The sequence below is a fragment of the Sphingomonas sp. genome, assembly GCF_013812825.1.
GTDB lineage: Bacteria > Pseudomonadota > Alphaproteobacteria > Sphingomonadales > Sphingomonadaceae > Sphingomicrobium.
Genome location: NZ_JACCSU010000093.1, coordinates 1 through 48,061, shown reverse-complemented (window position 1 = coordinate 48,061; position 48,061 = coordinate 1). Strand labels below are relative to the sequence as shown.

The following is a 48,061-nucleotide window of genomic DNA, read 5'->3' as shown; positions in this document are numbered from 1 at the left end:
CTCTCATGCCGCGAAGCATCGACATTGAGGCGCTTTGCGCCGCCAAGGGCCTCCGGATCACCGAGCAGCGGCGGACCATCGCCCGCGTCCTCGGCGACAGCGAAGACCATCCCGACGTCGAGACGCTCCATGCACGCGCGTCGGCGATCGATTCCAACATTTCGATCGCGACCGTTTACCGTACTGTGCGCCTGTTCGAGGAAGCCGGCATTCTCGAACGGCATGAATTTGGCGACGGCCGCTCGCGCTACGAAGCCGCGTCGGACGCTCATCACGACCATCTGATCGATGTCGAGACCGGCAAGGTCATCGAGTTCGTCGACGAGGATCTCGAGGAGCTTCAGAAGCGGATCGCCGAGAAGCTCGGCTTCCGCCTGGTCGACCACCGCATGGAGCTGTACGGCGTCGCCCTCGACCGCGGTCGCTGAACCGCCCTCGTCCGCCTGGCGGGCAGGAATTCGGATCGCCGCGCTGGCCGGCTGGATCTTGCTGTGCGTCGTCCCGCACCTGGTGTCGCGAATGTTCGGCCAGTCGCGCTGGCCGCGGCGATTTCTTGCCGGCTCGGCGGCAATCTGCGGAGTCGATGTCCAGGTCGAGGGCAGGCTCGCCGACTCGCACTCGCTGCTGCTCGCTAATCACACCAGCTGGCTCGACGTCCCGGTGCTCGCATCGGCGACCGGCTGCGCGTTCGTCTCCAAGGCCGAGCTTGCCCGCAACCCGGTGATGAAGTGGCTCGCCGACCAGAATCGCACCCTCTACATCGAGCGCTCCGACAGGCGCGGGCTGCACGAGCAGACCGCGGCGGTCCGCAACGCCCTGAGGGGCGACCAGCCGCTGGCACTGTTTCCCGAAGGGACGGTATTGGGCGGCGGCCGGCTGCTGCCGTTTCGGCCGGCTCTGCTGACCGCGGTCGCGCCGCCTCCGCCGGGGTGCGCGATCCAGCCGGCGGCGATCGACTATGGAGCGGCGATGCGCTCGCTGGGCTGGGCGAAGGGCGAGCATGGGGTCGCCAACGCGATCCGAATCCTCGGTCGCAAGGGGCGGATGACCGCGACCGTTCGGCTTCTCGAGCCGCTCGATCCCTCGCTCGGCCGAAAGGCGATGGCGAAGGCCGCTCACGATGCGATCGCGGCTGCGCTTGCGCCTTCCGGTATCGCCGCGGCTGGCTTATAGGCGCGTCACACATGACTTCCGCCCCCAAGAGCTTCAGCATCAAGTCTTTCGGCTGCCAGATGAACGTCTACGACGGCGAGCGCATGGCCGAACTGCTGAGCGACACCGGCCTTGCGCCGGCCGCGCCCGGCGAGGACGCGGACCTGGTCGTCCTCAACACCTGTCACATCCGCGAGAAAGCGGCGGAAAAGGCCTATTCCGACATCGGCCGCTTGCGGCGGCCCGACGGCTCCCGCCCGCTGGTCGCGCTCGCCGGCTGCGTCGCCCAGGCCGAAGGCAGCGAAGCCCAGGCGCGCTCGAAGATGATCGACATCGTCGTCGGGCCGCAATCCTACCACCGACTGCCGGAGATGGTCGCCGACGCGGCGCGCGGCTCGCGGCCGATCGACACCGGCATGCCGGCGCTGTCCAAGTTCGACCGGCTGCCGCGGCGGCGGCGCGCGGCTCCGAGCGCCTTCCTCACCGTCCAGGAAGGCTGCGACAAATTCTGCACCTATTGCGTCGTGCCCTACACCCGCGGGGCCGAGATCTCGAGGCCGTGGAAGGACGTTATCGCCGAGGCCCACGCCCTGGTCGGGGCGGGAGCACGCGAAATCGTCTTGCTCGGCCAGAATGTGAACGCGTGGAGCGCCGATGACGAGACGGGGGGCGATCGCGGGCTCGATGCGCTGATCCGGGCGTTGTCGCGGATCGATGGCCTCGAGCGCATCCGCTACACCACCAGCCACCCGGCCGACATGAGCGACGGGCTGATCGCCGCGCACGGCGAGATCGACAAGCTGATGCCCTATCTGCACCTGCCGGTTCAGTCGGGCAGCGACCGGATCCTGAAAGCGATGAACCGCAGCCATTCGACCGACAGCTATCTGCGGACCATCGACAAAGTCCGCTCGGCGCGGCCCGACATCGCGTTCTCCGGCGACTTCATCGTCGGCTTCCCGGGTGAGAGCGACGCGGACTTCGAAGCGACTCTGAGGATCGTCGACGCGGTCGGCTACGCGGCGGCTTATTCGTTCAAATACAGCTCGCGCCCGGGAACTCCGGCCGCCGCGATGGAGGATCAGATTGCCCCCGAGATCATGGAAGAACGACTGCGGAGGCTGCACGAGCGCATCGCGGTCCATCAGCTTTCTTTCAATCAATCAAAGGTCGGTCTCGACACGCAAGTGCTGGTCGAGCGCAAGGGCCGCCACGACGGGCAGATGATCGGCCGCAGCCCATGGATGCAGTCGGTGCATTTCCAAAGCGCCGCTCCACCGGGCGAGATGGTCGACGTCACCTTGGTCGCCGCGGGTCCCAACAGCATGGCCGGCGAAGTGCGCTCCGAGCGAACTTCCAGGGCTGCCGCCTGATGGCCCGCCGGGACCTCGCCGCCGTGCCCTCCAACGAGCAGGGCCGCGCTCGCCTCGAGCTCGAGTTCGACCAGCCGTACCTGCTCGGGCCCCTGTTCGGCGACTATGACCGGCATTTGATCGCCATCGAGCAGCGGCTCGGGGTCCACATCGCCGCGCGCGGCAACCGGGTCCAGATCGAGGGCGAGGCCGATTCGGCGGCCAGGGCGCGCGACGTTCTGGTCGGTCTCTACAACCGCCTCGACCAGGGCCATGACATCGACGCGGCGGCGGTCGAATCGGTGATCGGGATGGCCGCCCAGCCGAGCCTCGACGGAATCATCGAAGACGACGTCACCTCGCCGCCCCGGGCGATGATCCGGACGCGCAAGAAGACCATCGTTCCGCGCTCGGTCGTCCAGACCGCCTACATGGAAGCGCTGGCCCGCGACGACATGATCTTCGCGCTTGGTCCGGCCGGCACCGGCAAGACCTATCTCGCGGTCGCCCAGGCGGTCTCGCAGCTGATCAGCGGCAGCGTCGACCGGCTGATCCTGTCGCGCCCCGCGGTCGAGGCCGGCGAGCGCCTCGGCTTCCTGCCGGGCGACATGAAGGACAAGGTCGACCCCTATTTGCGGCCGCTCTACGACGCGCTCTACGACATGCTCCCGACCGAGCAGGTCGAGCGGCGGATCGCGTCCGGCGAGATCGAGATCGCGCCGCTGGCGTTCATGCGCGGGCGCACGCTCAACGACGCCTTCATCATCCTCGACGAGGCGCAGAACACGACCCCGCTGCAGATGAAGATGTTCCTGACCCGCTTCGGGATGCGCAGCCGGATGGTGATCTGCGGCGACCCGACGCAGGTCGACCTGCCCGATCCGGGCAAGTCGGGGCTCGCCGACGCCGTGTCGCGCCTGTCGGGCATCAAGACCATCGCCGTGATCCGCTTCACCGCCGCCGACGTGGTGCGCCATCCGCTCGTCGGCCGCATCGTCGAGGCTTATGAGGGGCCGGGAGCTTGAGGCGCAGATGATGCTCGAGATCGCCATCGAGACCGACGCGGAGTGGGACAGTAGCACCGACTGGGCGGCTCTGGCGCGCAAGTCGGCGGAGTCGGCCATCGCCGAGAGCGCTTTCCCGCAGCTTGCGACCGGCTCGCGCCCGGTCGAGATCTCGGTCCGACTGACCAGCGACGAGGAAGTCCGGGCGCTCAACGAGCAATGGCGCGGCAACGACCGGCCGACCAACGTGCTGTCGTTTCCGATGGCGGAGACAACCGAGCTCGAATCCGACAGCGGTCCCGGGCTGCTGCTCGGCGACGTCGTGCTCGCGCGCGGAATCTGCGCCGCCGAGGCGGCAGCCAAGGCGATCCCGATCGAGGACCATGCGGCCCATCTGCTGGTTCACGGAACGCTGCACCTGCTCGGCGACGATCACGGCGACGACGAGTCGGCCGCGAACATGGAACAGCGCGAGGTTCGCGCGCTCGCCCGGCTCGGGATCGCCAATCCCTACGAGAGCGCCGGCTGATGGCGACCCAGCAGGACGAGGTCGGCTCGAGGCTGTGGCGCGGAATGCGCGCCTTGATCTTCGGCGATGACGGCGAAACCAGCCTTCGCGACCAGATCGAGGAAGCGATCGACGAAGCCGAGACGAACCACCCGGTGTCGGGCGACCTGTCGCCGCACGAGCGGCAGATGCTCCGCAATCTGCTGCAGATGGGCGACCGCACCGCGGGCGACATCTGCGTGCCCCGCGGCGAAATCATCTCGGTCCCCTCGACGATCAGCTTCGAGGACCTGATCCGGGCGTTTGCCGACGCCGGCCACAGCCGACTCCCCGTCTACGGCGACGGCCTCGATGAAGTCGTCGGCATGTACCATATCAAGGACGTCTTCATCGCCGACGTCGACGAGACCCGCGACCGGTCGCCCGCGGCCCTGATGCGAACCCCGTTGTTCGTCCCGGAATCGATGGGCGTCATCGACTTGCTGGCGCGGATGCGCGCCGACCATATCCACCTCGCGATCGTCGTCGACGAGTTCGGCGGCACTGAAGGGCTGGTGACCATCGAGGACGTGGTCGAGGAGATCGTCGGGGAGATCGAGGACGAGCACGACGAGGAAGCCGACCGCATGCTGATCATGCTCGAGGAAGGGCTGTGGGAGGCGGACTCGCGGCTCGAGCTCGAGGAGCTGACCGAGACGGTCGATGCTCGGCTGACCGCCGAAGAGGACGAAATCGACACGCTTGGAGGGCTGGTGTTCCTGATCGCCGGCCGGGTCCTGAAGCCGGGCGAATCGGTCGTCCATCCAACCGGCTGGCGGCTCGAGTGCATCGACTCCGACGGTCGCCGGGTCCGCCGGGTGCGCCTGCACGCGCCCGAAGTGCCGGGCGCCCCCTGACCGGCCCTCCAGCCGCTAGTGAGCGGCGAACAATTTGCCCGGATCGGCCATCGCCTTGAACTCGAGCGCGTTGCCGGCCGGATCGGCGAGGAACATCGTCGCCTGCTCGCCGGGCTCGCCGGCAAAGCGCACGGTCGGCGGGATGATGAACTCGACGCCCGAGGCCTCCAGCCGGCGCGCCAGCGCCCGCCAGTCGTCCATCGCCAGCACCAGCCCGAAATGTGGCACCGGCACGTCCTCGCCGTCGACCAAATTGCCGGCCTTGTTGCGCTCCGAGCCCGGGGCGAGGTGGGCGACGATCTGGTGGCCGTGAAAGTCGAAATCGACCCAATGCTCGGCGCTCCGCCCTTCCGGGCAGCCGAGCACCCGCCCGTAGAAGTCGCGCGCGGCGGCGAGGTCGTCGACCGGAAAGGCGAGGTGGAACGGCGGGCGGGTCACATCCGCGCTTTTTCACCGCCGCCCGTGGAAAGCAAGCACGCCAGCGGCCGAGCGGTTGTCGCAATTGTCCAATGCCCGCTTTGGGCCCAGCGCGGACACTTGGCTCCCCGCTGGATGGCCGCAAAGGCTGTCGCAGGAACGCGCTGAGCCAGCCCTGCGTTCAGCCTCAATTGCCAGGGAGTGCATCATGTGGCGTCGACGTTTCTCTGAAGGCCGGCGTGGCTACGGGCTAAGTTACGGAACGGCAGTCCTCCTGGTGTCGGGCGCCATCCTGCTTTTCCTCTATCTGACAGGCCGCCTGAACTTCTAAGAACTCGGAGCCTGTCCGCTTTCGACCCATTGCTGATTGCAGGCGATTAGGTCCGCTTTCGACCGAAGCGGACATTAAAGCGCGAGGATCGTCAGCCTAAATAATCGGCCGGGACTCACCAAAGAACGCTCGTCCGTCCTGAATTGTCGCCACAAGTCGGTCCCGCTGCCATACCTCGCACTTGACGGCGTCCCGAATAGCCCTCGCCGCGGCCACAGCCTTTTCGTCGCTATCGGCGGAGATCCAATCGTCGACCCATAGCTTGCCAGCGCCGTCGAAACAGAAGAGCTTGTAGTCGGCCATCAATGCGCCCCCGGGGAATAGAAACACCGACGTTTCGTCTTGTTCTACAGGGACTTGCGGCTTTCTCTGAGCTGAACGGAGGCCCGAGGATCACCCCGGCAAAATGTCTGTCGCGGAAGCGACCAGGACGGTAACTCCGCAGATGCAGTGGCGAAATAATTTGGGCTTCCCGCACTTCGCTGCGTTTTACCTGACCTATGTCAGTGGACTGGACCATTCGCGGCAAGCCGATCGTGGCCATTGGGCTTCTGACGGCAGACGATCTCCAAGCGCTCGGTGCATCATTCGACCGGGCTTGGCCGGTGGATGACACGCCATGCTTCGAGGGCTTACTGCAGGCGATCGATGAAGCGGATCGAGCAATATGGCGCCAGCGCGATCGGGACGAGACAAAAGGTTAAAGCGTTAGAGCCGCGGAACTCCATTCGGCTAATGTCCGCTTTCGAACCAAAGCAGACATTCAGCCCTGAGGCGTGAGGTCCATCGCCGGAACGATCCGGCTGTAGGGCAGCCCGGCTTCGTCGTTGAGCCGTCTGACGTCAGAATCTGATTCGGCTTCGAACAGGCACATGCAGCGCCCGTCCTCGGGGGCGAAGGTGGTGCGGATGTAGCGAATGTCCGATCCGCCCTGCCGCATTTCCCCGGCTTTGCCGATTGCCGCTTTCTGAGCGCCCGCCAGGTCTTCCATCGCGATCCCCTTCAGGTCCCGCTCGACCATGAACACTGACATTGGCTTTCTCCCTCCTGTGTAAGCGGAAAAGCCTAGGCCGGCGGGGGGTGCGCCGACAGAAGAAGTTCGGCATTGTTGCATAACCGCCGGTTATTGCTGTTCACTGCGCCGATTACGAGGAAGCGATGGAACTGTTTCAAATCCGCTATGTGCTCGCCGCCGCCGAAACCCTGAACTTCACCAGGGCCGCCGAGCGCTGCAACGTATCGCAGCCGGCGCTGACGAAAGCCGTCAAGAACCTTGAGCAGGAACTGGGTACGCCGATCTTCACCCGCGAAGGCAAGCGCGTCCGATTGAGCGATTTTGGACGCTCGATCCTTCCGACACTGCGTCAGATGCAGGATCAGGCGGAACGCGCCAAGGCAATCGCTCAGGAACACCGGTTGCTCGACAAGGTGCCGGTCCGTCTCGGCGTCCTCGGCACGATCGGCTCGGTGCGCATCGCGCGCTACCTCGCCACTTTCCAGTCCGCCTTCGAAGGCGTCGAGGTCGAGGTCATCGAATCACCGGTTCCGGAATTGCTCAACAGGCTCGACGAAGGCGCTCTGGACCTGGCGATCGTCAATCCGTGCGACGGCGTGCCGGAGAGCTTCCACGCACACCCGCTTTACACCGAGAAATATGTCGCTGTGCTTCCGCCGGGGCACCCGCTGGCGGAGCGCAACAGCGTTCGCCTCAAGGACCTTTCCGGCCAGCCCTACGTCGACCGTTTGTCGTGCGAGATGCGCGAGATGTTTACAGCCGTCTGCAGGGATCTTGATGTTCAGCTGTACGCGCGCTTCCGCTCCGAACGCGAAGACTGGGTCCAGGCGATGGTGCTGGCCAACATCGGAATTGCGGTGATGCCGGAATATTCCGTCACTGTCCCCGACCTGCTGCAGCGGCCCATTACCGATCCGGCGATCAGCCGAACAATCGCTCTGGTGACGGTGCCCGGGCGCCCGTTCGCCCAATCGACCGCGGCGTTCGTGAGAACCGCGAAGGCCTTCAGCTGGCCGGGATAGGACAATGTCCGCTTTCCACCCAAACCAGCATTAAAAATGCGCGGGAGCGCCCGAGTCACTCTCCTGCAAGCACGATGTTCCACCGAAACGTCTTCACGCCGTTGTCGATCCCCACAAGCTCGGCGGTTACCGCCCTTTGCAGCACCTCGTTCCTCAGCCCCGGGAAGAGGGTGTCACGCTCGTTCGGCTCACCGGGGAAGAACATTTGCGTGACCAGAAGCCGCTTCTCGCCTCGCACGTCGAAATGGATGTGGCGCTGGCGACGCTCGTAGGGCAACGGAACAACTGTCCGGATCCGGTAATCTCCGTCAACGTCCGCGCGAATCACTGCCGATCCTTGAAAGTTGGGATCAATGGGCTTTCCGACGGTATCGCTCGGATGATGATAGCGGCCGAGGCCGTTGGTTTGCCACACGTCAAGAATCGCTCCCGGGACAGGGCGGCCCTGCTCGGTCGTTACCTTCCCATGTAGATCCATAATGACGCCTTGCGCGACCCCGGGCCGGCCTGGCACCCGTGTCAGGTCCCAGTCCTGATCGAAAGGACGGTCCAGGGGATAAAAGGGACCGGTCGTAAGCTGCGGCGTGCCGCGCCGGGTGAGGGGCTCAACAGGGATTGCGATAGCTGCGCTCGCCCCAACAACGCTAGTGAAGCCCATCAGGAGATGGCGTCGGGTCAGCGTCAACTCGGCCCTCGACGTAAGTTCAGGCGTCGGACAGAACATGGCAGCCCCCTTCGGCACTTTACCCTACGCTCAGTTGATTGGGGTGTCACTGACTGGCTCAGCGGCGGTCGCTAGTGTCCGCTTTCCACCCAAAGCGGACACTGCGAACGCATCGGATGAGCCTGCGCGAAGACCGCCTGCGGCGAGCCATCTAAGGCTCGACGACCGCTCTTGAAGGGCTCAGGCGCGAGCTTGGCACTGGGGCCCCGCCGCTATTCTCTCGGTTTCAGTGCGGCGCTGCGGCTTGCGCGCAATCAGGCCCGCGAGCCCGAGCAGGCCGAGCAGGCGCCACGGGAAGCGGCCATCGTCCTGCCGCTGCTGGCGGTCTGTGTTGCCGCAACGCCCCGACGCGTGCGGCATGAGGGCACGACATCGCTGCCGAATGACGAAAAAGCTGTCCTCCAAAGGGTGATGCGCGGCATAGGGCGCGGCGATGATTGTCCCGACGCGGTCTCCCTCCGACCGACCTGAAGCTTCAATGCCCCGGGCCGGCGCCAGCGCCCGCTCATGCGGATGCGCGATGGAGTGCGACCTTTGAGACTTTTCGAGCTGGCCGAGCGGCACTCGCTGGTTACCGCGCTGGCGCTGGGCGTCCTGTCCGCGCTAGCCTTCGAGCCGGTCGGCTGGTGGCCGCTGATGCTGCTCGCCTTGGCAGTCCTGTGCGAGCTGCTGCTGCGCTCGAAAAGCCTTCGCCGCGCGCTTCTGCTCGGCTGGCTGTTCGGTCTCGGCCAGTTCGTCATCGGGCTCAACTGGATCGCGACCGCCTTCACCTACCAGGCGGCGATGCCGGCGTGGCTCGGCTGGATCGCGGTGGTGCTGCTGTCGCTCTACCTGGCCGTCTATCCGGCGCTGGCGGCGGGGCTCGGATGGCGGCTCGGCGGCGGCCGGCGGGGCCCGCTGCTGCTCGCCCTGGCCGGCGGGTGGGGAGTGACCGAGTGGCTGCGCGGCGGAATCTTCACCGGCTTTTCTTGGAACCCGGTCGGAGTCGTCCTCGCCGACACTTCCCTGCTCCAGTCGAGCGCACTGATCGGCACCTACGGATTGTCAATGCTGGTCGTGCTGATCGGCGGCGCGTTGTGGCTCGCCGTTCACCGCACAGCCTGGCCCGCGCTTGCAGTTGCGGCGGTGGTGGTCTTGCTCTGGGCGTTCCCGGCGTCGCGCGTGCCGACGTCGCAGACCGCCCTCAAGCCGGTGCGAATCGTTCAGCCGAACATCGGCCAGCAGGACAAATGGCGGCCGGGTTTCAGCGAAATCGCCGCGCGGCGGCTGGCGCGATTGTCGGCACCGCGCCACCCGGACGCCGGCCCACGGTTGTTGCTGTGGCCCGAGGCGGCGGTCACCGAGCCGCTCGAGGATGCGCGCACCAGCGAGCATCAGGCGTACGCCGAGTTCGAGCGCACCCGGGCGGCGTCGCTGCTGGCCCCCGGCGAGTATCTGCTGACGGGCGGAATCGCGCTGCACTCGTCCGATGGCCGCCGAGTCGACGGGGCGGCGAACAGCGTCTTCGTGATCGGCCCGGGCGGACAGGTCCTCGGCCGCTACGACAAGGCCCATCTCGTGCCGTACGGCGAATATCTGCCGATGCGGCCGCTGCTGTCGTCGATCGGCCTGTCGCGTCTCGCTCCGGGCGACGTCGATTTCGCGCCGGGACCGGGACCGCGCACTCTGAACCTGCCCGGCTGGGGCAAGGTCGGTTTCCAGCTGTGCTACGAGATCATCTTTCCCGGCCATGTCGTCGATCGGCGCAACCGGCCCGATTTCATCTTCAACCCCTCGAACGACGCCTGGTTCGGCCGCTGGGGCCCGCCGCAGCACCTTGCGCAGGCGCGGCTGCGCGCCGCCGAGGAAGGGATTCCGGTGCTGCGCTCGACGCCGACCGGGATCAGCGCGATCATCGATGCCCGCGGCGCCATCGTCGCGGCGCAGCCGTGGCGAACGGCCGGGGCGATCGACGGCGTTTTGCCGCCGCCGGCGCTTGGCCTGACGCCCTTCGCCCGGGCCGGGAACTGGATTGCGCTGCTGCTCGCATTGGGGCTGATCCTTGCCGCCATTGCCCTTCGAACAGGCGAGCGCTATCGGCGGACATAAGGATTTCCTTATATCGTTAAATCCGGCTTCGGCCGATCTCTCCAGGACCATTTCGCAACATGCGCAGCAATTACCTCTTCACGTCCGAATCCGTTTCCGAGGGCCATCCCGACAAGGTCGCCGACCAGATCAGCGACTCCATCGTCGATCTCTTCCTGTCCAAGGATCCCGAAGCACGCGTGGCCTGCGAGACCCTGGTCACGACGCAGCGCATCGTCATCGGCGGCGAGATCCGCTGCCGCCCGGTGTTCGACGAGGAGAAGTTCCAGGACACCCACGGCTGGGCGCCCGGGGCCCGCGACGAGATCGAGCAGGTGGTCCGCAACAAGGTGCGCGAGATCGGTTACGAGCAGGACGGCTTCCACTGGCAGACCGCCAGCTTCGAGAACCACCTCCATGGCCAATCGGCGCACATCGCGCAGGGAGTCGATGCGTCCGGCAACAAGGATGAGGGCGCCGGCGACCAGGGCATCATGTTCGGCTTCGCCGTCGACGAGACGCCCGAGCTGATGCCGGCGACGCTCTACTACAGCCACCAGATCCTGGAGCGCATGGCCGCCGACCGCCATTCGGGCGCCGCGCCGTTCCTCGAGCCCGATGCCAAGAGCCAGGTGACGCTGCGATACGAGAACGGCAAGCCGGTCGCGGCGACGGCGATCGTGGTCTCGACCCAGCACGGCAAAGGCTATGACGAAGGGGAGAAAGAGGCCGAGCTTCACGATTATGTGAAGCGGGTCGTCGCTCAGGTGATCCCGGCCGAGCTGCTGTCGAACGACACCGTCTACCATATCAACCCGACCGGCAGCTTCGAGATCGGCGGGCCCGACGGTGACGCGGGGCTGACCGGTCGCAAGATCATCGTCGACACCTACGGCGGCGCGGCACCGCACGGTGGCGGCGCCTTTTCGGGCAAGGACCCGACGAAGGTCGACCGTTCGGCCGCTTACGCGGCTCGCTATCTGGCCAAGAACATCGTCGCCGCCGGGCTTGCCCGCCGCTGCACGATTCAGCTCGCCTACGCGATCGGAGTCTCCGCGCCGCTGTCGCTCTATGTCGACACCCACGGTACCGGTACCGTCGGCGACGACGCGATCGAGGCCGCCATTGACCGCATCGACAAGCTCGGTGGCCTCACCCCGCGCGGTATCCGAACGCACCTCCAGCTCAACAAGCCGATCTACGGCAAGACGGCCGCCTACGGCCATTTCGGCCGCCAGCCCGAGGGCGATCTGTTCCCGTGGGAGAAGGTCGACCTGGTCGACGATCTGAAGGCGGCGCTGGCCTAGTCCCCGCGGCAGCGGATCCACTGCTGGCGCCCGTTTCGCCACGCCGATCCGTCGTAGAAGTGGCGATTGCCGCGGGCGCGAATGACGAGCTCCTCGCGCATCGCATTGGGACTGACGAGAACCAGCCGAAGCTCGGATTTGTCGAGCCACCACTGCGCGCTTTGAACCGGCACCTGGCGACCGTTGTCGGTCAGTCGGGTGAGGATCAGCGGCGAGCCGGGCACGTGACCGAAACCGAGCGACACCTCGATCGGCCGCGAACCGGCGGTGCGGCAGACGAAACCGCCGGTGGCATGCGCTGGAGCAGTCCCAAGCAAAAAGAGGGTAATGGCGAACAGCGGCTTGTTCATGCCTGTTGAGTGAACCAGGCTTGCTGAACGCGCGCTTGAGTGATTAGCCACCGCCGAATGACCGCTCACAAGGCCGGCGACCCGACCACCCTCAACCGGCTCTATGGCCGCTCGAGCGGCCACAAGCTGCGCCCCGCGCAGCAGGAGCTGATCGAGACGCTGCTGCCGGCGATCGCGGTCCCGGCGGAAGGCGAGATCAGTTCGCGGCGGCTGTTCGGCGACGACCGGCGGCTCCACCTCGAGATCGGCTTCGGCTCGGGCGAGCATCTGGCGCAGCGCGCCGATTTGCTTCCCGACCATGGCTTGATCGGCTGCGAGCCGTTCATCAACGGAGTCGCGGCGGCTCTCGCCCACATCCGCGACCGGGGCCTCGCCAACGTCCGCATCTGGCGCGGCGACGCGCTCGACGTGCTGCGCCGGCTGCCCGACGGCGCCTTGGACTTCGTCTATCTGCTCCACCCGGACCCGTGGCCCAAGGCTCGCCACTCGAAGCGGCGGATGATCAACGACGGGCCGCTCGACCTGATCGCGGCCAAGCTCAAGCCGGGCGGCGAGCTGCGGGTCGCGACCGATCACCCGATCTATCTCGAATGGACTTTGGTGGTGATGCAGCGCCACGCCAGCCGCTTCGAATGGCTGGCGCAACGGCCTTTGGACTTCCTCGAGTCGCCAGGCGGCTGGCTCGAAACCCGCTACGGCGCCAAGTCGCGGCGGGAAGGCCGGCGGCCCTATTATTTGCGCTACCGGCGCGTCTGACCCGCGGGCTCGAGCCGAAGCAGGCGCCCGCCGTCCTCGAGTAGATAGACTTCGCCGCGCGGGCCCTGGTCGACAGCGCGGATGCGCTCGCCCATCGGCCAGCGATCAGCCTTGCTCGCTCGGTCGCCTTCGATGTCGACGCGGATCAAAGACTCGCCGGACAGGGCGCCGATCAGCGCATCGCCCTTCCATTGCGGGAACAGGTTCCCCGTGTAGATCAGCAGGCTGCCGGGAGAGATCGACCGGCTCCACCACAGCTTGGGTTCCTCGAAGCCGCGGCTGCGATGCTGGTCGGGAATTCCGCCGCCGCCATAATGGCTGCCGTAGGACGCGCTCGGCCAGCCGTAATTCCGGCCCGGCAGGATCAAGTTGAACTCGTCGCCGCCCTGCGGGCCCATCTCGCTCGACCACAGCCGCCCGTCCGCAGCGAAGGCGATTCCGAGGGCGTTGCGATGGCCGTAGCTCCAGATCGCCGGGTCGCGGGTCGAGTCGGCGCGCGGGTCGTTGAACGGATTGCCGGGCGCGGGAGCGCCTTCGGCCGTCAGCCGCAAGATCTTGCCGAGGCTGCTGCGCAGGTCCTGCGCCGGCGCCATTTTCTCGCGCTCGCCGGACGAGACGAACATGGAGCCGTCGGGGGCGAAGGCGATCCGATGGCCGAAATGCCCGTTGCCGGTGACCTTCGGCGACTGCCGCCAGATGACTTTGAACCCTTCGATTCGCGGCTGGCCACCGCCGAGGATCAAGCGGCCGTAGCCGACCGCCGCGCCGCTGGTCCCGCTCGGGCCCGCCTCGGCGTAGCTCAGATAGACGCGCTGGTTGCCGGCAAAGTCCGGGTGAGCGACGACGTCGCCGAGCCCGCCCTGCCCCGCCACTTTCACTCGCGGGACGCCGCTGACCTGTTGGCGGGCGCCGGTGCTGGTGTTGATCAGCCACAGCCGGCCATCCTTTTCGGTGACCAGCGCCGCGGCCGTCAGCCGGACTCCGCTTCGCGGCAGGAAATCCATCGCCCAGGGGGTCGTGAAGCGGGCGACCTCGGTGACGGTGAAGGGACGCTGGTTGCTTGTCTGTTCATTGCGGGTCTGGGCGGCGGTCGACGAGGGCGCCGAACCGCACGCGGCGACCATCATCAGCGCTGCGGCTTGCATTAAGCGGAAGGTCATTGTGAGAGGTCCTTACTGATCCCGGCGTGTATAGGCGTTGAATGCATTCGAGCAGTTTACTCTCGCTGGCGACGGCGGTTCCGCGCAACCGAATCGCGCAGCCCGATGCGAAGGAGCTCGGCCGCCGCGCGTTTGGCGGCAAGGCACCGCTGTTCGAGCGGCTGTCGAGCGTGTTCGACAACGCCGGAATCGACAATCGGCACCTGGTGGCGTCGCCCGATTGGTACGAGCATGGGCATGGCTGGGCCGAGCGCAACTCCCTCTATCTGCAGGCTGCCGAGCAATTGTTCGAGGAAGCGGCGTCCGCGGCGATCGGCAAGGCCGGCCTTGTTCCAGCAGATATCGACGGAGTCGTCAGCGTCTCGACCACCGGCATTGCGACTCCAAGCCTCGAGGCCCGCGTTGGCCCTCGGCTGGGTCTTCGCCCCGACGTCCACCGGGTGCCGCTGTTCGGCCTCGGCTGCGCCGGAGGGGTCAGCGGCCTCGCCACCGCGGCTCGGCTGGCGGCCGGCAAGCCAAGCAGCCGCTGGCTGTTCGTGACCGTCGAGACCTGTTCGATCTCGATCCGCCTCGACAGCGACGATCCGGCCGCGGTGGTTGCCACGGCCTTGTTCGGCGACGGGGCGGCGGCCGCGGTCATCGGCAACGGCCAGCCGGGGCTCGCGAAGATCGGCGGTTCGGCCGAGAAATTGTGGCCCGATACCCAGCGAATCATGGGCTGGGACATCGAGGATCCTGGTCTCGCCGTCGTGTTCGACCGAGCGATCCCGCCGTTCATCGAGCGCGAGCTCGCACCCGCGGTCGCGGGGATGCTGCGCGAACTGAAGCTGGAGAGCGGCGACATCGCTCGCTTCTGCTGCCATCCCGGCGGCGTCAAAGTCATCGACGCGATCGAAACCGCGCTCGAGCTTCCGCAAGGCGAGCTCGACATCGAGCGCGACGTGCTTCGCGATTTCGGCAACATGAGCGCGCCGACGGTCCTGTTCGTGCTCGACCGCTTGCTCGAGCGCGGGATTCCGGAACGCGTACTGATGACCGCGTTCGGCCCCGGGTTCACCTGCGCCGGACTGATCCTGGAAGCGCCATGAACTGGCTCGCCGTCGCGATCCTGGGGTTCGTCACGCTCGAGCGCCTTCTCGAGCTGGTGATCGCCCGCACCAATACCGCCCGGCTGGTCGCGAAGGGCGCCCGCGAGCACGGCGCATCCCATTATCCGGCGATCGTCGCAGTTCACGCGGCTTGGCTGATCACCCTGTGGCTGCTGGCGACCGGGCGGCCGATCGATCCCTTCTGGCTGGCGATGTTCGCGATGCTTCTGATCGCCCGCTTCTGGGTGATCGCGACTCTCGGACCTCGCTGGACGACTCGAATCATCGTCCATCCCGATGCGCCGCTGGTCAGGAAAGGACCGTACCGGTTTCTCAACCATCCCAATTATTGGGTCGTCATCGGCGAGATTGCCGTCCTCCCTTTGGTGTTCGGCCTCATCTACGTCGCGCTGCTGTTCAGCCTGCTCAACGCCGCGGTGCTGTGGGTTCGCATCGGAGCGGAGAATGCGGCGCTCCGCCGATAAGCATTGCTTGCGCGAGCGGGCCCGTCGGCCTATATCGCGCCTCTCTCCTCGACATCGTTGCCGATGCTGAGGCTGGTCTCCCCGGAGGCCGGTCCGAGAGGTTTTTTGAGTTTTGAAGGGTCGAATGGCCGAAACCGCGCAACTGACGCAGCTGATCGAACCGGAGGTGGAAGCCCTCGGCTATCGGCTGGTGCGCGCCGCGATGATCGGCGGAACGTCGGACCCGACGCTGCAAGTGATGGCCGAAAGCCCCGAGACCCGGCAGCTCAAGCTCGAGGATTGCGAGCGGATTTCGCGCCGCCTGTCGGAAGTGCTGGATGCCTTGGAGAGCCAGGGGCACGACCCGATCGACGGCTCGTATCGGCTCGAGGTGAGCTCGCCCGGGATCGACAGGCCGCTAACGAGGCCCTCCGACTACGCCGATTGGGCGGGGCACGAGGCGCGCCTCAAGCTCGCAGAGGCCGTGGACGGCGCCAGGCAGCTTTCCGGGACCATCAAGGGTATCGACAAGGACATCGTCCTGCTGGCGACCCCCAAGGGCGACCGCGAAATCCCGTTTGAAGCCATCGCTTCGGCCAAGCTGCTGCTGACCGACGCGCTGATCAAAGCTACCGCCCCGCTCGAGGCCGAGGGGGCCGATCTCATCAAGATGGAAGGTTGAATCCAATGGCTACCGCCGCTCCCGCGACCGCTGGTCCCGCCGCCAACAAGGCCGAACTGCTCGCCATCGCCGACGCGGTCGCGCGCGAAAAACTGATCGACCGGGGCATCGTCATCGAGGCGATGGAGGACGCCATCCAGCGCGCCGCCCGCGCCCGCTACGGCGCCGAGAACGACATCCGCGCCAAGCTCGACCCGACGACCGGCGACCTTCGCCTGTGGCGCGTGGTCGAAGTCGTCGAGGAGGTCGATGACCATTTCAAGCAGGTCGATCTGAAGGGGGCGCAGAAGCTCAAGGCCGACGCTCAGATCGGCGACTTCATCGTCGACCCGCTGCCGCCGATCGAGTTCGGCCGGATCGCCGCGCAGGCCGCCAAGCAGGTCATTTTCCAGAAGGTCCGCGACGCCGAACGCGAGCGCCAGTACGAGGAGTTCAAGGACCGCGCCGGCGAAGTCATCACCGGGGTCGTCAAGCGGGTCGAGTTCGGCCACGTCGTCGTCGACCTCGGACGGGCCGAAGGAGTCATCCGCCGCGACCAGCAGATCCCACGCGAAATGGTCCGTGTCGGCGACCGCATCCGAAGCCTGATCCTGTCGGTCCGCCGCGAGGCGCGCGGCCCCCAGATCTTCCTGTCGCGCGCCCACCCGGACTTCATGAAGAAGCTGTTCGCCCAGGAAGTGCCGGAAATCTACGACGGAATCATCGAGATCAAGGCGGCCGCCCGCGACCCGGGAAGCCGCGCCAAGATCGGAGTCATCAGCCACGACAGCTCGATCGACCCGGTCGGTGCCTGCGTCGGGATGAAGGGCAGCCGGGTCCAGGCCGTGGTCCAGGAGCTGCAGGGCGAGAAGATCGACATCATCCCGTGGAGCGAGGATCTGGCGACCTTCGTCGTCAACGCGCTCCAGCCGGCGACGGTCAGCCGGGTCGTCATCGACGAGGAGGAAGCCCGCATCGAGGTGGTCGTCCCCGACGACCAGCTGAGCTTGGCGATCGGCCGGCGAGGCCAGAACGTCCGGCTGGCGAGCCAGCTGACCAATTCGCAGATCGACATCCTGACCGAGGCCGACGCGAGCGAGAAGCGCCAGCGCGAGTTCGTCGAGCGCTCGGAGATGTTCCAGAACGAGCTCGACGTCGACGAGACGCTCGCCCAGCTGCTGGTCGCCGAGGGCTTCACCACCCTGGAAGAGGTCGCCTACGTCAACGCCGAGGAGATCAGCGCGATCGACGGCTTCGACGAGGATCTTGCGGCCGAGCTGCAGAGCCGCGCCGGCGAGGCGCTGGAGCGGCGCGAGGCTGCGGCGCGCGAGGAACGCCGCAAGCTGGGAGTCGAGGACGCGCTCGCCGAGCTGCCGCATTTGTCCGAGGCGATGCTGGTGACCCTCGGCAAAGCGAACATCCGGACGCTCGACGACCTCGCCGACCTCGCGACCGACGAGCTGATCCAGAAAAAGCGGCCCGAGCAGCGCCGCCAGCGCGAGCCGAGCAATCGGCCCGAGGACAAGGGCGGCATCCTGCACGAGTATGGCCTGACCGAAGAGCAGGGCAACGAGATCATCATGGCTGCCCGCGCCCACTGGTTCGAGGACGAGAACGAAGCCGCCGCGCCGGACGCCAAGGAGGAGGACGCGGTTGCGGAATCCCCCCAATGAGTCCGGCCAACGCCTGAATGAGAAGCCAGGCGCGCACGTTCCCGAGCGGACGTGCGTGCTGACCCGCCGCAAGGGCACGCGCGACAGCCTGATCCGGCTGGCGCTCGGCCCGGATGGCCAGGTCGGCGCGGATGTTCGCGCTCGGGCGCCGGGCCGCGGCGCGTGGATCTCGGTTGGTCGAGCCGAGCTCGACGCGGCCAATGCCAAAGGCCAGCTCAAGAGCGCGCTGGCGCGGGCGTTCAAGGTCGGCGATCTCCAGATTCCGGCCGATCTCGGCGAGCAAGTCGAGCGCGCGCTGCGCCAGTCGGCGCTCGACCGCCTCGGTCTCGAGGCGCGCGGCGGAACGCTGATCAACGGCGCCGACCGAATCGAAGCGGCGGCGCGGGCCGGCAAGGTGCATCTGCTGATCCACGCCGCCGATGCCAGCGAGGATGGCAGCAGACGGCTCGACCAGGCCTGGCGAACTGGGGGCGGCCAGCCGCGCGGTCTTATATTTCCCGAGGAGCGCTCTATCTTGTCGATGGCCTTGGGGCGCGAAAATGTGGTACATGTTGCGCTGACCGATCCCGCCGCCGCGTCGCGTGTGTCCCATGCGCTTGCCCGGTGGCGCGCTTTCACTGACCCCCGTACCGGGCTAGACGGCGGCGCACCCGCCCCGGCCCCCGGCTCGGCTGAAGAAATTGACGAAGGAATAGAATGACCGACCAGACCGAAAAGCCGAAGCTTGGCACCCGGCCGCCGCTGGGCATCAAGCGCACGGTCGAGACCGGAAAGGTCAAGCAGAGCTTCAGCCACGGCCGCTCGAACACGGTGGTGGTCGAGGTCAAGAAACGCCGAATCCTCGGCAAGCCCGGCGAAGCCCCGCCGGCCGAGGCGCCCAAGCCGGCGCCCGCCGCGGAAGCTCCGAAGCCCGCCGCTCCCGCTCGTCCCGCCCCGGCTCCCGCCCCAAAGCGCGCTCCGGTCGACGACATTTCCACCCGGCGCGAGCTCCAGGAACGACTGCTTCGCGAGGCCGACGAGGCGCGCATGGCGGCGCTCGAGGAAGCCCGCCGCCGCGACGACCGGGTCAAGGTCGAGCAGACCGAGGACGAGAAGCGCCGCGCCGAGGATAACCGCCGCTCCGAGGGAGACGCCGCCGAAGCTGCGCGGCTGCAGGAGGCCGAGCCGCAAGTCGAGGCGGCTCCCGAGCCGGCTCCGGTCGCCGAAGAGCGTACTCCCGTCATCGAGGACGAGGAGGAGCGCGGATTCCGCCGGCCCGGGGCGCCCGCGCCCAAGCGCACCGAGGCCGCCCGGCCGCCACGCAGCCGCGATGACCGCCGCCATTCGGGCAAGCTGACCGTCACCCGCGCCTTGTCCGGCGAGGACGACAGCCGAGCGCGTTCGCTGGCCGCCCTCCGGCGTGCGCGCGAAAAGGAAAAGCGCCACCACCAGCAGGCGGGGCCTGCCGCCAAGCAGGTGCGCGACGTCGTCGTTCCCGAAGCGATCACCGTCCAGGAGCTCGCCAACCGGATGGCCGAGCGCGCCGCCGACCTAGTCAAGGCGCTGTTCAAGATGGGCATGCCGGTGACGGTCACCCAGACCATCGACCAGGACACCGCCGAGCTGCTGGTCACCGAGTTCGGCCACACCATCAAGCGCGTCAGCGAAGGCGACGTCGAGATCGGCATCGGCGATGTAGAGGATGCGCCCGAGAGCCTCCAGCCGCGCCCGCCGGTGGTGACCATCATGGGCCATGTCGACCATGGCAAGACGTCGCTGCTTGACGCGATCCGCGGCGCCGACGTCGTCTCCGGCGAGGCCGGCGGGATCACCCAGCACATCGGCGCCTACCAGGTGACCGTGCCCGACAAGTCGAAGGTCACCTTCCTCGACACGCCCGGCCACGAGGCGTTCACCGAGATGCGCGCGCGCGGCGCCAACGTCACCGACATCGTCGTGCTGGTGGTCGCCGCCGACGACGGCCTCAAGCCCCAGAGCGTCGAGGCGATCAATCACACCCGCGCCGCCGGGGTGCCGATGATCGTCGCAATCAACAAGATCGACAAGCCCGATGCCAAGGCCCAGCGCGTCCGCGAGGAGCTGCTGCAGCACGAAGTGATGGTCGAAGAGATGGGCGGCGACGTCCAGAACGTCGAAGTGTCGGCGACCAAGAAGACCAACCTCGACAAGTTGCTCGAGGCGATCCAGCTGCAGGCCGAGATCCTCGAGCTGAAGGCGAATCCCGAGCGCGCCGCCGAAGGAACGGTGGTCGAGGCCAAGCTCGACAAGGGCCGCGGGCCCTTGGCGACGGTGCTGATCCAGCGCGGCACGCTGAGGGTTGGCGACGTGTTCGTCGCCGGAGCGTCGAGCGGCAAGGTGCGGGCGATGATCGACGACAAGGGGCGCCAGGTGAAGGAAGCCGGCCCATCGGTCCCGGTCGAGGTGCTCGGGCTGTCCGCGGTTCCGGCCGCCGGTGAGCCGTTCACGGTGGTCGAGAACGAGGCTCGCGCGCGCGAAGTGGCCGCCTACCGGCAGGGCCTGCTCGACCGCAAGCGCACGACCAGCGCGCCGGTCACTCTCGAGAACATGTTCGCCAGCCGAGCGTCGACGACCATGGAATTCCCGCTGGTCGTCAAGGCCGACGTCCACGGCTCGGTGGAGGCGATCGTCCACGCGCTCAACCGCTTGTCGACCGACGAAATCCGGGTGCGAATCCTGCATTCGGGAGTCGGCGCGATCACCGAAAGCGACGTCACTCTGGCCAACGCGAGCGGCGCACCGATCATCGGCTTCAACGTCCGTCCGAACGCCAAGGCCCGGGAGATCGCCGAGCGGACCAAGGTCGAGCTTCGCTATTACGACGTCATCTATCAACTGACCGACTGGGCCAAGGGCGCGATGGCCGGCGAGCTGGGGCCTGAGATCATCGAGACGGTGCTCGGCCGAGCCGAGGTCAAGGAAGTCTTCCCGGCCGGAAAGAAGGACAAGGCCGCCGGCCTGCTGGTCCTGGAAGGGGTCATCCGCAAGGGACTCCACGCGCGGCTGACGCGCGAAGACGTCATCGTCAGCAAGACGACGATCTCGTCGCTGCGCCGCTTCAAGGACGACGCGGCCGAGGTTCGGGCGGGCATGGAATGCGGCGTCCTCCTCGCCGACACCAACGACATCAAGCCGGGCGATCATCTCGAAGTGTTCGAGACCGAGGAGCGCGCCCGGACGCTGTAATGGGATTGTTGTTCCTTGCAGTCGCCGGAGCGGTTTGGGGCTGGCGCTCAACCGACGCGGGGTGGCCGGCGGTTCTCAAAATCGCGTTGGCGGCGATCAGCGTCACCACGCTGAACTTCATTCTTCGATCAGCAGTGATGGGATTTCCATATCCCAGCCTGCAGGCGTTTGGTCTGGTGTTGACGATGTCCTACCTGTGCATCGCTCTCCCTTTTGGCGCCGCGATGTTCTTCAAGCACCGGCAATCGAAAGCTGGCGAGTAAATGCGCAAGGTCGAAACCCTCGAAGGCCGCTCGGTCCGGCTGCTTCGAGTCGGCGAGCAGGTGCGCCACGCGCTGTCCGGGATCCTGATGCGCGGCGACGTCCACGACGAGACGCTGGCATCGCACCTGGTCAGCGTCACCGAGGTGCGCATGTCGCCCGACCTTCGGCACGCGACCGTGTTCGTGAAGCCGTTGCTGGGTTCCGACGAGGCCGAGGTGCTAGCCGCGCTGAAGAAGCACGTCCGCTATCTGAAGGGCGAGGTCGCTCGGCGGGTGAACACCAAATATGCCGCCGACCTCAAGTTCATCGCCGATGAAAGCTTCGACGAGGGCAGCCGGGTCGACCGGCTGCTTCGCGATCCCAAGGTGGCGCAGGATCTCGAGCGCGAATGAAGCCGCTGGCCGAGCCCATGTCGGGCGAGGATTGCCGGGCGGAGCCGCTGACCCAAGCGCACCGCGACCTGTTGCGCGAGGCTTGCGCCGAAGACCCGGACATCTGGCAGATCTATTATGTCAGCTACGCTCCTGATCAGTTCGACCAAAGCTTCGAGGAATTGCTGCAGCGGTCGTGGCTGCCGTTCGCTCTCTACGACCGCGAGGCGTTCGCCGGAATGAGCTGCTACCTCAATCTCGACGACAGCCGCCAGACGCTCGAGATCGGCAGCACGTACTACCGGCCATCCCACCGCGGCACCGGTTTCAACCGGCGATGCAAGGATATGATGATGCGCCACGCGTTCGACCGCGGCTACCGCCGCATCGAGTTCCGGATCGATTCGCGCAACGCGCGCAGCCAGGCCGCGATGAAAAAGCTCGGCGCCGTCCGCGAGGGCGTGATGCGTGGCGACCGAGTCACCTGGAACGGCCACGTGCGCGACACCGTGCTGTTCGCGATCCTCATGGACGAATACGAACCCTGATGTCGGCTTTGGCCGCGTCTCTTTGCCAAGGGCGGAGCCTAGCCCTGAAGAACCCAGCGGATACGCTGGACCACCGTGTCGGTCGTCGGGTTGCCGCGATTATCGCGAGCCGGTGTGAACCTGGCGCGTCGCTGCAGGACTTGGCAGGTCGCACGGTCCAATGCTCGCGAGCCGCTCGAGGACCTAACCGTGCAATCTGACACCCGGCCGTTGGTTCCCACGGTCAGACGTACGGTGACGGAACCCTGCTCATCAGCCAGTATTGCGCTCTCGGGATAGTCGTCTCCGCGGAACAGGCCCTGCAGGTCGCCAGTGGCACTGCGCGGCGGAACCGTCTTCACTGGCGGAGGCGGCGGCGGCGGCGGAGGCGGTGGCGGTGGAGCGGGCCGAGCGGGTGGAGCGGGCGCGGCGCGCGGAGTGATCACCGGTGGCGGAGCCTTTTTCACCGTCTGGACGACGGGCGGAGCGACCTTGGTTTGAACAATCGGCGGCGGCGAAACAACCGGCGGCGGAGTTTCCGGAACCTGCTCGGGCGGAGGGGGCGGCGGCTCCTCGGGCGGGGGCGGCGGTGTTTGCTCGACGTTGAAGGCCTTGAGCTCCTCGGTCGCTTGCTTGATGACGTTGTAGGCCAGACCGTTGATGATGACGTAAGCAAGCATCACGTGGACGATCGCAACGACAATGATCGCAACCGTCCGGTTGGTTCCTATCTGTCTATGCTGGGCGTAGGACACTTTTCGTTTTCTAGATGCTCTCCAGCCCCTCCGCTGAAAGCCCGATGCGTGATTGACTTCGGCTGCTTGTATTACTTTAACTGGTCACGAACATCGTATGTTCCCATGCCGAACAGAAAAAATGCTTTGTTTTCAATGAGCGGATACCCGGCTGGGCAGGCAATGGTGGGCTGAACCGCCGCGGCGTGGCGAAATTTCCCACCTGAGTCGGCCGACGGTGGCCAAGTTTGGCCATCAGGCCTTTGGCTATGTGCCTCAATGGGTCGAAACGGCCGTTGCCCCCGCGCGCCCGAGCAATCACGCGATGGCCGGTCGGATGCGGCCGCGCTAACAGGCACCCGATGGCCAAGCTCTATTTCTACTACGCAGCGATGAACGCCGGCAAATCGACGACCCTGCTGCAGGCGGACTTCAATTATCGCGAGCGCGGCATGGCCACCATGCTGTGGACCGCGGCGCACGACGACCGCTCCGGCTCGGGCCAGATCGGCTCTCGGCTGGGACTGACGATCGAAGCGCATGCCTATTCGCCCGAAGTCGACCTGTTCGGCAGGGTCGGCGAGGAATTGAAGCGGCGCGAAATTCATTGCGTGCTGGTCGACGAGGCGCAGTTCCTGACCCGCGACCAGGTGCTGCAGCTGTGCCGGCTATGCGACGAGGTCAATCTGCCGGTGCTATGCTACGGCCTGCGCACCGATTTCCTCGGTCAATTGTTCGAAGGCAGCGCGGCCCTGCTGGCGATCGCCGATGCGCTCGTCGAGCTGAAAGCGGTCTGCGAATGCGGCCGCAAGGCGACGATGAACCTGCGGGTCGATGCGGAAGGCCACGCGGTCGCGTCGGGCGAGCAGACCGAGATCGGCGGCAACGACCGCTACGTCGCCTTGTGCCGCCGCCATTTCTTCGAGCGGCTGCGCGAAAGCGAGGCGCGCCAGCTGAGCCTCAAGCTCGCCCGCCGCTAGATGCAGGCCTGAGTGCTCCACGGCTGGATCAACCTCGACAAGCCCGTCGGACTCGGCTCGACCCAGGCGGTCGCGGCGGTCAAGCGCATCTTGAGGGAGGCGGGGGAGCCGAAGACCAAGGTCGGACACGGCGGGACGCTCGACCCGCTGGCCAGCGGAGTGCTGCCGATCGCGCTCGGAGAGGCGACCAAGCTCGCCGGCCGGATGCTCGACGCGACCAAGCAATATGAGTTCACGATCCGCTTCGGCGAGGAGACCGACACTCTCGACGCGGAAGGCCGCGTGGTCGAAACCAGTCCTCACCGCCCGGCTCGAGAGGAGGTGGAGGCCGTGCTGGCGCGATTCACTGGCCCCATCGAGCAGGTGCCGCCGGCTTATTCGGCGCTCAAGATCGGCGGCCAGGCCGCCTACCAGCGGTCGCGGGCGGGCGAACAGGTCGAGATGGTCGCTCGAGCCGTGACCGTGCATGAGTTGCGCCTGCTGGCGAGCAGCGCGGACGAGGCGAGATTGTCCGCCACCGTGTCGAAAGGCACCTACGTCCGAAGCCTTGCCCGCGACATTGCCCGAGCGCTCGAAACGGTCGGCCATGTGACCATGCTGCGGCGCACGCGGGCCGGCCCGTTCGACCTCGAACAGGCCATTTCACTGGACTTTCTGGAAGAAGCCGCTAAGGCGCGGCAACTCGATGGGGCGGTACTTCCGCTAACCGCGGCGCTGGACGACATCCCGGCCCTCCCCGTCACCCCCGAAGAAGCGCAGTTGCTCCATCATGGACAGCGGCTCTCCGGGAACCCCGCTAAGCCGGGCCTTTACCTCGCGACCGACGCACTTCGTCCCGTCGCTCTGGTCGAGGTTTTGGCTGGCGACGTCCGCGTCGTCCGGGGCTTCAACCTTTAGAAGGAGTTTTACGATGTCGATCACTACCGAGCGCAAGCAGGAACTGATCAAGGAGCATGGGCGCGGATCGGACGACACGGGGTCTCCGGAAGTCCAGATCGCGATCATCACCAGCCGAATCAACACGCTGACTGAGCATTTCAAGACGCATGCGAAGGACAACCATTCGCGCCGCGGCCTGCTGATGATGGTCAACAAGCGGCGTACGCTGCTCGACTATCTGCGACGCGAGAACGAGAAACGGTACACCGATCTCATCGCCAAGCTGGGTCTGCGTAAATAATTTCAAGGGGCGCCTGAACGGGCGCCCTTCGTGCAAGGAATCTCCGCAATTCGGCGGGGAGTCCGTGGGGCTATCGAATGCCCCGAACCGCAGCAGGCCGGCTTGCCTGCACAAGATGAACCCGCCGGCATCCGGCCCGCGGGCTGAAGGAAACCACATGTTCAATATGAAAACTGTAGAAATCGAGCTCGGCGGCAAGACGCTGAAGCTCGAAACGGGCCGCGTTGCCCGCCAGGCCGACGGCGCGGTTCTCGCGACGCTCGGCGAAACCGTCGTGCTGTGCGCGGTGACCGCCGCCAAGCAGGTCAAGCCGGGACAGGACTTCTTCCCGCTGACCGTCCACTATCAGGAGAAATTCTCGGCTGCCGGCCGAATTCCCGGCGGCTTCTTCAAGCGCGAGCGCGGAGCGACCGAAAAGGAAACGCTCACGTCGCGCCTGATCGACCGGCCGATCCGGCCATTGTTCCCCGATGGGTTCAGCAATGAGGTCCTCGTCATCGCCCAGGTGCTGTCCTACGACGGCGAGAACGAGCCCGATGTGGTTGCGATGATCGCCGCTTCGGCCGCTCTGACCATCTCCGGGGTTCCGTTCATGGGACCGATCGGCGCCGCCAGGGTCGGCTTCATCGACGGCGAATATATCCTCAATCCCTCGAGCCAGCAGATCGCCGACGGCGATCTCGACCTGATGGTCGCCGGCACCCGCGATGCGGTGATGATGGTCGAATCCGAAGCCAAGGAGCTGTCGGAGGAGCAGATGCTGGGAGCGGTGATGTTCGCGCACCGCGAGAGCCAGAAGGTGATCGAGGCCATCATCCGCCTCGCCGAGCAGGCCGCCAAGGAGCCGTGGGAGCTCGACGTCGCCAAGGACGTCGCCGAGACCAAGGCCAAGCTCAAGGACGTCATCGGCAACGACCTCGTCGAGGCGTACAAGATCACCGACAAGCAGGCTCGCCAGACAGCGATCGCCGACGCCCGAACCAAGGCCCGCGAGGCCTTCGCCGATCTCGAGGAAAGCGATCCGGAGCTCTATCTCGCGACCCTCAAGCAGGTGAAGAAGCTCGAGGCGGACGTCGTCCGCACTGCGATCCTCAAGGAAGGCCGCCGGATCGACGGCCGCGACACCAGGACGGTCCGCCCGATCGAATCCACGGTCGGCTTCCTGCCGCGCACCCACGGCTCGGCGCTGTTCACCCGCGGCGAGACCCAGGCGGTCGTCACCACGACGCTGGGCACCAAGGAAGCCGAGCAGATGATCGATGGGCTCGAGGGCCTCAGCTACTCGCGCTTCATGCTGCACTATAACTTCCCGCCCTACTCGGTCGGCGAAGTCGGCCGTTTCGGCGCTCCGTCGCGCCGCGAGACCGGCCACGGCAAGCTCGCCTGGCGCGCGCTCCATCCGGTGCTGCCGAGCGCGGAGGAGTTTCCCTATACGATCCGGGTCCTGTCGGACATCACCGAGTCCAACGGCTCCTCGTCGATGGCGACGGTGTGCGGCGGCAGCCTTGCGCTGATGGACGCCGGCGTCCCCTTGAAGCGTCCGGTCGCCGGCATCGCCATGGGCCTGATCCTGGAGTCCGATGACTCCGGCAAAAAAGACTTCGCGGTGATCAGCGACATCCTCGGCGACGAGGATCATCTCGGCGACATGGACTTTAAGGTCGCTGGCACGGACCAGGGCATCACCAGCCTGCAGATGGACATCAAGGTCGCCGGAATCACCGAGGAGATCATGCGCGACGCGCTCGCCCAGGCGAAGGACGGCCGCGAGCACATCCTTGGCGAGATGGCCAAGGCGCTTGGCGAGGTCCGCGGCGAACTGTCGGCCCACGCTCCGCGAATCGAGACGATGTCGATCCCCAAGGACAAGATCCGCGAGGTCATCGGCACCGGCGGGAAGATCATCCGCGAGATCGTCGCCGAGACCGGCGCCAAGGTCGACATCGACGATGACGGGACGATCAAGATCGCCTCGTCCGACGTCGCCAAGATCGAGGCCGCGCGCAACTGGATCATGGGTATTGTCGCCGAGCCCGAGCCCGGCACCATCTACACCGGCAAGGTCGCCAACATCGTCGATTTCGGCGCGTTCGTGACCTTCATGCCCGGCAAGGACGGGCTGGTGCACGTGTCGGAGATCAAGAACGAGCGGGTCGAGAACGTCCGCGACGTCCTGTCCGAAGGCCAGGAGGTCAAGGTCAAGCTGCTCGAGGTCGACCAGCGCGGCAAGGTCCGCCTGTCGATGCGGGTCGTCGACCAAGAGACCGGCGCCGAGCTCGAGGACACGCGTCCGCCGCGCGAGCCGAGAGGCGACCGGGGCGACCGGGGTGACCGCGGGGATCGGGGCCCGCGCCGCGACGGCGGCCGTGACCGTGGCCCCAGGCGCGAAGGCGGCGGCCGCGACCGCGGGCCGCGCGGTGAAGGCGGAGATCGTGGTCCTCGCCGGGAAGGCGGCGGCGACAATCGTGGCGAAAGGGGCCCGCGGCGTGAGCGCGAAGGTGGCGGTGAGGGCGAAGGCTCCGCCCCCGAGTTCGCTCCGGCGTTCCTCAACCGCGACGAAGATTGATTCGCGTCACATTCCAAAAACGACCCCGCCACGAGCAATCGCGGCGGGGTTTTTTCTTTGGTATGGCCAGCGCAGGAGGCCCAACATGACCGACTCCACCGCCACGCTGAGCACCCGGTTCGACCTGACCCCGCCAACCGACAACGAGCTTGGCCGGCTGGCCGCCGAGCTCAGCGACGACGAGCGGCGGGTGCTGCTCGAGCATGGCACCGAAACGCCGTTCTGCGGCCTGTTCCTCGATGAGAAGCGCGGCGGCGTCTACACCTGCCGGCTGTGCGGCCTGCCGTTGTTCAACGGCGGCACCAAGTTCGAAAGCGGCACCGGCTGGCCGAGCTTCACCTCGCCGTTCGCGCAAGGGCATCTGAAGACCATTCGCGACGTCAGCTTCGGCATGGTCCGAACCGAGATCGTCTGCGCCCGCTGCCGCGGCCACCAGGGCCATGTGTTCCCCGACGGCCCGCCGCCGACCGGCGAGCGCTACTGCATCAATTCGGTATCGCTCGAGTTCACGCCCGAAGGCGAGCCGCTCCCCGACAAGCTCGGCCGCGGCACCCCCGAAGGCGAGGTCTGGTCGGGCTGAAAGTGGTGGATTGGGGGCTGGTGGAGCTGAGGACTACCGAACCTCCAAGGGGAAATTGCCAACAGTTGGGATTGTTACCCCGTTTGATACCCCATGAGCATTTAAAAACGCCTAGATTGCCGTCACTCGCCGTGGCGAAAGCTGCTAAACGAGCGGTCGAGCGATAGGTCGGCGATGCAGCGGCTTAGGACACCAGCAGCCAGAACAAAACCACCGACGCGGCGATAATCAGAAGCATGATAACGCCGAAGCGAATGCGCCTTTCTTCTTCGTCTGACTCGTGTTTGCCAGCACGACCACGGACTGCCAGATGGTGGTCCCCTCGCCGATTTCCGCGTCAGGGTGAACGAACGCCAGGTCGTGAATCATGGACTATCTTCTACACTGAGCAGCTTCGAGCGCAATTTGTGAACTAGCCAAAAGACGCTAGAAACGACGGCGAGACTCGTCGCCCCTAGCTCGGCAAAAGCAGGACGCGGCGGGTCTCACCCTTCTACCCTCAGCACCGGTCCAATGTCCGCTTTTGATCGGAAACTAGACATACGGATCAATATCGCTCCGACGTTTGCAGCGGAGGCTGCTCCGGAAACCCAAACAGCTTCCGCTGCATGGGCCAGTCCGTCGGGAGATTTGCATCGAGCAATGTCCGCCGAGTGAGACTGGCCGGCTGCGTACCGTCAAAGATTGCGGTGACAATGTCCGGTGCCAGATAGTTCAATCTAAGCAACTTCATGAAATGGCCGGTGTTCCTGCTCATCCGACTTGCGAGTGAAGCGACGGACTCGAGGCGCTCTGTGTCTACTAATCGCTGCGCGTGGCGAACCTGTTTCATAAGAAGGAGCAGCTTGGGATCGGGCCGCGCCGGGCTGTTTGCTGCTCTTGGTCCGATCGGCAATCGCAAGCGTCTCGAAAGCCGGCCACCTGTCGCGGGGACATCGATCAAATGGGTTATTTCCCGAGCACTCTTCGGCCGTTTCTCGGCGGCGAAGAAATCGAAACCATCCCATTCGAGAAATCTTTCGAGCTCCGAGGCGCGGAGGATAATCTTCAGCCGTTCGGTTGAAAGTTCTACGCGCACGACGAGAGCTGCCATAATTGCGATCTGTTGATCAAAAACGCCATTAGTCACGCGTCGGCTTGCGGTTTCGCAGCCTGCAGCGATCCTTTCCAGACGCGAGCTGCGCCGCCCGATGGTGAGCAACATCGCCCGAACCTCTTTGCGATCTGAAAGCGTTGCCGAGATCGCCGCCAGTACGAGTTTCTCAAGCTCGGCGGCGCGGGCCCGCATTCTCGGAACCTGATGCTTGCGACCCCATGCAGTTACATCAGAGTAGTAATGCCGCTCGCAACGGCCATCTCGATACTTGCGGACCATAGACATACGGCGGCCAAAGCAATCGTATATGACTGATGGCAGCAGATCGGCGGGAGCCTGAAGATTCCTTTTAGAGTGCGTCTCTAGCCTAAGTTGCGCGGCCTTTTTCCAATTGGCCTTGGTCACCAGGGCCGGGTGTTGTCCAGGATACGTCTTGTCGACATTTTTGATGTCGCCCTTGTATATCGGATTACAGAGGATTGAGCGGACCGTAGCGCGGTGAATCGGCTGGTCACCCCTCACTTCCCCATCATGAGAGACCCATGGCTTGCTCCGGATTCCCCTCGCGGAGCACTCGCGCCAGACTGCCATGATTGATCGTAAAGCAAGGTAGCGACGATAAATGAATTTAACACTGGCCGCCTCGATCGTGTTCGGCTGAAGCTGCTTGTCGATATAGTCGTAGCCAAATGGTGGACGGCCTCCCGTCCAGAACCCTCTGGCAGCCATCGCCTGTTTTTTGTCTCGAATGCGGTCGCCGGTGAGCTCCCGCTCGAACTGGGCGAACGTGAGGAGTATGTTCATGATCAAACGACCTAAGCTGTCACCGGTGTCGAAGTTTTGGGTGATGCAGACGAAAGACGCGGAGTTGCGGTCGAAGACCGCCATGAGACGGACGAAGTCCAACAGGCTCCTGCTGAGGCGGTCCAGCTTATATATGACGACGATGTCGACCTGCCCGGCTTCTACGTCTTCCAGGAGCGCCTGCAGTGCAGGTCGGTCGAGGCTTCCGCCGGACTGCGCCGCGTCGATATAGACTTTGTCGACCTCCGCCCAGCCGCGGTGCTTTTGGCTGGTGATGTAAGCAGAACAGAGTTCGTGTTGAGCCTCAAGCGAATTGAAATCCTGTTCAAGGCCGTGCTCGCTGCTCTTGCGGGCATATATGGCGCACCGTTTGGTGGATGTGGATGTGGGCAAAATGACACTCGGCATGGCGGCCTCCCTTGGCCCGCCAAAGACCACAGTGATCAGATAGCGGAACTCAGCTTCAGCGGTAGTTCCCATCTTTAGCGTCCGCGGCAAGCTTCCTGTGCGCCTGAGCAATTATGTCGAGGGTTTGAAGCTTTGCCATTTGCCGCTTCACGACAACGGGGTCATCGGCGAGATCTTCTGCAAGAGACTCGAGTGCCAACCGCGGACGCGTCAGATCTACGGAAGTGATCTTACCGGGTTGAGGCTTTGAGCCTTGAGGAGATGAGCGCGAACGCAATGTACCGGAAGTTTTGGCCTCTTGGATTATTTCGTCCAAACCCTGTCTTGGTAAGTGCGTCACAAATTGTTGGGGAGGCTCGTCGACTGCCTAGCTCGACAAACGGGAAGTGCGGCGGGCTCACATGCCGCAACTGGAATTTACGACTGGATCAGTCGCGACAGACTTTCTAGTCCCGCCAAATACATCCCTGCGGAGAATGCCGATCCAGACGCAATGGCTACGATCCAAAACAGACGAAAACGAACACTCATTACGTTGCTCGGATGATCTTGCGTTGAAAATGGCACAGGAATGGACTTCCTGCTTTTGCCTTCAAGCCAATTAGCTTGATGCTGCACAAAGGGCTCTGCCACGCTTCGCGGCAACAGGAATGCTCTCTCTTGGCTCCGACTGGAAGCGACCAGCTTCGCAGCCTGGGATCTGCGATTGCAGCCGAGGATTCGCAGCGCCGCACGGATTCGTTGATCGACCGTATGAGGGGAGATGCCCAACCGCAGCCCAATCTCTTTCGAGGTCAGATGCTGATGGACGAGGAGGAGGCAATCAATCTGGCCCTGTGTCAGCTGCTCGATGGTGTTGTTGGTATCTTCGGTCACCGCGCCGCACTATGCCGAAGTAATCACCGTTACCAGTTCGAAGATGCCCATCGTTTACCGAGCATTAATTCTTTTAGCCGGAAACGGATGAAGAACTCCATTGCATTATAGGAGTTTCGATCCCAGAACACACTGGTCAGCTGTCGAATCAAAGGCGGGTGCGGCTCGGCGCACCCGCTGATTTGCAAAACGGTCGTCTCACTTGCGGCACCCTTGTTGCCCTGATCGTTAGTTCTCATCCATTTTGGACTAAAAAATCGCGGTCTTCAGTAGTGACACCGATTCCTGAGTGGTTTAGCCAGCAAGTCGCCGAATCTAATGACCCCGTTCTGCGGGAGAGGATTTGTGGCGCACTCAACCAAGAAAACTTGGACCAAACCAGCAATCAGGCAATTTGAAACGCCTGAGGAGATTTTGGAACATTACCGCGAACATTTGCCTCACGCGGAACTAGAGGCACTTGTTAAGCGTGCCCAGCAGTTGCAACAGTCGGCGAGGCGGAGCGCGGAGAACTCTCAGCCGCGCAGAAGTAAAAAATGAGTTCGAGCTCCTGGGAATCCTCTGATCAGAGGAAAAATTCTGCAACCAAGGGATCCGATGCGTCCGAGCCGGGCCTCGAACAGGGCCCATATCATGTTCTTAAGACGGTAAAGCTGACCGAGCGGGAAGTTCGCGCGGCCACTCAGCTCCTGAACGCACTTGCTGGCTTGGAGGGGGACGGTGGCGGAGAGCTGTCGAAAATCCTCCGGAAAGCAGCTGCAACGAATTGCCCTCATGGTCGCGAGCTATTCGTCGAGCGCGCGCGTCAGACATTTGCCAGCCGTTCTCAGCGTGCCCAGTTTTTCAATAAGGCAATGTTCGGAGAAGCGGCCTGGGACATGTTGCTCGCGCTTTACGTGACCGAGCAATCCGGAGCCCGACACACTGTGAGTGGATTGTTAGATCTCTCTGGCGTGGCGCCGACAACCGCGCTTCGATGGCTCGACTTTTTGCGAAAGGAGGGACTGGTTGCGCGGCGATCCAGTCCAACGGACGGGCGAGTTTTTTTCGTTGAGCTTACCGACGAGGGCCTTAAAGCGCTCGACGCATATTTTGCTGAAGCGATCGTGCCGACGATATAGACCGTCACGAATTTCTGCTGTTTAAGGCTACCGAGGCGACGGCATCACTGCGCCGTCCTTGCTCGGGGGATTTGGAATGTCGGCAAATTCAGCGGCTCGCAATTCGAATGGTACAGCGGACGAAAAAAACGCCATCGATCGAGCGCACGCGCTCTGTGCCGAAGCACTGAAGATCTGCGATGCGCTGGAGCTTTCCCCCGACATAGGAGCGAGGCTCGAGGATGTCATTACAGCCCTAGAAGAAAGTTCAAATCAGCGTCGCTCTTAGCGGGTCATCAATTGCTCGAGCTTCAGGACCACCGACAACGCGCCCACATGAGCGTTGGCGCGATCCTCGCGCCTTAGCTGAGGATGCGACGATCGTAATACGAAACGAGGAAGCGAGCGCCAGCAATAGCGAAGCCGAAGATGAGATCCACTGGCCCGGGTCCCGTCAGCGGTGGATGTTGCCGGCGTGAAATCTAGCATTTAATTCAGTCTAACTCTGTCAAAGTAGCCGCCCGGTAAGCACGATATGATTCTGATCGTGATCTCGATAGAAATTTGACAGAACGGACAAGTGCGCTGCATCGTGTGCCTCGCCGAATCATCAGTTAGCGTTGGACGCACAGTCGCACTGATGTTCGTGTATCCCTTATCCTACACTCAAGCCATCCTGGTTGGCTTCGTCACCGGTGCGTTGATTTTCCTGCTCGCCGGGCTGTTCATCCGTAGCGACGATTACTTCGACCAACTCTGGCTGCTAATTGCCTGCCTCCTAGCGGGCACTGCCCTCGTTTGCACCGCTACATTCTTCCACCGCCGACTAGACCAAGCAAATCGATCGCCCCCATCTCGTTTGGACTGATTTCTTTGCACCCTCCTTGCCGGCGGACGCGCGCGAGCGGGCGCAATGTTCATTGGCGAGTTAACTGATCCGGAGTGGATACAAGATCAAGCCAAAGTTAACGTCGGCCAGCCAGTGAGGTCCTTCACCACGAAGGACACATCGATGAGAATCCTCAAGATCTTCGTTTCCGTTACGCTAGTCGCCACTGTGTACGGCCACGCCCCCGCCAGTGCCGACCCCGGCCAGACCATGGAGCGCTGCCGGATGGATTTCCCGGTACGTTGGGTCGCCTGGCAATTCATCCCTTGCTGGGCCGCCCGCGTCTGGATGTAAGCGCCGCCGCTCTAATGTCTGCTTTGGGTCGAAAGCAGACATAAGCGGCTAGTGTCCGAGTTGGGTGGAAAGCGGACAGTGGGGGGCCAACTTTCCTACCACGAGTTCGCCAGATCCTATTTGATGATGCCCCCGGCGCGCATCTCGGCGACACTGACGATTCCGTCCCTGTCCGTGTCCATGCGGTCGAAATTCGCCTGAGTGGCCGCTCGATATTCAACAAGCTCAATCTTGCCGTCCTTGTTGGTATCGAACCTGGACAGCAGTGGCGCCGCGTCGGGCTTGCCCTGAATCGTCGCCAGGGCTCGGAACTCGGCCGCACTCAGTTGACCGTTGCGGTCCTTGTCGAGCTGTTCGAACAACATCCGGTTGCGCTGGAGCGAGGCGGCCGCCGCCTGCCGCTTCTGCGCCGTTTCGATCTCGGCCCTGAGGACGACCCTGTCGCCGTTGCCGTCGAGCGTTTTGAATTGGGCGTCCATGTCGGCGATGAATTGCGCGCGCGGGACCGGTGTGGGTTGGCGCGTCTGAGCCGCTGTGCGGGGAGGAGCCGAGGTCGTTTGCGAAGCGGCGGGGACCGCTCCGAACAGCAAGATGTGGCCCGCCGCCGCGACGAGTATCAGTCGCATATTCGTCCCTCCGATCCGAAGACTGGGCGGCCGGCTGCCCAGCCGCCCGTTGCGCGCCCTTAGAACTCGCCGGCGACGCCGATGCGCATGGCCCGGCTCTTGCCGCCTCCGTGGGAGAAGCTCATCCCGACCGCCATCGGGCTCTTGGTGTTGAGCCGGTACATCATCGACCCGCCGGTCGCATATTCACCCCGATAGGCGGAGCCGTTGAGCGCGTAGCTGAACCGGCCCGGCTCGGACGGGATCTGGACCGGGGTCATCGTCACGGACGCCGCGATGCCCTGGCGGAACTCGCCGCGCATGTTGTCCAGCTCGCCGTCGATCAGGCCCATGCGGCTGTTGAGCGCGATCATCTCCGCCCCGCTGGCGCCCTTGAAGTCCATCGAGCTCATCGACACCGCCTGCCGGCCGAGCGTGCCGTTGGCATCGACCGTGACCACCTGCACCGGCCCGCTTTGCGCCGCGGTCGAGGCGGCAATGTCGCCGACCCGCACCGAGGAGCCCGAGCCGCCCAGGGTGACCTGGTTGACCGCCGTGGTGGTGGCATTGGTGCCGATCGCCGTCGAGCCGGCGAACTGTGCCGAGGCGAAGAAGCCGAGCGCCGTCGCCGCGGCGCCATTCGCGTTCGAGCGCGCTCCAACCGACATGGCGCCATTGCCGGTCACGTTGGTGTTGGAGCCGAACACCAGCGCGTCGTCGCCATTGGCGCTCGAGCTCTCGCCGATCACCGTCGAGCGCACCCCGGTGGTGCTCGACGAATCGCCGATCACCACGCCCTGGGCGGCGGCGACCGTGTTATTGCCGATGGCGATGCTCTTGAAAAAGTTGGACACCGCGTTCGCGCCGATGGCGATGCTGTCGGTGCCCTTGGACCTGGCGCCCGCTCCGATTGCGATCGTCAGCGTGCCTTGAGACTGCGCCCCCGCGCCGAGGGCCACAGCACTGGTAGTGGTGGCCGACGAATCGGCGCCAAGCGCTATCGCGTTAACGGCGGTGGCTTGGGCGCCGAAACCGTCAGGGTCCGAGCTGTCGCCGCCGATCGCGACGGCGCCGGCGGCGGTCCCGCGACTGACATTGCCAATGGCGATGGCTTCGACACCCGTAGCGTGGGCCTGGTTGCCGAAAGCGGTCGCACCGAACTGACTTGCACCAGCGGCCCCCCCCACAGCGGTGGCTGAGCCAGCCAAGGCCTGGGCGGAATCGCCAATCGCGACCGCGCGTGTGCCGGTCGCGTCAGTCCCCCAGCCGATCGCGGTCGACCATGTGCCGCTGGCGGTTGCGATGGCTCCGATGGCGGTGGCGTCCGCCCCTGAAGCTACGGCGCCAGGACCGCAGGCGAGGCGGGAGCTGCTACCAGCGGAATCGGCGCCGCCGTCGGTGTCGATGTCGGTATCGGCATTGCCGTCATTGTTGGTGTCAAGCAGGCAATCGTAGGCGTGCGCCGGTTGACTGCCCAGGGTCGACGTCAGTGCAAGCACGCTGAAAGCCGCCGTCGTCGCAAGCAGGTAACGGCTCAGTTTGAGGGATTTGGACATGGGGATTCTCCTTCGCACGTAGGTCTCGGCCAAGGAGCGGCAACCATGATCAATGAAAGCGCCCCCCGCTTTCACCTCGCAACTATGTTGTCGAGAATCAAAGGCTGCGTTCGACCTGCGACGGAGTCAAGCGGCCGGCGCGGCAGCGGGCAAAAAAATATGAGAATTTGCACAAGGGTTGGTTGGGGCCCTGAGTACCAGAGTGGGCACCCTTGGAGGAACGCGCTGTGAGGCACACGGGGCGGGAACGAGGCGTAGCCGACGATCCTGCCGCCGCTCTAGTGTCCGTTTTGGGTCGAAAGCAGACACTGCGCTAAATGTCCGGAATGGGTGGAAAGCGGACACTTTGGTCGCCCCCCGTCAGTTCGGAACCGCCTGCATCGCATCCTTGATTGACCGCATTGGCAGTTGCTGCGCCTTGCAGAACTTATAGGTTCGCGCTCATAGCCTGCCTCATGAGCACTCACCACGGCGCGGATGAGATCACCGAGATCCTTCTCGTCCAGGATGGCCCCGCTGTCGCTCACCTTTCGGCGCACTAGCGAGTGTGCGCTGGCCAGGGCGTGAAGCCGTCCCGAAAGTGCGTCGGCCATTGCGGCTGGACTCTGAGCATTTCGGGCGCTGCCGCGGATCATCCCGTCAGTTACGGCGAACAGGTTCTTAAGTCGGTGACTCATCTCCTGGGCGACCGTCTCCTGCTCTTCGAGGGCTCGTCGAGATTGCTCCTCCCGTTTGCCCACGAGAAGGGCCATGCCGACGAACACCGCGAGATCTGCCACAGCTTGAGCGTCCCCGGCATCGAAATGGTCTTTGGCGTCAGCTACAACCCACAAGGTACCAAGCTGGTCCCCGTCGCCTACGGCGAGGGGCACGAGCAGCACCTCTGGAAGAATAAGGTTCTCCGCTGCGATCCAATTGTAGAGCCGCTCAGGATGCGTCACTAGAACCGGCGCGTTGGCGTCTAGCGTAACTCCGCAGGGGCTGTTGTTGCGGGGCGTCGTACTACCTTCAAACCGGCCAGGGAGCCATGCAGATGCTTCCAGCGGAACAGGTCCGGCTCACGATCCGCGTCAAAGATGCTCAGGCCCGCAGAAACGCCGCCAGTCATCTCCATGGCCAGTTCGACAAAGCGAGGCAGCACTTCGCTGGACGCGTCCGCCAGGCGACCAGCGAGATCAAGCATGGCCTTCTTTTCTCGCTGGCAATCGGTTCGCTTTGAGGGTCGCGATGCCAGTTGCTCGGTGACGAAGACATCGCTCAACGTGTGAGTAGCCGGCGAAGGCCGTGTTATTCCCCTGCCCATCCGCCAAGGATGGCGCCGAACTTAACAAGAAAGCGAGTCATTTCGCTGGAGTGACTTCTCGACGGATGCTTTTGACCCAAGAGGTTTGGAGCTAGTTTCGAATTCATCTAGCTTCGCTGGCGGCCAACGGAGGTGACGATGAAAGCTGCCCTTATCGCAATCTCTCTCGGTTGCTGCGGAAACGCCGGTGCAGGAGACAAGCCTTGACGGCTTCCAACACAGAACAACTCAACGGATCGGCACTCGCACCGATGGTCCGGAAACTCGAGTATCGGGGGAAATTCAGCGCCGCCGACAGGGCTGCGCTGCTCGGTTTGCCTCATGTCGTAAAGTCGATCCAAAACCAGCATTTCATCGTTCGCGAGCGCGACAAGGCGACGCACTCTTGTTTGATGCTGTCCGGGTTTTCGGTCCGCCATAAGATCGTCGGCACGGGCTTTCGCCAGATCGTCGCTATCCACATGAAGGGGGAGATGGTCGACCTTCAAAACTCATTGCTCGGGACCGCGGACCACAGTGTGCAGATGCTGACGGCAGGGAAAGTCGCAATGATTCCTCGAGAGGAAATCGGCCGCATTGCTTTCGACCGACCCGAAGTTGGCAAGGCGATGTGGCTCGACACTCTGGTTGATGGCTCGATCTTCCGGGAGTGGATTGCAAACATCGGCCGCCGAGACGCGCGCACCCGCATTGCTCACTTGCTCTGCGAGTTCGCGCTCCGGATGAAGCACGCCGGACTGGGAGAGGAGACGGGTTACGACCTGCCGATGACCCAGGAGCAGCTCGGCGACGCCACGGGTCTAACTTCGGTGCATGTCAATCGCACCATCAAGTCGCTCGAGCGAGATGGGCTGATTGAGCGAGTGAGCCCGCGTTCCATCACAATTGGGGACTGGAAGAAGCTCGCGGAAGCCGGCGATTTCGACAGCGGCTATTTGCATATGAGACAAGACGACCCACTGCTTGCCTGATTTGCGACGCCGCCGAGGCCCTGCCCCCGCGGCAGAACGAGGCCGCGATCGGCCTTGGCCGACGGAAGCAGGGAAGCCGGGAGGTCACCCGGACCCCAACGAAGGAATCCGGGTGACTGAGGCGGCGGTCTCGAGTGTTACCGCTGCTGCGAGCCGCTAGGCCATCGCGCCCGCCTGTTCCGGAATGAGCAGCACCTGGCCTGGGTAGATGTCGTCGGCATCTTTCAGCATCGGCCGGTTGGCCTCGAATATCCTCTGGTAAGCATTCGCGTCGCCATAGTGCTTCTGGGCGATCGCCGAGAGGGTGTCCCCACTCTGGACCTCGTGCACCTTTGGCTGCCTCACCTCCGCCTGGGCACCAGTCAGGCCGCTATCGTCCACCGCTTCGATGTATTTGACGTTGCCGACGATCATCGCCAGCTTCTGGCGGGTCGCCTCGTCGGGCACGTCGCCGGTCACCCTGACCCTGGAGCCTTCCACCTGAACATTGATGTTGCCGGGGAGTCCGAGCCGCTGGATCTCTTTCTTGATCGCTTCGGCTCGCTTTTGCGCGTCGGCATTTTCCTCAAAGATTTCCTTGCCTTTGTCGCGCTTGAAGAAATCGAACAGTGCCATGTCCCTGCTCCTTTGTTCCGAGAACCCCACCCATTCGATCAAGGCGTCAACAGCGGTTCCGTTCCAGCGGAACGGGCAGGCTGGGGCCGCAGACGGGTGAGAGCCCAAAATCTTAGGCCGAATGGTCCGCGACTGCGGCATCGAGGGTGGCAACAAGCTCTGAAAGCGTCTCTCGATCGAAAGCTTCACCTGTCGCGAGTTTGCGCCGCGCATGGTGCAGCAGATCGGTCCAGTGCTTCAGTGTCTCAGGGTGAACCGAATGGCCTCGCAGTCGCCGAGCGCTGGCAATAGCTGCTCGGTCTCTTCGATTGTCCCATGCAATCGCATCGCGTCACCTAAAGGGCCGCCAGCAGCTGACAATTGCACATTGAAATGCCCGCCGGGAAGCAGGGAAACTTCACGGCGGGCTAAGTATGGAGGTATGCTGACGCTCACTATAAGAGCGTGGTTCCAGGGCTTCCGTTCCGATCAGTCCGAGGCTGGGGGCACCGGTCCCAAAAGCGGAACAGAACGGCTGTTTTGAGGATTTATGCTGCTAGAGACAGGCAAGCGCCCGCTGCCTGCCGTTCTCACCAACAAGGGGAAATCCTATGAAGATCATTTCTACAGTGGCGATGTCCTTCGCCCTCTGTGCGCTAGCGGCTTGCAATCAAGGAGCACAGGAGGAAGCTACCGACAACATCGAGGCCAATGCCGAGATGAACGCCGACAATCTCGAAGAGATGGCCGACGAGACCGCCAACGAGGCCACAGAAGACAATCTCGAAAACCAGGCTGATGCGACACGCGAAGCCGGGGAAGAGAATGCCGACGCCACACGAAATGGAGCGGACGCAGCCGGCAACAGCGCCAACTAACTCTCACTCGAACCCAGGCCGCTTCGCACGTAGGGTAGCCTGGTAAGGGCGCTCGTGGACACACGGGCGCCCTTTTGATTGCCCGAAAACTCACTAACCTTGGTTCTCGAAAGCAACGCGGCACGTTGTCCTCGTTTTTTTGCGGCGGGTCTCACCTTTGCTAGTCTGCTAGCGAGACTCGCCGTGCCTAGCTTGGCAAAAGCAGGACGCGGCGAGGCTCACCGCGCTACACAGAGTAGCGGTGCATTGTCCGCTTTGGGTCGAAAGCGGATCTAATCCGCAAATGCCCCAGAGGCTGGTCCGCGCGACCTTTTGGCTCGGCGGATTACCTTCTTTATGGCCCCGCAAATCGAGCACCGGGCCGTTTCGCGTATGAAGTCACTGCTGGTGCCTAGAGCCGCTGTGATCTGGCTAGCGTGTGCCTGTTGGCCCAAACCAAGTGCTTCGGCGATGCAGGGATCGCAGACGGCGTTAGGCCTCCTGCAGGTGATGTAGTCGTTCACCCGCTCGGCCACGAGCATCCTAGTCTCCATACTGCTGTGAAGCGGGCTAGCTTTCTGCCTGCGCCCACCCTTGCGACGACGAATTTCCTACTCAACAAGCAGACTGTGGCAGCAGCACTTCTTGAGAAAGCTCAGGCATTTTAAGCACTTGATCTCAATCAACGCTCTCGCGCCCGGCAAGTTGCCATTTGCGCGGCCCGCAGGAAATGGACGCTCAGCGGCGCGTGCACTGTGGTCAAGGCCGGGGCGAGCAACACAGCCATGGGCGAAACGTTGTGTAGTGCGCGCCTCCGATGAGGGAGGCAGTCGCTCGGAGCTCCGGCCGATGCACGCGTTCATCATTGAAGACGATTATCTCATTGGCCAGGCTCTCCGGGACATGCTTGAGCGACTGGGCTTCACCGAGTTCAGCTTTGCTCGGTCAGAGGATGCAGCGGTATTCGGGGCGCCTGAAGAAGCGATCGACCTGATCTCGGCAGATGTCCGGTTGCTTCCCGGTGACGGCGTCAGGGCGGTGGAAGCTATCTGCGCGAGAAGGCAGATTCCCGTGATTTTTGTCACGGGCTACGCTGAAGAACTCAAAGACCGTGCGCCGGACGCGACGGTAATTCAAAAACCTATCAAAGAGCAGGAGCTCGCTGCCGCCGTTCGCAAAGCGCTCCGCAAGACCAACCTATCTGGATGACAATTACGATGTCCGCTTTGAGACCCAGGCAGGCGTTTGCCCCCTAGTGAATCCATCGGACGGTGAGCACGTTCAGGCCGTTGATGCGCGACACCAAGAAAGAGCGAGCGGAACAACGGGAGCGTCATGCTCTCGAGACCGAGCGAGCCAGAGATCCGTGCGCGAAAGCATTTCCGAGACCGAGCGGCTCGTCGGTGAATCGGAGAAGATGCTCCTGCGCCATCGCGGAGAGCGTGAAGACGACGAATGACCTAGACGATCGCTCCGACCTGCTGGCCGTCTTTGAGAATTTCGCACACAGGACAGTCGCGACTTTCCGCAGCTCGTTGCAATGCCTCCGCATCAGAAACTGCGAGCACATCCTTTTTCTTGACGACGACCCCGCCGGGCTTCGTCACCTTGTTTATGCGATAAAGTTTCATGATTCCCGCCCTTCTCGGTCCCTCGGTTGAGGATGTTTTATGACCCGACCTGAGTCAATGGCACTTGAAAGCTGGCGGGCTGCAATGTCCGCTTTGGGTGGAAAGCGGACACTCACCGTCGCCGGTCGAAATCTGTGCTGCTGAAGCCCGCTTCTCCAGCAGCCGACATCAATGCAGCCGCAGATGATTGAGCCTCACGCCAGTCCTGCGATTGGAAGATACTGCGAACACCTGACGGTATCCGCTGCCCCTTGCCCCAAGTGTCGGTGTCCACATGCGCCTCAATCCACTCATCAAGCCGCTTCAGCGAGCGTAGGAAGCTATCGAGCGCGGCGACTATGGTGGGGTGCTGTCCAAGCTTCAGGCGCGCTTCCTCCATCATGTTGTCAGCGTCCAGACCGCCAAAGACCTGCTCGTAGAGTTCACCGCTGTAATAAACGGAAGTGCGGGAGCGGTCGCCCTCCGCCCAAGCCTTTTCCAGCGTGTCGTCCTGCAGCATTTCGGCGTAGCCGATTATCTGCGGGAGCCAGGTGCGGAAGAAGTCGATCATCGCAGGTAGGTTAGCGGGCGCTCTAATGTCCGCAATGGGTCGAAAGCGGACACTAGCTCGAGTCCCGGTCCGGGCCTGACTGCGGCGACACGACCGACCGGGTGAAGAAGAAAATCTCATCATCGCTTGGATCGAACCCAGCTGCCGTTATCGCTTCATCCTGGCTTTTCCTTTCGTGGCGCAGCACGCGAACGACCCGCTGCAAAGGAATGTGCTTCGCCTCCAGGTCCGCGACCCTCGCATCAAGCCGCTTCATGGACGCTCCCCGGCACGCTACCCGGCGCGACCCCGACCAGTAGGATGAGATTGAGCCGATCGCTTTCCTCTATCGGCCGGCCGTAGCGCGCCAAGGCTTCGGCCTCGGTTTCCCCTGACATCACCCCAACAATGTGAACCTCGACCCGAGCGGGCGGAATGAGCCGCGTTTCCAGGCCTTCAACACGCCTTCTAAGCTGCATCATTCCCTCCACGACACGATGAGAACATTATCGGCGGCACCACAGCGAGCGACGGCCAGCGCCTCGGCGTCGGTTTGCTCGGCGTCGCGCCACACTCCCCGGCGCGCTTGCTCGGGCATTCGCGCTTCAAGCTTTTCAACCCTCTTGCGCATCTGTGTCACCGTGCGATTCCTCTCGGCTGAACTCGGCTTCCAGATCGCGAATCATCTCGGAGAGGCGATCGGGATCGTCGCACTCCAAGAGCGCATTCCGCTTAGGATCGAGCAAGGAACCGGCACGGCGCAGCTCCGCTGTGACATTGGCTATCTCCGTGTTCAGCCGCTCATCAGTCCACCGCTTGTATTCTAACATTCCGTTCGGCCCTTCGAGGGCGACCAGCCGTCTTTCCAGAGCTTTCATTTTTTCGCCCCTTCCAGTGCGGCGATCCGGCTTTCCAGATCCCCTGTTTCAACGATGGCCTTATGAGCCGTCAGCAGAACCATAACGCGTGCGGCTTCGTCGGGAGTGACTTCACCAGCAGCAACAGCATCCAGAAGCGCCGCAGACGCGCCTATGGCATCGGCGGCAGACTTAACTGGAGGGAGGTTCACCGAGATTGGCGCATCCTTGCGGGCCGGAGCCAGGCGATCGAGGCACAACCGAAGCGCTGCGCCGTCGCCCTCCAACGCCTTCTCAATGGCCTTTCGAGTAAGCGCCTCGTGCTCGCCCTCGAGCAGAGCTTCCACGGCGCGAGTGACCTTGTGGCGGGCGCCGCGAGGTTTCCCAGGATTGCCCGGTTGGAATCGGGTTTCTCTCGTATTGGCCCCGTATTTACGGCGCTCGCTCATCGAGCAAGCCCTTCGAAGCCGAGAACAGGCTCGCCGCCCGTTTCACCGGGTGCAAGAATCTGCCGGCTCCACTGATCTATATCCCCTGTCCCATGTGTCTCAATGTCACATTGCGCAGGTGCGCTGGCGTCAGTTGGGACAATGGGACCGTTGGGACAGGTATATTGACCCCTCCCCGTTTTCTCGACTTCGTCACTCTGCGCCATGCGGGTGAGGCACCGGCGCACCGCGTCATAGTTCTTGCCGAGAAGGTCGGAAATCTCCCGCGCAGTCAGTGGGTTAGAGCTGGCGCGAACAACGTCGAGGATCGCTTGGCGCTCGCTTGTCTTGGCAATATCATGCGCAGCGCCGACGACGAGCCAAATCCCATTGTCTCGATTGAACTCCAGAGCTGTCTCAATTTCCTCGATGTCGCGGCCACGTCCGTAAATTGTCACTCGTCCCGTTCCGCCTGTCCCAACGTCCCGTTTGAGCACCAGGACGGTATCGGCGGCGCCCGTTAGTCCCCGCGTTCCACTGACGCTATCGAATGGATCGTCCGCCTCCATCTTGCGAGTGTGGTGAACGACGACGATCGCCACGCCATAGCGACCAGCGAGCCCCTGAAGGCCAGACAGCACGCGGTAGTCAGCTTCATAGGCTGACTCCTTGCCGATCATGCCGCGCACCTTGGCGAGCACGTCCACCACGATAAGGCGGGCGTCGGGATGATCATTCAGCCATTGATCGACCGCGCCTAAGCAGCCGTTGTCCAAGTCCGGCCAGTGTGTGTGGAAGGTCAGCCGCTCGGGAGCGTCCTTGAGGCCCATGTGCAGCAGCCGCTTCTTGAGGCGGCGCTGGTTGTCCTCAAGCGCAAGATACAGCACGTCGCCAGACAGTACCGGGATCGACTCAAACGCCGGCCGGCCTGTTGCTACGGCCAGCGCCCAGCCCAGCGTCATCCATGATTTGCCGAGCTTGGGCGATCCGGCGAGTACCGTCAGCCCTTCGCAGACATAGCCCGGAACGATGTAGCTCACGGGGTCGAATGTCTTGAGCATCAGGGCCGCCGCGGTGATGCCGTTCCGGTTGGAACAGAACCTGTCCTCCGGCTCGATCGTGTCCCAGGTCTTCACAGGGAGCCGCCTTCGATCCGCTCGAAGACATTGGCCGCGCAGAACATCTGCGAACAGGCGCGCAGAACATCCACAAGATCGCCCTTGCTTGCCCGCGCGAATGTCCAAGCCGAAGCCACTTGTGCGGCATGACACCATAGGCAGCATGCAGCGTCTGACTTGGAGCGCGCTGCCCTCGCGCTGCCAGTTACCTGTGTTTGCGCAAGCCTCCTGCGAAGATTCTTTTCCGCATCATCAGCCCAAGGCGCGAAAGTCTCGATCGGATCGGGAAGCGCGTTCATATCACGCAGCTACCGTAAGCCGGCGCGCATTTTCCGCCGCTCGCTTGATGCTGGGAACAGACACAAGGGTTCGCGAACCCATTTTGAATGCTTCAAGCTCGCCCCGCCCGATCATCCGATAGATCGTGTTTCGGGAAAGCGGCTTATCCGAGCCACCAAGCGCCTTGCCGGTGTCGGGAATACTTAGGCCGATCGGTTCCAATTCTACCTCCTGTCGGTGCGGCGAGGGCCGCCGTGGGAGGCTCAGGGATAGTAGGGCACATCAGGCCACCAGGAATTGCGTATCGAAATCAATCCTCGTGAGAAGCGGCTGCCTTCTTTACAGCTCGAAACTCAGCCCAGCACTTACGCACATAGGCGGGGCCAACACCTGCTAGGTTATGCTTCGCCGCCACTTCCCTGCAAATGCCGTTCTTGACCCCTTTCGGGCGTGGCGCAGTGAACTCGAAATATGGATTGGCGCTGAGAGCAAAATCGGGTGTGCGCCGCATGGCCCGCCGGGCCTCCTCCACCTCCTCCAGGTATTCTAATCCCGCTTGAGATTGCAGCCACTTAGCTCGAACTGAAACAGGAAGCGCATCAGCTTCAGCCCGTATGTCGTTGATTGGGCCGCGAGCGGCGTATTCATCGCAGAGTTTGTCACTGGCATCACGCCAAAGCGCGAGAAAGAGACCCTCGCATTCCGCCCCGAGCTCAAGGCGTGTCAGAGTTTCTAACTTTGGCCTGCGCCCTGCGCCAAGTCGGCTTCCGCCCCGCGCCAAGCCTTACCCCCTCGCAGCAGCGAGCGAGACAACATTGGAGGTATCCCCCAAAGCAAAAGCGCCCCACGCCGGCATCAGTTTATCGCGGCGCTGCTCGAAGAATGTAGTGCGGCGGTAAGCCGCTTCCGTCTTGTTCGGGTTGTTATGGGCCAACGCCGCTTCGGCCCACGAGTCAGCGAACCCCATATCAGCCACCCAATCGCGGAAAGATGATCGGAAGCCGTGAACGGTGTAAGCTCCGCCTCCACAGACGCGCAGCACCTTTGCCATAGTGGCATCGCTCATCACGCCCTTGAGGCCGGGAAACACAAAGTCGCCGGGTTGCGGCGCGAACAGCCCGTGCACCTGTTGAAGGATCTCCACGGCGGCGGGAACCAGCGGCACAATATGAGGACGGTCGGCCTTCATCCGTTCGGCCGGGATGCTCCACTCGGCTTTGTCTAGGTCGAACTCCCGCCAGGTTGCGCCGCGCACTTCACCCGAGCGAGCAGCCGTCAGGATAAGGAATTGCAGAGCCAGCCGCCCCACGGACCCGTCACCCTCCCGCAGCTTCGCCATGAAGGCAGGAACATCAGCGTAGGGCGTGGCGGCGAAATTGCCGCGCTTCGGCTGCCTGATCCCGCGCATCAGCTGGTTGACCGCCCGCATCGGCGCTTCTGCCGATCGCCAGCCCTTCGCATGAGCATAGTCGAGAACGACGCCAATCCGCTGCTTAACGCGTCGCGCCGTTTCGCCCTTGGTTAGCCAAATAGGCAAGAGGACCCGCTGGATTGCCGCCGCGTCCACTTCGTCCGGTGTGAAGCAGCCGATAACCGGAAATGCATAGCGTTCCAGCGAACCTAACCATTCGTCCCGATGCTTGCCGTTTCGCCAGCCCTTCAACGCTTGCCGGTGACATTCCTCGGCAACGGCTCGAAAGGTATGCGGCTCCTCTTCTACCCCCTGCCGCCATTCGGCAGACGGGTTGAGTCCAGCCTTGGCGAGAGCCCGACCAATGGCAGCTTTTTCGCGAGCCTCCGCCAGCGTGAGCAGCTTCCGTTTGTGTATCGGGATTGGCGCGTTGATCGCCTCGAAGGCGACCGAGCCTAGCCCAAAGTCGCGGCGCTCCCCTTGGTATTGGACCCGCAGCACCCAAGACATTGAGCCGCTGGGTTTCACCAGCAGATAGAGACCCTTGCCGTCAGACTGACGGCCGGGCTTGGCGTTCCGCACTTCCTTGACCGTTAGCGGCATAGTGGCACCTCATTTGTTACCCCACCATAGCCGGGTTACAATGGGCCGACAAGGGCCATGCTGAAACACAAAAGGGGAACAGGAAGCGTTTTCACTTCACGACCTTGGTTTGTTCTGAAACAGCCTGAAACGGCGGGCTGGTGGAGCTGAGGGGAATCGAACCCCTGACCTCTGCAGTGCGATTGCAGCGCTCTCCCATCTGAGCTACAGCCCCGCGCCCCAGCCTGAGCGGCTCAGCCCGATGGGATCGGGCCTTACGGAGGCGGCTCAGATAGCCTCGCTTGGCTCCCCTTGCAACGCTCGCCGCAGCACTCCGTCCGTCCATCGTTTAGCCGGCGCAATCGCGCCTCGAAACCGGAACGTCCTCGGTCGGCCATTCGTTTTTTGCCCAGTAGCTGCCGGCGGTCTGCCTGGCGGCCCAGCACATTGGAGGAATTGAGATGGCATACGACCGGTATGACACGCGCAGAGGGCCGCGCGAGCAGTCGCGCTATTCGAACGAGCGTTATCCGCCTCGCGAGGGCGGCGACCGCAGCGGCGAAGAGCGCGGGTTCTTCGAACGGGCCGGCGAGCAGATCGCCTCCTGGTTCGGCGACGAGGATGACGACGATCGCAGCCGCCAGCACGAGCGGATCAGCGGTCGCGACCAGGAGCACGGCCGCGCCATGAGCCGCGAGCGCGAGCGCGGCCGCTTCGGCTACGATCGCGACGAGGATCGCGGCTATCGACCGGCGCGCGAGCGCGAGCCGTGGGGCGCAGGTGACCGCGAGGACCGCGGATATCGCCCGGTCACCGGCGACTATGGCCGTTCGGAAGGCTATTTCGCCGCCAGCGGCGCCAGCCGCGGCGACCCCGAAGGCGGTTGGGATCGTGGCCGGTCGGACCGCGAGAGCAACTGGGGCCGCGACGAGTATCGCCGCACCAGTTTCGCGGGCTCGAGCGAGCGCTCACAGCATCACGACCCGCACTATCAGCAATGGCGGCAGCGCCAGCTCGACGAGCTCGACCGCGACTATGACGAGTATCGCCGCGAGCACCAGTCGAAGTTCGAAAGCGATTTCGGCAGCTGGCGCGAGCGTCGGCAAAGCAAGCGCCAGATGCTCGGCCAGATCCGCGAGAACATGCAGGTGTTCGGCAGCGACGACGAGCCGATCGGCACCGTCGAGCGCGTCGCCGGCGACCGCATCATCCTGGCCAAGGGCGATTCCGAAACCAGTGGCGATTCGGCCGGCGGCCGGCACTCACTGAGCTGCACCGAGATCGACCGGGTCGAAGGCGACCGGCTGATCCTGGAAATCGACGCCAAGGAGGCACGCAACCGCTGGCGCGACGAAAGCCGCGAGCGGGCTCTGTTCGAGCGTGAGGACCAGGGCGAAGCCGGCCCGCACAGCCTCGAGCGCAGCTTCTCGGGCACCTATCGCTAGGAATGTGAGCTAGCCCTTCCCGGGGGGCTGTCGAGGCCCGGGCGCGCTCCCCTCGCGGCCGGGCCTTTCTTGTGC

At 64.0% G+C, this 48,061-nt stretch carries 56 protein-coding genes and 1 tRNA gene; 32 read left to right on the top strand and 25 right to left on the bottom strand.

Features of this window, described 5'->3' with window-relative positions:
• Positions 1-5 precede the first annotated feature (5 nt).
• The 6 genes from H0T81_RS12320 to H0T81_RS12295 are packed head-to-tail and all read left to right on the top strand — an operon-like array spanning position 6 to position 4,912.
• Entirely contained in the window at positions 6-428 is a 423-nt protein-coding gene (locus H0T81_RS12320) for a Fur family transcriptional regulator (protein WP_294013667.1), read from the top strand.
• Between the two features lie 58 nt (positions 429-486).
• On the top strand, positions 487-1,173 hold the full coding sequence (locus H0T81_RS12315; RefSeq protein WP_294013660.1) for a lysophospholipid acyltransferase family protein: 687 nt from the start codon (positions 487-489) through the stop codon (positions 1,171-1,173).
• Between the two features lie 11 nt (positions 1,174-1,184).
• Positions 1,185-2,525, top strand: coding sequence for a tRNA (N6-isopentenyl adenosine(37)-C2)-methylthiotransferase MiaB (gene miaB / locus H0T81_RS12310; protein ID WP_294013658.1), 1,341 nt, complete (start codon positions 1,185-1,187; stop codon positions 2,523-2,525).
• Positions 2,525-3,529 carry a PhoH family protein gene (locus H0T81_RS12305; protein ID WP_294013656.1) on the top strand — a complete coding sequence of 335 codons (1,005 nt, stop codon included), beginning with the start codon at positions 2,525-2,527 and terminating at the stop codon, positions 3,527-3,529. The genes miaB and H0T81_RS12305 overlap by 1 nt, the downstream gene beginning before the upstream one ends.
• Positions 3,530-3,539: 10 nt before the next feature.
• The gene (gene ybeY / locus H0T81_RS12300; RefSeq protein ID WP_294013665.1) at positions 3,540-4,037 is read left to right on the top strand and encodes an rRNA maturation RNase YbeY; all 498 of its coding nucleotides are present in this window, start codon (positions 3,540-3,542) and stop codon (positions 4,035-4,037) included.
• Entirely contained in the window at positions 4,037-4,912 is an 876-nt protein-coding gene (locus tag H0T81_RS12295; protein ID WP_294013655.1) for a hemolysin family protein, read from the top strand. Before ybeY ends, H0T81_RS12295 begins: the two co-directional genes overlap by 1 nt.
• 15 nt (positions 4,913-4,927) lie before the next feature.
• Here the strand turns inward: H0T81_RS12295 and H0T81_RS12290 are convergent, their stop codons facing one another.
• The gene (locus H0T81_RS12290; RefSeq protein ID WP_294013652.1) at positions 4,928-5,350 is read right to left on the bottom strand and encodes a VOC family protein; all 423 of its coding nucleotides are present in this window, start codon (positions 5,348-5,350) and stop codon (positions 4,928-4,930) included.
• 406 nt (positions 5,351-5,756) lie between these two features.
• Entirely contained in the window at positions 5,757-5,963 is a 207-nt protein-coding gene (locus tag H0T81_RS12285; protein ID WP_294013650.1) for a hypothetical protein, read from the bottom strand.
• A 203-nt stretch (positions 5,964-6,166) separates the two neighbouring features.
• Here H0T81_RS12285 and H0T81_RS12280 point away from each other — a divergent pair, with 203 nt between their 5' ends.
• A complete protein-coding gene (locus H0T81_RS12280; protein WP_294013647.1) occupies positions 6,167-6,364 on the top strand; it encodes a hypothetical protein in 198 nt (65 codons plus the stop codon).
• 59 nt (positions 6,365-6,423) lie between these two features.
• Here the strand turns inward: H0T81_RS12280 and H0T81_RS12275 are convergent, their stop codons facing one another.
• Complete coding sequence (locus tag H0T81_RS12275) at positions 6,424-6,681, bottom strand: DUF4242 domain-containing protein (RefSeq protein ID WP_294013662.1); 258 nt, start codon at positions 6,679-6,681, stop codon at positions 6,424-6,426.
• A gap of 137 nt (positions 6,682-6,818) precedes the next feature.
• On the opposite strand from H0T81_RS12275, the gene H0T81_RS12270 reads away from it, so the two are divergent.
• Positions 6,819-7,697: a LysR family transcriptional regulator gene (locus tag H0T81_RS12270; RefSeq protein WP_294013644.1), complete on the top strand. Its 879-nt coding sequence runs from the start codon at positions 6,819-6,821 to the stop codon at positions 7,695-7,697.
• A gap of 55 nt (positions 7,698-7,752) precedes the next feature.
• Here the strand turns inward: H0T81_RS12270 and H0T81_RS12265 are convergent, their stop codons facing one another.
• On the bottom strand, positions 7,753-8,421 hold the full coding sequence (locus H0T81_RS12265; protein ID WP_294013641.1) for a hypothetical protein: 669 nt from the start codon (positions 8,419-8,421) through the stop codon (positions 7,753-7,755).
• Positions 8,422-8,613: 192 nt separating this feature from the next.
• Here H0T81_RS12265 and H0T81_RS12260 point away from each other — a divergent pair, with 192 nt between their 5' ends.
• The 3 genes from H0T81_RS12260 to metK are packed head-to-tail and all read left to right on the top strand — an operon-like array spanning position 8,614 to position 11,795.
• Entirely contained in the window at positions 8,614-8,892 is a 279-nt protein-coding gene (locus tag H0T81_RS12260) for a hypothetical protein (RefSeq protein WP_294013639.1), read from the top strand.
• Between the two features lie 54 nt (positions 8,893-8,946).
• Positions 8,947-10,509, top strand: coding sequence for an apolipoprotein N-acyltransferase (gene lnt, locus H0T81_RS12255; protein ID WP_366474369.1), 1,563 nt, complete (start codon positions 8,947-8,949; stop codon positions 10,507-10,509).
• 59 nt (positions 10,510-10,568) lie between these two features.
• Entirely contained in the window at positions 10,569-11,795 is a 1,227-nt protein-coding gene (gene metK, locus H0T81_RS12250; protein WP_294013635.1) for a methionine adenosyltransferase, read from the top strand.
• Here metK and H0T81_RS12245 read toward each other — a convergent pair.
• Positions 11,792-12,145, bottom strand: coding sequence for a hypothetical protein (locus H0T81_RS12245; RefSeq protein WP_294013633.1), 354 nt, complete (start codon positions 12,143-12,145; stop codon positions 11,792-11,794). The two genes, metK and H0T81_RS12245, sit on opposite strands and share 4 nt — an antisense overlap.
• Before the next feature lie 57 nt (positions 12,146-12,202).
• Between H0T81_RS12245 and trmB the strand changes: the two genes are divergently transcribed.
• On the top strand, positions 12,203-12,901 hold the full coding sequence (gene trmB / locus H0T81_RS12240) for a tRNA (guanosine(46)-N7)-methyltransferase TrmB (protein ID WP_294013631.1): 699 nt from the start codon (positions 12,203-12,205) through the stop codon (positions 12,899-12,901).
• Here the strand turns inward: trmB and H0T81_RS12235 are convergent.
• Positions 12,886-14,061, bottom strand: a complete 1,176-nt coding sequence (locus H0T81_RS12235) for a PQQ-dependent sugar dehydrogenase (protein WP_294013629.1) — start codon at positions 14,059-14,061, stop codon at positions 12,886-12,888. The two genes, trmB and H0T81_RS12235, sit on opposite strands and share 16 nt — an antisense overlap.
• Positions 14,062-14,102: 41 nt before the next feature.
• Between H0T81_RS12235 and H0T81_RS12230 the strand changes: the two genes are divergently transcribed.
• The 9 genes from H0T81_RS12230 to H0T81_RS12190 all read left to right on the top strand — a co-directional run bounded on the left by H0T81_RS12230 (position 14,103) and on the right by H0T81_RS12190 (position 22,334).
• Positions 14,103-15,149, top strand: coding sequence for a type III polyketide synthase (locus H0T81_RS12230; RefSeq protein WP_294013627.1), 1,047 nt, complete (start codon positions 14,103-14,105; stop codon positions 15,147-15,149).
• Complete coding sequence (locus H0T81_RS12225) at positions 15,146-15,634, top strand: isoprenylcysteine carboxylmethyltransferase family protein (RefSeq protein ID WP_294013625.1); 489 nt, start codon at positions 15,146-15,148, stop codon at positions 15,632-15,634. Before H0T81_RS12230 ends, H0T81_RS12225 begins: the two co-directional genes overlap by 4 nt.
• 124 nt (positions 15,635-15,758) lie before the next feature.
• The gene (rimP, locus tag H0T81_RS12220) at positions 15,759-16,295 is read left to right on the top strand and encodes a ribosome maturation protein RimP (RefSeq protein ID WP_294013623.1); all 537 of its coding nucleotides are present in this window, start codon (positions 15,759-15,761) and stop codon (positions 16,293-16,295) included.
• A gap of 5 nt (positions 16,296-16,300) precedes the next feature.
• Positions 16,301-17,947, top strand: coding sequence for a transcription termination factor NusA (gene nusA / locus H0T81_RS12215; RefSeq protein ID WP_294013621.1), 1,647 nt, complete (start codon positions 16,301-16,303; stop codon positions 17,945-17,947).
• Between the two features lie 55 nt (positions 17,948-18,002).
• Complete coding sequence (locus H0T81_RS12210; RefSeq protein WP_294013619.1) at positions 18,003-18,647, top strand: DUF448 domain-containing protein; 645 nt, start codon at positions 18,003-18,005, stop codon at positions 18,645-18,647.
• Positions 18,644-21,151, top strand: a complete 2,508-nt coding sequence (gene infB, locus H0T81_RS12205; RefSeq protein ID WP_294013617.1) for a translation initiation factor IF-2 — start codon at positions 18,644-18,646, stop codon at positions 21,149-21,151. The genes H0T81_RS12210 and infB overlap by 4 nt, the downstream gene beginning before the upstream one ends.
• A complete protein-coding gene (locus H0T81_RS12200) occupies positions 21,151-21,414 on the top strand; it encodes a hypothetical protein (RefSeq protein WP_294013615.1) in 264 nt (87 codons plus the stop codon). Before infB ends, H0T81_RS12200 begins: the two co-directional genes overlap by 1 nt.
• Positions 21,415-21,807, top strand: coding sequence for a 30S ribosome-binding factor RbfA (gene rbfA, locus H0T81_RS12195; RefSeq protein WP_294013613.1), 393 nt, complete (start codon positions 21,415-21,417; stop codon positions 21,805-21,807). It abuts the gene before it with no gap.
• The gene (locus H0T81_RS12190; RefSeq protein WP_294013611.1) at positions 21,804-22,334 is read left to right on the top strand and encodes a GNAT family protein; all 531 of its coding nucleotides are present in this window, start codon (positions 21,804-21,806) and stop codon (positions 22,332-22,334) included. Before rbfA ends, H0T81_RS12190 begins: the two co-directional genes overlap by 4 nt.
• A 38-nt stretch (positions 22,335-22,372) precedes the next feature.
• Here H0T81_RS12190 and H0T81_RS12185 read toward each other — a convergent pair whose 3' ends face one another.
• Entirely contained in the window at positions 22,373-23,068 is a 696-nt protein-coding gene (locus tag H0T81_RS12185) for an energy transducer TonB (RefSeq protein WP_294013608.1), read from the bottom strand.
• Between the two features lie 341 nt (positions 23,069-23,409).
• On the opposite strand from H0T81_RS12185, the gene H0T81_RS12180 reads away from it, so the two are divergent.
• From H0T81_RS12180 to msrB, 5 genes are all read left to right on the top strand, one after another.
• Entirely contained in the window at positions 23,410-24,027 is a 618-nt protein-coding gene (locus H0T81_RS12180) for a thymidine kinase (protein ID WP_294013606.1), read from the top strand.
• 12 nt (positions 24,028-24,039) lie between these two features.
• Positions 24,040-24,924 (top strand): tRNA pseudouridine(55) synthase TruB, encoded by an 885-nt coding sequence (truB, locus tag H0T81_RS12175; protein WP_294013604.1) that lies wholly within the window; start codon positions 24,040-24,042, stop codon positions 24,922-24,924.
• A 13-nt stretch (positions 24,925-24,937) separates the two neighbouring features.
• A complete protein-coding gene (rpsO, locus tag H0T81_RS12170; RefSeq protein WP_294013602.1) occupies positions 24,938-25,207 on the top strand; it encodes a 30S ribosomal protein S15 in 270 nt (89 codons plus the stop codon).
• A gap of 157 nt (positions 25,208-25,364) precedes the next feature.
• The gene (gene pnp, locus H0T81_RS12165; protein WP_294013599.1) at positions 25,365-27,773 is read left to right on the top strand and encodes a polyribonucleotide nucleotidyltransferase; all 2,409 of its coding nucleotides are present in this window, start codon (positions 25,365-25,367) and stop codon (positions 27,771-27,773) included.
• An 85-nt stretch (positions 27,774-27,858) separates the two neighbouring features.
• A complete protein-coding gene (gene msrB / locus H0T81_RS12160) occupies positions 27,859-28,353 on the top strand; it encodes a peptide-methionine (R)-S-oxide reductase MsrB (protein ID WP_294013597.1) in 495 nt (164 codons plus the stop codon).
• A gap of 228 nt (positions 28,354-28,581) precedes the next feature.
• On the opposite strand, the gene H0T81_RS12155 is transcribed toward msrB, so the two are convergent.
• The 3 genes from H0T81_RS12155 to H0T81_RS12145 all read right to left on the bottom strand — a co-directional run bounded on the left by H0T81_RS12155 (position 28,582) and on the right by H0T81_RS12145 (position 31,537).
• Positions 28,582-28,722 (bottom strand): hypothetical protein, encoded by a 141-nt coding sequence (locus H0T81_RS12155; protein WP_294013594.1) that lies wholly within the window; start codon positions 28,720-28,722, stop codon positions 28,582-28,584.
• Between the two features lie 178 nt (positions 28,723-28,900).
• Positions 28,901-30,661: a recombinase family protein gene (locus H0T81_RS12150; RefSeq protein WP_294013591.1), complete on the bottom strand. Its 1,761-nt coding sequence runs from the start codon at positions 30,659-30,661 to the stop codon at positions 28,901-28,903.
• Positions 30,662-31,078: 417 nt separating this feature from the next.
• Positions 31,079-31,537 (bottom strand): helix-turn-helix transcriptional regulator, encoded by a 459-nt coding sequence (locus H0T81_RS12145; RefSeq protein ID WP_294013588.1) that lies wholly within the window; start codon positions 31,535-31,537, stop codon positions 31,079-31,081.
• Between the two features lie 536 nt (positions 31,538-32,073).
• Between H0T81_RS12145 and H0T81_RS12140 the strand changes: the two genes are divergently transcribed.
• The gene (locus H0T81_RS12140; RefSeq protein ID WP_294013585.1) at positions 32,074-32,658 is read left to right on the top strand and encodes a MarR family transcriptional regulator; all 585 of its coding nucleotides are present in this window, start codon (positions 32,074-32,076) and stop codon (positions 32,656-32,658) included.
• 1,278 nt (positions 32,659-33,936) lie between these two features.
• Here the strand turns inward: H0T81_RS12140 and H0T81_RS12135 are convergent.
• The 3 genes from H0T81_RS12135 to H0T81_RS12790 all read right to left on the bottom strand — a co-directional run bounded on the left by H0T81_RS12135 (position 33,937) and on the right by H0T81_RS12790 (position 36,616).
• Positions 33,937-34,446 carry an EF-hand domain-containing protein gene (locus tag H0T81_RS12135; protein WP_294013583.1) on the bottom strand — a complete coding sequence of 170 codons (510 nt, stop codon included), beginning with the start codon at positions 34,444-34,446 and terminating at the stop codon, positions 33,937-33,939.
• A 59-nt stretch (positions 34,447-34,505) separates the two neighbouring features.
• Positions 34,506-35,981 carry a hypothetical protein gene (locus H0T81_RS12130; protein WP_294013581.1) on the bottom strand — a complete coding sequence of 492 codons (1,476 nt, stop codon included), beginning with the start codon at positions 35,979-35,981 and terminating at the stop codon, positions 34,506-34,508.
• Positions 35,982-36,259: 278 nt separating this feature from the next.
• Complete coding sequence (locus tag H0T81_RS12790) at positions 36,260-36,616, bottom strand: HWE histidine kinase domain-containing protein (protein ID WP_366474367.1); 357 nt, start codon at positions 36,614-36,616, stop codon at positions 36,260-36,262.
• On the opposite strand from H0T81_RS12790, the gene H0T81_RS12125 reads away from it, so the two are divergent.
• Positions 36,545-36,925: a hypothetical protein gene (locus H0T81_RS12125; protein WP_294013578.1), complete on the top strand. Its 381-nt coding sequence runs from the start codon at positions 36,545-36,547 to the stop codon at positions 36,923-36,925. The genes H0T81_RS12790 and H0T81_RS12125 overlap by 72 nt on opposite strands.
• Before the next feature lie 17 nt (positions 36,926-36,942).
• Here H0T81_RS12125 and H0T81_RS12120 read toward each other — a convergent pair whose 3' ends face one another.
• A complete protein-coding gene (locus H0T81_RS12120) occupies positions 36,943-37,242 on the bottom strand; it encodes a hypothetical protein (protein ID WP_294013575.1) in 300 nt (99 codons plus the stop codon).
• A 245-nt stretch (positions 37,243-37,487) separates the two neighbouring features.
• On the opposite strand from H0T81_RS12120, the gene H0T81_RS12115 reads away from it, so the two are divergent.
• Complete coding sequence (locus H0T81_RS12115) at positions 37,488-38,255, top strand: Crp/Fnr family transcriptional regulator (protein WP_294013573.1); 768 nt, start codon at positions 37,488-37,490, stop codon at positions 38,253-38,255.
• Between the two features lie 156 nt (positions 38,256-38,411).
• Here the strand turns inward: H0T81_RS12115 and lysM are convergent, their stop codons facing one another.
• Positions 38,412-38,870 (bottom strand): peptidoglycan-binding protein LysM, encoded by a 459-nt coding sequence (gene lysM, locus H0T81_RS12110; RefSeq protein WP_294013570.1) that lies wholly within the window; start codon positions 38,868-38,870, stop codon positions 38,412-38,414.
• A 590-nt stretch (positions 38,871-39,460) separates the two neighbouring features.
• On the opposite strand from lysM, the gene H0T81_RS12105 reads away from it, so the two are divergent.
• Both H0T81_RS12105 and H0T81_RS12100 read left to right on the top strand, forming a co-directional pair.
• On the top strand, positions 39,461-39,727 hold the full coding sequence (locus H0T81_RS12105; protein WP_294013568.1) for a hypothetical protein: 267 nt from the start codon (positions 39,461-39,463) through the stop codon (positions 39,725-39,727).
• 828 nt (positions 39,728-40,555) lie between these two features.
• Complete coding sequence (locus H0T81_RS12100; protein WP_294013565.1) at positions 40,556-40,915, top strand: response regulator; 360 nt, start codon at positions 40,556-40,558, stop codon at positions 40,913-40,915.
• Between the two features lie 251 nt (positions 40,916-41,166).
• Here H0T81_RS12100 and H0T81_RS12095 read toward each other — a convergent pair whose 3' ends face one another.
• The 10 genes from H0T81_RS12095 to H0T81_RS12050 form a co-directional block, all read right to left on the bottom strand.
• Positions 41,167-41,337, bottom strand: a complete 171-nt coding sequence (locus H0T81_RS12095; protein ID WP_294013562.1) for a hypothetical protein — start codon at positions 41,335-41,337, stop codon at positions 41,167-41,169.
• Positions 41,338-41,449: 112 nt separating this feature from the next.
• On the bottom strand, positions 41,450-41,887 hold the full coding sequence (locus H0T81_RS12090; RefSeq protein ID WP_294013560.1) for a hypothetical protein: 438 nt from the start codon (positions 41,885-41,887) through the stop codon (positions 41,450-41,452).
• A 52-nt stretch (positions 41,888-41,939) separates the two neighbouring features.
• Positions 41,940-42,143: a hypothetical protein gene (locus H0T81_RS12085; protein WP_294013558.1), complete on the bottom strand. Its 204-nt coding sequence runs from the start codon at positions 42,141-42,143 to the stop codon at positions 41,940-41,942.
• A 337-nt stretch (positions 42,144-42,480) separates the two neighbouring features.
• Complete coding sequence (locus H0T81_RS12080; RefSeq protein WP_294013556.1) at positions 42,481-42,744, bottom strand: hypothetical protein; 264 nt, start codon at positions 42,742-42,744, stop codon at positions 42,481-42,483.
• The gene (locus H0T81_RS12075; protein ID WP_294013554.1) at positions 42,741-43,172 is read right to left on the bottom strand and encodes a DUF5681 domain-containing protein; all 432 of its coding nucleotides are present in this window, start codon (positions 43,170-43,172) and stop codon (positions 42,741-42,743) included. Before H0T81_RS12075 ends, H0T81_RS12080 begins: the two co-directional genes overlap by 4 nt.
• Positions 43,169-44,287, bottom strand: coding sequence for an AAA family ATPase (locus tag H0T81_RS12070; protein WP_294013553.1), 1,119 nt, complete (start codon positions 44,285-44,287; stop codon positions 43,169-43,171). The genes H0T81_RS12075 and H0T81_RS12070 overlap by 4 nt, the downstream gene beginning before the upstream one ends.
• Positions 44,284-44,568, bottom strand: coding sequence for a hypothetical protein (locus tag H0T81_RS12065; protein ID WP_294013551.1), 285 nt, complete (start codon positions 44,566-44,568; stop codon positions 44,284-44,286). The genes H0T81_RS12070 and H0T81_RS12065 overlap by 4 nt, the downstream gene beginning before the upstream one ends.
• Before the next feature lies 1 nt (position 44,569).
• Entirely contained in the window at positions 44,570-44,770 is a 201-nt protein-coding gene (locus H0T81_RS12060; RefSeq protein WP_294013549.1) for a DNA-binding protein, read from the bottom strand.
• A gap of 562 nt (positions 44,771-45,332) precedes the next feature.
• Positions 45,333-46,562 (bottom strand): integrase arm-type DNA-binding domain-containing protein, encoded by a 1,230-nt coding sequence (locus H0T81_RS12055; RefSeq protein WP_294013547.1) that lies wholly within the window; start codon positions 46,560-46,562, stop codon positions 45,333-45,335.
• A 138-nt stretch (positions 46,563-46,700) separates the two neighbouring features.
• A tRNA-Ala gene (locus H0T81_RS12050) sits at positions 46,701-46,776 on the bottom strand.
• A gap of 226 nt (positions 46,777-47,002) precedes the next feature.
• Here H0T81_RS12050 and H0T81_RS12045 point away from each other — a divergent pair.
• Positions 47,003-47,986, top strand: coding sequence for a DUF2171 domain-containing protein (locus tag H0T81_RS12045; RefSeq protein WP_294013544.1), 984 nt, complete (start codon positions 47,003-47,005; stop codon positions 47,984-47,986).
• The last annotated feature ends 75 nt before the right edge of the window (positions 47,987-48,061 follow it).

What these genes read in the sequence shown, in the direction of transcription:
- H0T81_RS12285 (WP_294013650.1), bottom strand. Translation starts at nt 5,963, where the DNA reads ATGGCCGACTACAAGCTCTTCTGTTTCGACGGCGCTGGCAAGCTATGG.
- H0T81_RS12080 (WP_294013556.1), bottom strand. Translation starts at nt 42,744, where the DNA reads ATGAAAGCTCTGGAAAGACGGCTGGTCGCCCTCGAAGGGCCGAACGGA.
- H0T81_RS12790 (WP_366474367.1), bottom strand. Translation starts at nt 36,616, where the DNA reads ATGATCCGCGGCAGCGCCCGAAATGCTCAGAGTCCAGCCGCAATGGCC.
- H0T81_RS12235 (WP_294013629.1), bottom strand. Translation starts at nt 14,061, where the DNA reads ATGACCTTCCGCTTAATGCAAGCCGCAGCGCTGATGATGGTCGCCGCG.
- ybeY (WP_294013665.1), top strand. Translation starts at nt 3,540, where the DNA reads ATGCTCGAGATCGCCATCGAGACCGACGCGGAGTGGGACAGTAGCACC.
- H0T81_RS12105 (WP_294013568.1), top strand. Translation starts at nt 39,461, where the DNA reads ATGAAGATCATTTCTACAGTGGCGATGTCCTTCGCCCTCTGTGCGCTA.
- H0T81_RS12225 (WP_294013625.1), top strand. Translation starts at nt 15,146, where the DNA reads ATGAACTGGCTCGCCGTCGCGATCCTGGGGTTCGTCACGCTCGAGCGC.
- rpsO (WP_294013602.1), top strand. Translation starts at nt 24,938, where the DNA reads ATGTCGATCACTACCGAGCGCAAGCAGGAACTGATCAAGGAGCATGGG.
- H0T81_RS12140 (WP_294013585.1), top strand. Translation starts at nt 32,074, where the DNA reads ATGAGTTCGAGCTCCTGGGAATCCTCTGATCAGAGGAAAAATTCTGCA.
- msrB (WP_294013597.1), top strand. Translation starts at nt 27,859, where the DNA reads ATGACCGACTCCACCGCCACGCTGAGCACCCGGTTCGACCTGACCCCG.
- H0T81_RS12265 (WP_294013641.1), bottom strand. Translation starts at nt 8,421, where the DNA reads ATGTTCTGTCCGACGCCTGAACTTACGTCGAGGGCCGAGTTGACGCTG.
- H0T81_RS12305 (WP_294013656.1), top strand. Translation starts at nt 2,525, where the DNA reads ATGGCCCGCCGGGACCTCGCCGCCGTGCCCTCCAACGAGCAGGGCCGC.
- H0T81_RS12150 (WP_294013591.1), bottom strand. Translation starts at nt 30,661, where the DNA reads ATGCCGAGTGTCATTTTGCCCACATCCACATCCACCAAACGGTGCGCC.
- H0T81_RS12295 (WP_294013655.1), top strand. Translation starts at nt 4,037, where the DNA reads ATGGCGACCCAGCAGGACGAGGTCGGCTCGAGGCTGTGGCGCGGAATG.
- pnp (WP_294013599.1), top strand. Translation starts at nt 25,365, where the DNA reads ATGTTCAATATGAAAACTGTAGAAATCGAGCTCGGCGGCAAGACGCTG.
- H0T81_RS12320 (WP_294013667.1), top strand. Translation starts at nt 6, where the DNA reads ATGCCGCGAAGCATCGACATTGAGGCGCTTTGCGCCGCCAAGGGCCTC.
- trmB (WP_294013631.1), top strand. Translation starts at nt 12,203, where the DNA reads ATGACCGCTCACAAGGCCGGCGACCCGACCACCCTCAACCGGCTCTAT.
- H0T81_RS12065 (WP_294013551.1), bottom strand. Translation starts at nt 44,568, where the DNA reads ATGAACGCGCTTCCCGATCCGATCGAGACTTTCGCGCCTTGGGCTGAT.
- H0T81_RS12045 (WP_294013544.1), top strand. Translation starts at nt 47,003, where the DNA reads ATGGCATACGACCGGTATGACACGCGCAGAGGGCCGCGCGAGCAGTCG.
- H0T81_RS12055 (WP_294013547.1), bottom strand. Translation starts at nt 46,562, where the DNA reads ATGCCGCTAACGGTCAAGGAAGTGCGGAACGCCAAGCCCGGCCGTCAG.
- H0T81_RS12245 (WP_294013633.1), bottom strand. Translation starts at nt 12,145, where the DNA reads ATGAACAAGCCGCTGTTCGCCATTACCCTCTTTTTGCTTGGGACTGCT.
- H0T81_RS12180 (WP_294013606.1), top strand. Translation starts at nt 23,410, where the DNA reads ATGGCCAAGCTCTATTTCTACTACGCAGCGATGAACGCCGGCAAATCG.
- H0T81_RS12075 (WP_294013554.1), bottom strand. Translation starts at nt 43,172, where the DNA reads ATGAGCGAGCGCCGTAAATACGGGGCCAATACGAGAGAAACCCGATTC.
- H0T81_RS12155 (WP_294013594.1), bottom strand. Translation starts at nt 28,722, where the DNA reads ATGATTCACGACCTGGCGTTCGTTCACCCTGACGCGGAAATCGGCGAG.
- infB (WP_294013617.1), top strand. Translation starts at nt 18,644, where the DNA reads ATGACCGACCAGACCGAAAAGCCGAAGCTTGGCACCCGGCCGCCGCTG.
- rimP (WP_294013623.1), top strand. Translation starts at nt 15,759, where the DNA reads ATGGCCGAAACCGCGCAACTGACGCAGCTGATCGAACCGGAGGTGGAA.
- H0T81_RS12130 (WP_294013581.1), bottom strand. Translation starts at nt 35,981, where the DNA reads ATGTCCAAATCCCTCAAACTGAGCCGTTACCTGCTTGCGACGACGGCG.
- H0T81_RS12095 (WP_294013562.1), bottom strand. Translation starts at nt 41,337, where the DNA reads ATGAAACTTTATCGCATAAACAAGGTGACGAAGCCCGGCGGGGTCGTC.
- lysM (WP_294013570.1), bottom strand. Translation starts at nt 38,870, where the DNA reads ATGGCACTGTTCGATTTCTTCAAGCGCGACAAAGGCAAGGAAATCTTT.
- H0T81_RS12275 (WP_294013662.1), bottom strand. Translation starts at nt 6,681, where the DNA reads ATGGTCGAGCGGGACCTGAAGGGGATCGCGATGGAAGACCTGGCGGGC.
- nusA (WP_294013621.1), top strand. Translation starts at nt 16,301, where the DNA reads ATGGCTACCGCCGCTCCCGCGACCGCTGGTCCCGCCGCCAACAAGGCC.
- H0T81_RS12190 (WP_294013611.1), top strand. Translation starts at nt 21,804, where the DNA reads ATGAAGCCGCTGGCCGAGCCCATGTCGGGCGAGGATTGCCGGGCGGAG.
- miaB (WP_294013658.1), top strand. Translation starts at nt 1,185, where the DNA reads ATGACTTCCGCCCCCAAGAGCTTCAGCATCAAGTCTTTCGGCTGCCAG.
- metK (WP_294013635.1), top strand. Translation starts at nt 10,569, where the DNA reads ATGCGCAGCAATTACCTCTTCACGTCCGAATCCGTTTCCGAGGGCCAT.
- H0T81_RS12230 (WP_294013627.1), top strand. Translation starts at nt 14,103, where the DNA reads ATGCATTCGAGCAGTTTACTCTCGCTGGCGACGGCGGTTCCGCGCAAC.
- rbfA (WP_294013613.1), top strand. Translation starts at nt 21,415, where the DNA reads ATGCGCAAGGTCGAAACCCTCGAAGGCCGCTCGGTCCGGCTGCTTCGA.
- H0T81_RS12270 (WP_294013644.1), top strand. Translation starts at nt 6,819, where the DNA reads ATGGAACTGTTTCAAATCCGCTATGTGCTCGCCGCCGCCGAAACCCTG.
- H0T81_RS12085 (WP_294013558.1), bottom strand. Translation starts at nt 42,143, where the DNA reads ATGAAGCGGCTTGATGCGAGGGTCGCGGACCTGGAGGCGAAGCACATT.
- H0T81_RS12135 (WP_294013583.1), bottom strand. Translation starts at nt 34,446, where the DNA reads ATGCGACTGATACTCGTCGCGGCGGCGGGCCACATCTTGCTGTTCGGA.
- H0T81_RS12200 (WP_294013615.1), top strand. Translation starts at nt 21,151, where the DNA reads ATGGGATTGTTGTTCCTTGCAGTCGCCGGAGCGGTTTGGGGCTGGCGC.
- H0T81_RS12100 (WP_294013565.1), top strand. Translation starts at nt 40,556, where the DNA reads ATGCACGCGTTCATCATTGAAGACGATTATCTCATTGGCCAGGCTCTC.
- H0T81_RS12090 (WP_294013560.1), bottom strand. Translation starts at nt 41,887, where the DNA reads ATGATCGACTTCTTCCGCACCTGGCTCCCGCAGATAATCGGCTACGCC.